Genomic DNA, 57,671 nt, shown 5'->3' with positions numbered 1-57,671 from the left:
GCTGTATTCGGATCGCATTCCGTGGATACGGCCTGGAGCAGATAGCCGCTGAAGTCAGCCCCTTTTTTTGCCTGAAGATAAGGTGCTGTTGTGATAGGCAGAGGAGAAAGTCACATCTTCCCCGAACCAGGCAGGGGGAACAAAGGCATTTGCCTCGTCTTCTGTGGAAAATTCTACCTCTGCCAGCCAAAGACCTTCATAGGGAGCGTCAAAAACGTCCAGTTCAATGGTCAGGTCATTGGGAAGGGGAAGCAGATACCTGGTTTTGGAGAGCACAAGGCCATCCGCCTTTTCTTTTAAATGCTGGTAGGCTTCCCTGGTCAGGGGGAGATTGTATTCCTCCCGTACCATCATGCCTTTTCCTTTGTAGGTCAGATAATAATCGTCGTCCTGTCTGCGAATACGGACAACCGGATTGATACAGAGATAGGCTTGCTGGATTTTTCTGGAGGGAAAGGTTTCCAGTTCTTTGGGAAGTTGATGAATCAGATATTTGCGTTCGATTTCCATAAAAACTCCTTTTCTCCGCATAGCTGCGGTGCGGTAAATCCTGAATGAAAAAACAGTCAGGCTTCTCTTGATGAAAAGCTAAAAGTATCATATAATTTTCAGATGAAAAAAGCAAGGAGGAAGGCGGAAAAATGGAATTTGTCATGGAAATGGCAGGGGCAGAGCAGATAGAGGAACTGGTGGAAATTATGGAAGACGCTGCCCGAAACGTACAGAAAAAGGAATGGTTTGCAGCGGGAGACAGAGCCTGTCTGTTAGACGCGCTTCTGGGAAACAGTTTTGTGATTCTGGCCAGAGAGCGGGAAAGTCGGGAAGCGGCAGGTTTTTTTGCCGTGCTCTTTCCTGAGGAAAAGGAAGAATACATGGCAGAGTATACAGCCCTTTCTGAACAAGAGCGGGAACATCTGGTATACATGGATACGGCGGCTGTAAAGAAAGTTTTCTGTGGAAACGGACTGCAGAGGAAGATGCTTGAGGCGGCAGAAGAAGCATTGAAAAAGCGCGGGGACTTAAGTCAGTGGTATTGTCTTTGTACCGTGCACCCGGATAACCGCTTCAGCCTGAAGAATATGCAGGGAGCAGGTTATGAAATCCTGGCAGAAGCAGAGCTTTATGGGGGACTGCCCCGGCTGATACTTGGGAAAAAATTAAAAACAAGAAGGGAAAAGGACAGAAAAGGGGATTGACAACCCTTTTGCAAAATGGTATGTTTTAAGTGCTTATATGACTGACGGAAGTGGAAATGACCACGGGGAGTATAAGCCGCAGAAGCCGACCGTCTGGGCACATATGCTCGGAAAGTGGGCTTTTTCTTATTTCACGGGAAGGTCAGAAGACGCTGTGGAAAGGGAAAAGTCTTCCGGGCAGGATTTCATCTTATCATAGAACAGCAGGAAAAGGAGAAATGTTCATGGAAATGTTATCACTGGAAAAAGAATTGAGAGACAATGCGTATCCGGGCAGAGGAATTGTGCTGGGAAAATCAGAGGACGGAAAAAAGGCCGTTGCCGCTTACTTCATTATGGGAAGAAGTGAAAACAGCAGAAACCGCGTATTTGTAGAAGAAGGAGAAGGCATCCGCACACAGGCCTTTGACCCTTCCAAATTAGTGGATCCAAGTCTGATTATCTACGCGCCTGTGCGTGTATTGGGAAACAAAACCATTGTGACAAACGGAGACCAGACCGATACAATTTATGAAGGCATGGACAAACAGATGACTTTTGAGCAGTCCTTGAGATGTAGGGAGTTTGAGCCGGACGGACCAAACTATACCCCTCGTATTTCCGGTATTATGCATGTGGAAGGCGGGAAATACAATTATGCCATGTCCATTTTAAAGAGCAACAATGGAAATCCGGAGGCCTGCAACCGCTATACCTTCGCTTACGAAAATCCGGTGGCAGGAGAGGGCCATTTTATTCATACTTATATGCATGACGGCAATCCGCTGCCAAGTTTTGAAGGCGAACCGAAGCTGGTAAGTATTCCAAATGAAATTGACGCTTTTACAGAGCAGGTATGGAGCAGTCTCAATGAGGACAACAAAGTTTCTCTGTTTGTGCGTTTTATTGATATTGAAACAGGCAAGTATGAAACCAGAATTGTGAATAAAAATAAATAAGAAACGGGAAAGGAGAACTTTGTTATGAAAGAATTAGCTTTGAAATACGGCTGTAATCCGAATCAGAAACCTTCCAGAATTTACATGGAAGAGGGTGCAGAACTTCCTATTAAAGTATTGTCAGGAAAACCGGGATATATCAATTTCCTGGACGCGTTTAACGGCTGGCAGTTAGTCAGAGACTTAAAGAAAGCCACAGGTCTTCCGGCGGCAACTTCTTTTAAGCATGTATCCCCTGCAGGCGCAGCGGTAGGACTTCCGCTTACGGAAACTCTGGCAAAAATTTACTGGGTAGACGATATGGACTGGAAAAACTTTTCTCCCATTGCCTGTGCTTACGCAAGAGCCAGGGGCGCAGACCGTATGTCTTCCTTTGGTGACTTCATTTCCCTTTCTGATGTGTGCGATAAAGATACCGCTATGCTCATTAAGAGAGAAGTTTCCGATGGTGTCATTGCGCCGGGCTACACAGAAGAAGCCCTGGAAATTCTGGCACAGAAGAAAAAAGGCAATTACAATGTCATTGAAATTGACCCGGACTATGTACCGGCTCCTCTGGAACACAAGCAGGTCTTTGGTGTTACCTTTGAGCAGGGACGTCAGGAACTGGCTATTGACGATGCACTGATTTCCAATTTGGTGACAGAAAAAAAAGAACTTACCGAAGAAGCAAAAAGAGATATGAAGATTTCTCTGATAATTCTGAAATATACACAGTCTAATTCCGTATGCTTTGTCAAAGACGGACAGGCCATCGGTGTAGGCGCTGGACAGCAGTCCCGTGTACACTGTACCCGTCTGGCAGGACAGAAAGCAGACAACTGGTGGTTAAGACAGTGCCCGAAGGTTATGAACCTTCCGTTTAAAGACAGCATTACCCGTGCAGAGAGAGACAATGCCATTGACGTTTATATTGGCGAGGAATACATGGACGTGCTGGCTGACGGTGCGTGGGAAAAAACATTTACCGAGAAACCGGAAGTCTTTACCAGAGAGGAAAAGAGAGCATGGCTGGATACCCTTCAGGAAGTGACCCTTGGCTCTGACGCCTTCTTTCCATTCTCTGACAACATTGAGCGCGCACACAAAAGCGGTGTAGCTTATATTGCACAGCCGGGAGGCTCAGTCAGAGATGACGCGGTTATTGAGACCTGCAACAAATACAATATGGTTATGGCGTTTACCGGAATTCGCCTGTTCCATCACTAAATCAACCATGGTATAACAAAAAAGTGGCTGCGCTTCTGCGCAGCCCTTTTTTTCAATCAGGCATTGACAAAGAAAGGATATTTGATATATTCTGAAAGAGAAAATACAGGCTACAAACAGATAGGAGAGTGTGACATGAGTATTAGAATTGGTATTTTAGGATATGGAAACTTAGGCCGTGGTGTGGAGTGCGCAGTGAAACATAACCCGGATATGGAACTGGTTGCTGTCTTTACCAGACGAAATCCCGAAGAGGTAAAGATTCTTACAGAGACAGCAAAGGTATATCATGTAGACCAGGCTGTGAGTATGAAAGATGAAATCGACGTGCTGATTCTCTGCGGCGGAAGCGCTACAGACCTGCCGGTACAGACACCGGAGTTTGCACAGTATTTTAACGTTGTAGACAGTTTTGATACACACGCAAGAATTCCGGAACACTTTGCAGCTGTAGATGAAGCGGCAAAGAAAGGAAATAAGACAGCCATGATTTCTGTGGGATGGGATCCGGGTATGTTTTCTCTGAACCGCTTATACGCCAATGCGATTTTGCCGGGAGGTAAGGATTATACCTTCTGGGGAAAAGGTGTCAGTCAGGGCCATTCCGATGCAGTGAGAAGAATTGAAGGAGTCTTAGACGCAAGACAGTATACCATTCCTGTGGAAAGCGCACTGGAAGCAGTAAGAAACGGAGAAAATCCGGAACTCACCACACGCCAGAAGCACACAAGAGAAGTCTTCGTAGTAGCTGAGGACGGTGCAGACAAAGTAAGGATTGAAAACGAAATTAAAACCATGCCAAACTATTTTGACGAGTATGATACAACCGTACATTTCATTACTGCGGAAGAAATGGCAGCCAACCATGCAGGGCTTCCTCACGGCGGTTTTGTTATCCGTACAGGTAGCACAGGGTGGGAAGATGAGCATAAGCATGTAGTGGAATACAGTCTGAAGCTGGATTCCAACCCAGAATTTACTTCTTCTGTCATTGCTGCATATGCAAGAGCGGCATACCGCATGAGCCGGGAAGGACAGACAGGCTGCAAGACCGTATTTGACGTGGCACCTGCTTATTTAAGCCTTGAGACTCCGGAAGAACTCCGTGCACATATGCTGTAAAAAACGTGGAGAAGAAAGAGAGTGTAAACGTGAATACAAACATAGACCCCAAAAGAGAAGCCAAGAGAATTATCTTTGGTCTAATCGGCGCTGTGATTATGGCTGTGAACATCAAGACCTTTGTGCGGGCAGGGGGATTGTATCCGGGAGGATTTAACGGAGTGACACTGCTGTTTCAGACTATCTGTGACCGCTTTTTTGCTATTGCCGTTCCTTTTTCCCCTATCAGCCTTGCGTTGAATGCCATTCCGGCTATCATCAGCTTTAAGGCAATCGGCAAGCGTTTTACCATAACCACCAGTTTGCTGATTATAGCTACCAGTGTGCTTACGGATGCAATACCCTCCGTACCGATTACCCAGGATATTCTGCTTATCAGTGTGTTTGGTGGGTTGATTAACGGTGCGGCTATCAGTATTGCGTTAATCGGCGGCGCTTCTACAGGAGGAACGGATTTTATTGCCATTTATTTTGCGGAAAAGAAGAATAAGGACGTGTGGAATTATATTCTTCTGGGAAATGCCATGGTGCTTTTGGTTGCAGGATATTTGTTCGGCTGGGACAAAGCTCTGTATTCCATTATTTTTCAGTATGCTTCCACGCAGATGATTCACCTGCTGTATCAGACGTATAAGAAAGTCACGCTGTTTGTGATCACGGACGAACCGGAAGCTGTATACCAGGCCATTTATGAGGTTACCAACCACAGCGCTACGGAATTTACAGCAACGGGTATGTATTCCAATACCAAGCGGAAAATGATATATTCCGTGGTATCAACGATGGAGGCGAAAGTCCTTACCGAAAAGGTGATGGAGGCAGACCCTCACGCATTTGTAAATGTGGTGAAAACAGATACGCTTTTGGGAAGATTCTATCAGAAAGAAAATTATTGAGAAAACGGGATTGACAAATTCAGAATTTCGAGTATACTACTTAATCGTAAAGCAAAGGCGCTTTGGAGAAAATCCAAGGCGTCTTTTTGCGTTTCTGCGGAAAGGAGAAAAAAACATTGGAAGAACGTATAAAAGAAGCCTGCGGCGTATTCGGTATTTACGCCCCGGCAGGAGAACAGGTGGCAAATTCCGTTTATTACGGACTGTCTTCCCTGCAGCACAGAGGACAGGAATCCTGCGGTATTGCCGTCTGCGATACAAAGGGGCCTGTGGGAAATATGCATGTACATCGCGGCATGGGGCTTGTAAACGAAGTTTTTAAAGAAGAAAATTTAAGAGAACTGAAAGGAAACCTGGGTGTCGGCCATGTGCGGTATTCTACCACAGGGGCGGCTGCGTTAAATAATGCCCAGCCTTTAGTGCTGCATTATATCAAGGGTACTCTGGCTCTGGCTCATAACGGAAATTTAGTGAATACAAAGGAACTGAGAGAAGAATTGGCGAAAAGCGGTGCAATTTTCCAGACCACTACGGACTCAGAAGTCATTGCCTACTACATTGCCAGAGAAAGAGTGAATACCAGAACTGTGGAAGAAGCAATTTTACGGACGGCAGAGAAAATCAAGGGCGCCTATGGCCTGGTGATAGCCAGTCCTCAGAAATTAATCGGCGTAAGAGACCCTCTGGGATTGAAGCCGCTCTGTCTGGGCAAACGGGGAGAGGCATATATATTTGCTTCGGAAAGCTGTGCACTTTCTGCCATTGGTGCAGAGTTTGTTCGTGATGTCCGTCCTGGTGAAATTGTGACAATTTCCGAGGGGCAGGTATTTTCCAACACGGAATTGTGTCAGAAGCAGCAGGCGCACTGTGTTTTTGAATACATTTATTTTGCCAGACTGGACAGCAAAATCGATGGGGTTTCGGTCTATGAATCCAGGTTAAAAGCAGGAGAAGCCCTGGCGAAAGTTTATCCCGCAGAGGCAGACATGGTGGCAGGCGTGCCGGATTCGGGCATTACTGCGGCACAGGGGTATGCCAAAGCCTCCGGTATTCCCTTTGGAATGGCTTTTTACAAAAACAGTTATGTGGGAAGAACCTTTATCAAACCTACACAGGAGGAGCGGGAATCCAGTGTGCGTCTGAAACTCAGCGTGCTGGAGCAGGCAGTCAAAGGAAAGAACCTTGTTCTGGTAGACGATTCCATTGTCCGGGGAACCACCATTGCCAATTTGATACGGCTTTTAAAACAGGCAGGTGCCGGAAAGGTGCATGTGCGCATTAGCTCTCCTCCCTTTCTCTATCCCTGCTATTATGGAACAGACGTGCCTTCCAATAAACAGCTTCTGGCAGTGTCCCACTCCACGGAGGAAATCCGCAGGATGATTGGTGCGGATTCCCTGGGATATATGAAAGTGGAGGATTTGGCTGCTATGGCAGAAGGTCTGCCTCTTTGCAAAGCTTGCTTTGACAACCGGTATCCCACAGAGATTTAGGCTCCGCTTGCACCGTAATTGGACAGGACTCTGGCGGAAGGGTCGTCTACATTACAGCCTTTCCAGGCTTTGTTGGGCATCCAGAAGTCTGCCACCATCCGGCTTTGTCCTGGATAATATTTTTCAAAAATTTCCCGGTACAAAAGGGATTCCTTGGTAAAGGGCTGTGCGTGGGCATAGCCCTTTTGCTTCTCTTCAAACTCTTTCTGGGTGTATTGAGTGTCTGCATATTCTTTCAGATAATCTACCATAGAATGCCCCACTGCGTCTGAAAATGCAGCTTTTTCTCTCCAGAGAATCTCAGGGGGCAGATACCGGCCTTTTTCAAAGGCGCGGCGCAGTAGATATTTTCCTTTTCCGTAAGTGTTCATTTTTAGTTTTGGATTTACGCTCATGACGTAGCGTACAAAGTCCAAATCCCCGAAGGGAACCCTTGCTTCCAGAGAATTTACGGAAATGCAGCGGTCCGCCCGGAGCACGTCATACATATGCAGTTCCCGAATCCGCTTCTGTGATTCCTTTTGAAATTCTTCCGGTGAAGGGGCAAAGTCGGTGTATTTGTAGCCGAATAATTCGTCAGAAATTTCTCCGGTAAGCAAAACCCGGATGTCTGTCTGTTCATGAATGGCTTTGCATACCAGGTACATACCAATGCTGGCGCGGATCGTGGTGATATCGAAAGTGCCCAGGAGCTGAATGACTTCTTCCAGGGAAGCCAGAACCTCTTTCTTGGAGATGATGACCTCCGTGTGCTGACTGCCAATATAATCGGCTGTCTGCCGGGCATATTTCAAATCAATGGCGTCTTCCTTCATGCCAATGGCAAAGGTGCGGATAGGAACCTGGCTTTTTTGTGCTGCCACGGCACAGACCAGGGAAGAATCCAGACCGCCGGACAGGAGAAAACCGACCTTGGCATCGGCGACCAGCCGCTTTTCAATTCCGGCAGTGAGCTTGTCATGAATCTTTTGGCATACGGTTTCCATATCGTCAGCACTGTAGTTTTCGGCTTTTGCAATGTCACAGTAGCACACGAATTTGCCGTCTTTGTAAAAATGTCCCGGTGGGAAGGGCATGATATGTTCACATAAACCCACCAGATTTTTAGGTTCACTGGCGAAAACCATGACCCCTTTTGAATCCCGTCCATAGTAAAGAGGGCGAATGCCTATGGGGTCTCTGGCTGCAATGTATTCCTGGGTTTTGCTGTCATAGAGGATACAGGCAAACTCTGCGTCCAGCATGGCAAACATATCGGTGCCGTATTCCTCATACAGAGGCAGCAGGATTTCGCAGTCTGAGTCGCTCTCAAAGCTGTATTTTCCCAGAAGCTGTTTTTTTATCCGCTCGAATCCATAGATTTCTCCATTGCACACCAGATGATTTCCATGCAGCGAAAAGGGCTGCATACCGGAAGGGGTAAGCCCCATAATGGCAAGTCGGTGAAAGCCCAGAAAGCCTTTTCCCGTATCTGTTATGCGGCTGTCATCCGGTCCTCTGGAAACCGTTCTCTGAAAATACTTCTGAAATTCTTCCAGAAGAAGGCCGCTGTCACAATATCCCATAACTGAACACATAATCAAATACCTCCATATCCTTTATATTCCTGTTTTTATATAACAAAAAGACGCCTTTTATGCGAAAACACATAAAAGACGCCCTTGTCTGATATGGCTTGTATTTTATACTTGGGAGGGTGTTTTGTCAACTGTTAATTTCATTCTGTGAAAAAACTCCCTTTTTAGAGGTTGAAAAGATAAGATTTAACAGGTATAATAGTCCCTATCAGTAAAATGCAATAAATTTTATAAACTGTAGAAATAGAGGAGATTGTACAATGGAAAAGACAATGGAAAAGATTGTTGCACTTGCAAAATCCAGAGGATTTGTATATCCGGGTTCTGAAATTTACGGAGGTCTGGCTAATACATGGGACTACGGAAACCTGGGAGTTGAGCTGAAGAACAACGTTAAGAAAGCATGGTGGCAGAAGTTTGTAATGGAAAGCCCTTACAACGTTGGTGTGGACTGTGCGATCCTCATGAATCCTCAGACATGGGTAGCTTCCGGTCATCTGGGCGGTTTTTCTGACCCGCTGATGGATTGTAAAGAGTGCCATGAGCGTTTCCGTGCAGATAAGATTATCGAAGACTTCTGTGCTGAAAAAGGCATTGAAATCGAAGGAAGCGTAGACGCATGGAGCCAGGAAAAGATGAAAGACTTTATCGAAGAGCACCAGATTCCATGTCCGACCTGCGGCAAGCACAACTTTACCGATATCCGTCAGTTCAACCTGATGTTTAAAACTTTCCAGGGCGTTACAGAAGACGCGAAAAACACCGTATATCTGAGACCGGAAACCGCACAGGGTATCTTTGTAAACTTCAAGAATGTTCAGAGAACCTCCCGGAAAAAACTGCCTTTCGGTATTGCCCAGATTGGGAAATCCTTCCGTAACGAAATTACACCGGGTAACTTTACATTCCGTACCCGCGAATTTGAACAGATGGAGCTGGAATTTTTCTGTAAACCGGATACGGATTTGGAGTGGTTCGCATACTGGAAACAGTTCTGCTTAGACTGGCTGCACAGTCTGGGATTAAAAGACGAAGAAGTCCGTTACCGTGACCATGACCAGGAAGAATTAAGTTTCTACAGCAAGGCCACTACAGACGTAGAGTTCCTGTTCCCCTTTGGCTGGGGCGAGCTCTGGGGCATTGCCGACAGAACCGATTATGATTTGACACAGCATCAGAATGTATCCGGACAGGATTTGACCTATTTTGATGATGAAACAAATCAGAAGTACATTCCATACGTGATTGAGCCGTCTCTTGGTGCAGACCGTATGGTACTGGCATTTCTGTGCAGCGCTTATGATGAAGAGGTTCTGGACGCAGAGAAGAATGATGTACGTACCGTACTTCACTTCCATCCGGCGTTGGCACCGGTGAAAATTGGTGTACTGCCGCTGTCTAAGAAGTTAAACGAAGGCGCCTTAAAAGTATTTGAACAGCTTTCCAAGAAATACAACTGTGAATTTGATGACAGAGGAAACATTGGAAAACGCTATCGTCGTCAGGACGAAATTGGTACACCGTTCTGTGTAACTTACGATTTTGACTCTGAGACGGACGGAGCAGTAACGGTTCGTGACAGAGACAGCATGGAGCAGGAAAGAATTAAGATTGAAGACTTGAAAGATTACTTTGAAGAAAAATTCACATTTTAAGGTAGTCTGAAATTTTGGAGGCTATTGCTTAAAGCGATGGCCTCCTTTTGGTATTTTACGAAAGAGGGGCAGTGGTGATAATTTGTCAGCTGATGCCGCATAAACCGGAAAAGTTGTATGAAATACATAAAAAACTTTGAAAAAACATAAAAATAATGTGCAAAAATCCATATATCTATTGAATGTATGGATTTTTTTTGTTATAATCTTCAATAGATTCCGTTTTCAAAAAAAGGAGGAGAGGGCGAAATGGCGAAAAAAAGAAATATTATTGTAGGACAATCAGGCGGACCTACAGCTGTCATTAATTCCAGTCTTGCAGGTGTGTATAAGAATGCTATTGAGCGTGGATTTGATAAGGTATACGGTATGCTTCACGGCATTCAGGGATTACTGGATGAGCAGTATGTAGATTTGTCCACACAGATTCACTCCGAACTTGACATTGAACTTTTAAAAAGGACTCCGTCCGCATTTCTGGGCTCCTGCCGTTTTAAACTGCCGGAGATTCATCAGGATAAAGAGATTTATGAAAAAATCTTTGATATTTTAAACAAACTGGAAATTGATGCCTTTATTTATATCGGAGGCAATGATTCCATGGATACCATTAAGAAACTGTCAGATTATGCGATTCTGACAGGGCAGAGCCAGAAGTTTCTGGGAGTGCCAAAGACCATTGACAACGATTTAGCGCTTACAGACCACACGCCGGGATTCGGCAGTGCGGCCAAATACATTGGCGCATCCACGAAGGAAGTCATTCGGGATGCTCAGGGACTTACCTATAAAAAGAACATGATTACCATTATGGAAATTATGGGACGAAATGCAGGCTGGCTCACCGGTGCCACGGCGCTGGCCAAGACCGAAGACTGCGATGGACCGGATTTAATCTATCTTCCGGAAGTTTCCTTTGATATAGACAAATTCCTAAAGAAGGTGAAAGAACTTCTGAAAAAGAAATCGTCTATTGTCATTGCTGTTTCTGAGGGGATTAAGCTGGAGGACGGACGTTATGTCTGCGAACTTGGCAGCGTAGGAGACTATGTAGACGCTTTCGGACACAAGCAGCTTCAGGGAACCGCTACCTATCTGGCTAACTTCCTGGCAGCAGAGTGCGGCTGCAAGACAAGAGCAGTGGAATTATCTACTCTTCAGAGAAGCGCTTCCCATATGGCGTCCAGAGTGGATATTGACGAGGCCTTTATGGTAGGCGGTGCTGCTGTGAAAGCAGCAGACGAAGGGGACACCGGAAAGATGATAGTGATTGACCGTGTTTCTGATGACCCGTATATGAGCGCTACCGGAATTTATGATGTGCATAGAATTGCCAATGAAGAGAAGCTGGTTCCGAGAGAATGGATGAACCGGGAGGCCAACTATGTGACAAAAGACTTTGTGGATTATATCAAACCACTGATTCAGGGAGATTATCAGCCGATTATGGTAAATGGTCTGCCGCGACATCTTGTTTTGAAGATGAAAAAGAAATAAGATACAGGTTTTGTGAGAAGGTTTTATATAGAAGGAAAATCAGTCCGGATGGGGGTCCGGGCTGATTTTATGTCCATTTATTTCATATTATGAAATGCAATTTTGTATTGTGGAATTTTGACGGAAATAGAAGGGAAAATCAGGAAAAATTGCAAAAAAATTAACAAATCTTGCTTGACTATATGACTTCTTATGATAAAATATATTGTGTGCGAGCGCAGTTAGCCTGCACCGGGAAAAATAAGGACTGAACAATTTATTTTTCTAGTATCTACTTTTAGGAGGAATGTTCAAAATGGCAAAATGGGTTTATATGTTCACCGAAGGTGACGCATCCATGAGAAACACTCTCGGTGGTAAAGGTGCGAACCTTGCTGAGATGACAAAATTAGGTCTTCCGGTACCACAGGGATTCACAATTACAACAGATGCTTGTACTCAGTACTATGAAGATGGAAGAAAGATTAACGATGAAATCATGGAACAGATCATGGAAGCTATCGTTAAAATGGAAGAAGTAACAGGAAAGAAATTCGGAGATAAAGAAAATCCACTTCTTGTATCTGTTCGTTCCGGAGCAAGAGCTTCTATGCCAGGTATGATGGATACTATCCTGAACCTTGGTTTAAATGAAGAAGTTGTTGAAACTCTGGCAGAAGCATCAGGAAATGCTCGTTGGGCATGGGACTGCTACAGAAGATTTATCCAGATGTACTCTGACGTAGTTATGGAAGTTGGTAAGAAATACTTTGAAGAGCTTATCGACAAAATGAAAGAAGAAAAGGGTGTTACTCTTGACGTTGAACTTACAGCAGAAGACCTGAAAACTCTGGCTGGACAGTTCAAAGCTGAATATAAAGAAAAAATCGGTGAAGACTTCCCGGCTGACGCTAAAGAGCAGTTAATGGGAGCTGTTAAAGCCGTATTCCGTTCCTGGGACAACCCACGTGCTAACGTATATCGTCGTGACAACGATATCCCATATTCCTGGGGTACAGCTGTTAACGTACAGATGATGGCATTCGGTAACATGGGCGATGACTGTGGTACAGGTGTTGCATTTACTCGTGACCCGGCTACAGGTGAAAATGGTCTGTTCGGAGAATTCCTGACAAATGCACAGGGTGAAGACGTTGTTGCCGGAGTTCGTACTCCAATGCACATTTCCGAAATGGAACAGAAATTCCCGGAAGCATTTGCTCAGTTCAAAGAAGTTTGCAAAACTCTGGAAACACACTACAGAGATATGCAGGATATGGAATTTACTGTAGAACACGGTAAACTGTATATGCTGCAGACACGTAACGGTAAGAGAACAGCTCAGGCTGCTCTGAAAATCGCTTGTGACCTTGTTGATGAAGGCATGAGAACAGAAGAAGAAGCAGTTGCAATGATCGATCCACGTAACTTAGATACACTGCTTCACCCACAGTTTGATGCTGCTGCTTTAAAAGCTGCAACACCAATGTCCAAAGCACTTGGAGCATCTCCGGGAGCTGCTTGCGGTAAAGTCGTATTCACAGCAGATGACGCTGTTGAATGGGCTGCAAGAGGAGAAAAAGTTATCCTTGTTCGTCTGGAAACATCACCGGAAGATATCACAGGTATGAAGAGCGCTCAGGGTATCCTGACAGTTCGTGGCGGTATGACATCTCACGCAGCCGTAGTTGCTCGTGGTATGGGAACATGCTGTGTATCCGGTTGTGGTGATATCACAATGGACGAAGCAAACAAGAAATTTACATTAGGCGGAAAAGAATTCCATGAAGGAGACAGCATTTCTCTGGATGGTTCTACAGGTGCTATCTATGATGGAATTATCCCAACAGTAGATGCTACAATCGCTGGTGAATTCGGAAGAATCATGGGATGGGCTGATAAATACAGAACAATGAAAGTTCGTACAAATGCTGATACTCCAGCAGATGCTGTCAAAGCTCGTGAGCTTGGTGCAGAAGGTATCGGTCTTTGCCGTACAGAGCATATGTTCTTCGAAGGTGACAGAATTGACGCATTCCGTGAAATGATTTGTTCTGAAACAGTAGAAGAAAGAGAAGCTGCTCTTGAGAAAATCCTTCCGGAACAGCAGGGAGATTTCGAAAAATTATACGAAGCTCTTGAAGGTAACCCAGTTACAATTCGTTTCCTGGATCCGCCATTACATGAGTTCGTTCCTACAACAGAAGAAGATATCAAGAAATTAGCAGATGCTCAGGGCAAAACAGTTGAACAGATTAAAGCAATCATCGATTCTCTTCATGAGTTCAACCCAATGATGGGACATCGCGGATGCCGTCTTGCAGTTACTTACCCAGAAATTGCTAAGATGCAGACAAAAGCTGTTATCCGTGCAGCAATCAACGTACAGAAAGCTCACGCTGACTGGAACGTTTGCCCGGAAATCATGATTCCACTTGTTGGAGATACAAAAGAATTAGCATACGTTAAGAAATTCGTTGTTGAAACAGCTGACGCTGAAATCGCAGCAGCTGGTATTGAATTACACTACGAAGTTGGTACAATGATTGAAATCCCAAGAGCTGCATTAACAGCTGACGAAATCGCTAAAGACGCTGACTTCTTCTGCTTCGGTACAAACGACTTAACACAGATGACATACGGATTCTCTCGTGATGATGCTGGTAAGTTCTTAGATGCTTACTATGATGCTAAAATCTTCGAAAACGATCCATTCGCTAAATTAGACCAGATTGGTGTTGGTAAATTAATGGAAACAGCTATCAAATTAGGTAAACCTGTAAATCCAAACTTACACATCGGTATCTGTGGAGAACACGGCGGTGACCCAAGTTCTGTAGAATTCTGCCATAAGATTGGCTTAGACTACGTTTCCTGCTCACCATTCCGTGTACCTATCGCAAGGCTGGCAGCAGCTCAGGCAGCTATCAATGCGAAAAGGGCTTAATGCTTTGGCAGATTGTAAAAAGTAAAAATATGTAACATAAAAGGACTTTGCCTTGGTATAGGATTCTTTCGGAAACCTGAACGATACAAGGCAGAGTCCTGTTTCTTTTCAATAGAACAGAGTGGAGAGAAGAAAATCATGTATTGACATATCATGCATTTAATGTTACTCTCTATATACTTTGTGAAAAACAGGAAGGAGAGAAAAATGAAGCACAGATTAAAATCAACAGTTGCAATTGTGTTAATGATTATGTTTGGCATTTTTCTGCCTTCTTTTTTGCTGTCCGAAGGTTCGGAGGTTTTTGTGAAAGAATCCGGATCAGGTATGCAGACAGAAGCAAAGTATACGGATAATGTGGAGAAGAAAATTCTTCACGAGAACTATATGCGTCTGGAGAGTCAGAAGGAAGTTTTTTCTGCACAGAAATTTGAGCAGCGTAAACATGTTTACAGACTTTCCATGGAACTTTTGGCATTTCTTATATTCTCTTTGGGTGTATGTCTGAAGAGGGTCTATTTGTCGTACATTCAGTTTTATTCCTTTTCTTTTGCGCGTTTTCTGCGCGAGTATTATATCCTATTAAAAAAAGACGGAAAAAAACGAAGTCTTGCTTTCGGAACTTTATAAAATAAAGGTTATAAAGAAAGCGGGAAAAAATGAAAAATAAAAAATTACATATTTGGGTTGCTCTTGCAGTAATCGTTCTGTTTGTGTGCCTTGCAGTTTTCGGATGCGGAGAGGATATCAAAGGAATTCGTGACATGCGTTTCGGAATTGATATCCGAGGCGGTGTGGAAGCTGTTTTTGAACCGTCAGGTCTGAAGACAAAACCAACAGAGGAACAGTTGGAAATGGCCAGGGAGATTATTGAGACACGTCTCGACGCACAGAACATTTTAGACAGGGAAGTAACGGTAGATGAAAAAGCAGGGGATGTGATTGTGAGATTTCCCTGGAAGTCGGATGAAAAAGATTTTAATCCGGAAGAAGCTATCCAGGAACTTGGAGAAATGGCAGAACTGACCTTCCGCGGTCCGGACAATACCGTGTATATAAAAGGCTCCGATATTTCCAGAAGCCAGGTAGGTTTAGATGAGCAGAAGCGATATGTGGTGGAACTGGAATTCAGCAGTGAAGGTGCAAAGAAATTTGCAGAAGCCACAGAAAAGCTTGTGGGACAGAATATGGGAATCTATATGGATGAAGAACTGATTTCCAATCCCACGGTCAATGCCAAAATCACAGGCGGCAAAGCAGAAATTACAGGTATGTCCTCGAAAGAAGAAGCACAGAGCCTTTCGGACAAGATTAATTCAGGCGCTCTTCCTTTTTCCATGGAGACGACCAATTACAGTACGATTAGTCCCACACTTGGCGGTAAGGCTTTAAATGCCATGGCGCTGGCAGCAGAAATTGCAATGATACTGATTTGTCTGTTTATGATATGCTGGTATCGTCTTCCGGGAGTGATAAGCTGCCTGACACTGGCCTTTCAGATCGCACTGCAGGTTCTGGTTATTTCCGTTCCTCAGTATACCATTACACTGCCGGGAATTGCAGGCCTGATTTTGTCGGCTGGTATGGCGGTGGATGCCAATATTATTATCAGTGAACGAATCAGCGAAGAACTGAAAAAAGGAAATTCCGTCAGAACTGCAGTGAAGAATGGATACAAAAGGGCATTTTCCTCTGTCTTGGATGGAAATATTACAACCGCGGCAGTAGCAGGAATTTTGATGATTTTTGGTTCCGGTACCATGCTTAGTTTTGGATATACACTGCTTACCGGTGTAATTATCAATCTGCTGGCAGGCGTCTGGATGTCCAGATATATGTTGAATTCTGTAATAAGATACAAGTTCTTCAATAAAGAAAAATGGTTCCGAAGAAAAAAGGAAAAAAAGATACTGAAATTTGCAGAGGCAAAGAGGTATTTCTTCCTGGCCAGTCTGGCAATGCTCATCGTGGGAACCATATGGAGTTCTGTAAACGGAATTAAGCTGGATACGCAGTTTACCGGCGGAGTTATCTTGCGGTATACATACAGCAAAGAGGCAGATACCGGAGAAATTCAGAAAAAGGTAGAGGAGATTGTGGACAGAAGTGTGAATGTACAGACCTCTGAAGATTCCGCTACAGGAGAAAAGAATCTGGTTATTACGCTGTCCGGAAAGAACGGGCTGACCCCTGACCAGCAGAAAGAAATTTTAACTGCTATTAATGAGGGAAACGACAATCAGTTTGAAACCTCAGAAACTTCAGCAGTAGAACCTTATATCGGTGCAAAGGCATTGAAAAATTCAGCCATTGCCATTGTGCTGTCTTTCCTGTTTATTGTGGTATATATTCGCCTTCGGTTTTCTGCTCTGGGAGGACTTGCATCCGGTGTTACAGCTGTAATAGCGCTGCTTCACGATATTCTGATAGTCTTGTTTGTGTTTGGAATTTTCCGGATTCCGGTAAACGATGCATTTGTGGCAGTTACCCTGACAATTATCGGATATTCTATCAATGATACCATTGTATTATATGACAGAATACGTGAACACAGAAACGGCGTGAAGCAGAAGAATACCCTGGCGGAGCTGGTGGATATCAGTACCACAGAAACCCTGCAGCGTTCCATTAATACTGCATTTACCGTAGTATTGTGTGCGGCTATTATTTTGATTGTTTCAGTTGTTTACGGAATGGAATCTATTACGAATTTCTCACTGCCTCTTTTGGCCGGACTTGTTTCAGGATGTTATTCTTCTATTTGTATTGCCGGACCTTTATGGGTATGGTGGGAAGAACACAAAGAAAGGATTCAGAAAAAAAAGACAGGACGAAAAGAAAAATGAAAAAGATGAATATGTTTTTAAGAAGTCAGCCGCCCGGCAGAATGATTGTGGGAGGATTTGCGGCCGTCATTCTCCTCGGAATGATTTTGCTGCTCCTTCCTATATCTGTAAAGGACGGCGCAGAGGTATCCGTGATAGACGCGCTGTTTACCTCTACCAGTGCGGTCTGTGTAACGGGTCTGATTGCCATTGATACAGCGGACCACTTTACCGCCTTTGGACAGGGAGTTGTTGCAGCTCTGATACAAATCGGCGGCCTGGGTGTCACGTCCCTTGGAGTAGGTCTCATGCTGGTGGCAAGAAAAAAGGTTGGTCTTAAAAGCCGGATGATGGTAAAGGAAGCCTTAAACATTGACACCTATAAGGGAATTGTAAAACTGGTAAAGGCCGTATTATTAATGACTTTATGCTTTGAAGCGGGAGGAGCAGTGTTAAGTTTTCTGGTTTTCAGCAGGGATTACGATACACTGCATGCCATAGGAATCAGCATTTTCCATTCCATTGCGGCCTTTAACAACTCGGGCTTTGATATTCTGGGAGGACTTAGAAATCTGACGCCTTATCAGAATGATGTTTTACTGAATATGACCACCAGTATTCTGATTATTTTTGGCGGATTGGGTTTTCTGGTCATTCTGGATTTGCTGAAACAGAGATGCTTCCGGGAATTGACGCTTCATTCCAAAGTGGTCATTGTTACCAGTGTGGTATTGCTTGCAGTGGGAACGGTTCTGCTGAAAATAACAGAAAATATTACATGGCTGGGAGCCTTCTTTCAGAGTGTTTCTGCAAGAACGGCTGGTTTTTCCACCTATCCCATTGGCGAATTTACCAATGCAGGGTTGTTTGTACTGTGTATTCTGATGTTTATCGGTGCATCTCCGGGTTCTACAGGCGGCGGTATCAAGACAAGTACCTTTTTTATCATGTTTCAGAAGATAAGAGGAACCTGTACCAAAGGAACTGTGCATGCATTCCGGCGGAATATATCTGAGCAGAATATTTCAAAGGCTTTCATGATTACCATTCTTTCAGGAACTGTAGTATGCATTGCAGTATTTTTTATGTGTATTCTGGAACCGGACCTGAGTTTTATGCAGCTCTTATTTGAGGTGGTTTCTGCATTTGGAACTGTGGGACTTTCCACGGGAATTACGCCGGGGCTTAGTGTGGCAGGAAAAGTAGTCATCATCCTTGTGATGTTTACCGGAAGAGTGGGAGTCATCACCTTGATTACTATATGGGTCAACCGTTCAGAGCCAAGAGCAAGATATTCAGAAGAAGAAGTTGCAATAGGATAAAAAGGAGAAAATAAAAATGAAAAAGAAGCTAGACGCAGCATACGGAGTGATTGGGCTGGGACGCTTTGGAGAAGCGCTGGCCACTATGCTGGCACAATCAGGAAATGAAGTCATTGCAGTAGACAAAGATGAAAAGAAGATAAGAGAAATACGGCAGTATACGGACTGTGCTTTTGTAGCAGACAACCTGAGTGCAGATACTTTAAAGGAAATCGGAATACAAAATTGCGATGTTGTTATTATTTGCATTGGCGAACAGGTGGATGTCAGCGTATTGACAACCATGAGCGTCATAGAGATGGGAGTGCCCAGGGTCATTGCAAAAGCATTAAGCCCTGAACAGGGAGCCGTGCTTGAAAAACTTGGTGCGGAAGTGGTATATCCGGAGCGGGATATGGCGCTGCGGCTTGGGAAGAAGCTGTTGTCCAATAACTTTTTTGAATATGTTTCTCTGTGCAACCAGGTGGAAATTCGCCAGATACCTATTTCGGAGCGTTTGATTGGAAAAAGCATAGAAGAGACAGAAATTCGTCAGAGATACCGGCTGAACATCATTGCCATTGAGAACGGAGATGAGACGAATATTGAAGTAATTCCGGATTATCGTCTGCGCCGGGATGATATTATTGTGGTAATCGGAAAAACAGACAACATTACTGCATTTGCAAATGAAATTTAAAGACCGGAGGAAGAGAGCATGGAATTGACATTTATAAATTTCTGGCAGGAGGTTGTGAGAAATCCGGTGCTGTTTATTACAGTGGTTCTTACATTGGGGGTTATTTTCGTAAATGGCTGGACGGACGCGCCCAATGCCATTGCTACCTGTGTAGCAACCAGATGTATGCCGGTGAGGGCCGCAATCCTGATGAGTGCAGGGTTTAATTTCCTTGGTGTTTTTGTTATGACACAGATTAACAGTTCGGTGGCGTCCACTATTAGTAACATGGTAGACTTCGGAGAACATACAGATGAGGCTTTGATTGCCTTGTGCGCGGCCTTGTTGTCTATTGTTATTTACAGTACAGCGGCCTCCTTTTTCGGAATTCCAACCAGTGAAAGCCACAGCCTCATTGCCGGCCTGTCCGGAGCGGCCATTGCCATTCAGCAAGGTGTGGGCGGAATCAATTTCGACGAATGGGTAAAGGTTTTGTACGGTCTTGTTCTGAGTCTGATTCTGGGATTTGCAACCGGATGGGTTGTGTGCAAGATAATTACAGTTGTGTGCCAGAGTATGGACAGACGGAAGACAAACCGCTTTTTTGGAGGCGCCCAGATTGCCGGAGCAGCGGCTATGAGCTTTATGCATGGAGCCCAGGACGGACAGAAGTTTATCGGTGTTTTGTTTTTGGGAATTGCCTTTTCGGGAGGACATACATCCGTAAGCGGTATGGAAATTCCGGTATGGCTGATGCTTGTATGCAGTGTTGTTATGGCTGTGGGAACCAGTGTAGGCGGTGAAAAGATTATTAAATCCGTGGGCATGAACATGGTAAAGCTGGAGCGTTATCAGGGCTTTTCCGCAGATATTGCAGGAGCTGTCTGCCTGCTGTATTCCAGTCTGATGGGAGTTCCGGTTTCTACGACACACACAAAGACCAGTGCCATTATGGGAGTAGGAGCAGTAAAAAGGCTTTCTGCCATTAATTTCGGAGTTGTAAAGGATATGATGCTGACCTGGATTTTTACTTTCCCGGGCTGCGGACTGATTAGTTTTTGTATGGCAAAAATATTTATGTATATATTTGGATAAGAGGAGGACTACAAATGTCAAAAAAACAGGATGATTACTATTTTGATAATTTTATCAAATGTGCAGAATACAGCTACAAAGAGGCGTATTTATTAAAAGAGATACTGACTAAGTTTCAGCCGGAAGAAATTTCTAAGAGAATGGAAGAAGTCCATGAGATAGAGCGTCAGGCCGATTCCCAGAGACACGAGATTACAGATAAGCTGGCAAAGGCGTTTATCACACCGATTGAGAGAGAGGATATTATTGCGCTCAGCCACCATATTGATGATGTTACGGATAAGATAGAGGAAGTACTGATACGTGTTTACATCAATCATGTACAGGAAATGCGGCCGGAAGTGTTTGCTATGCTGGATGTAGTGATTGAATGCTGTGAGGAGCTTCAGAATCTTTTGAAAGAATTTAAGAATTTCAAACATTCTAAAGAATTAAAGAAGAGCATTATCCGCCTGAATACCTTAGAGGAAAAAGAAGATGAATTATTTATGTCCAGTATGAGAAAACTTCATGTAGAAGAGCAGGATGTAAGAAATATCATTGCGTGGAGAGAGATTTATACGTATCTTGAGAAATGCGCGGATGCCTGCGAGCATGTAGCTGATATTGTGGGCAGTGTTGCAATGAAGAACACCTAAACATTGAAAAGAGAGTGATGAGAAAAAATGTGATGAAAGAGCAGAAAACAGGAAACAGAAAAACGCGCATGTTTTTGATTCAAATGCTTCAGGGAATGCTGATTGGTCTGGGTTCCGTCCTTCCGGGGATTTCAGGAGGTGTTTTGTGTGTTATTTTTGGGATCTATAAGCCGGTGATGGAATTGCTGTCTAATCCCAGAAAATACTTTCTGGTGCATATCCGGAAATTGTTTCCGGTGATTCTGGGCATTGGAGTCGGCTTTCTCGGTGTTGCCAATATATTGGCATTTTTCCTGGAGAAATATCCGAATCCATCGGTGTGCCTTTTTGTAGGACTGATTGCAGGTATGCTGCCATCTCTCATGCAGGAGGCAGGAAAAGAAGGCAGAACAAAAGGCTCCTGGATAGCCCTGATGATTTCTGCAGTGGTAATTTTTGCAGTATTGGCGGCCTTGGAGATTTTGTCCGTGAAACTTGTGCCCAATGTGGGCTGGTATGGTTTCTGCGGTGTATGCCTGGCCTTAAGCGTGATTGTTCCGGGAATGAGCTTTTCTACGCTGCTGATGCCTTTGGGGCTGTATACACCATTTATTGAAGGCTTGGGACATCTGGATATGAGTGTCATCCTTCCCGGAGGGATTGGAGCCCTTGTAACGGTTGTGTGTTTTGCGAAACTGATGGACGCCCTTTTGAAAAAATACTATTCTTATGTATTTCATGCCATTGTAGGTGTTGTAATCGCGGCAACCATTATGATTATACCGTTTGGAAGTTTTGCCTCGTCCCTGGGCAGTATGATAACAAATGTTCTTTGTCTGGGAATTGGAGCAGCCTGCTCGCTTTTATTAAATCGAGGAGAAAAAGAAGAGGAAGCGCTGCAATAAAACGTCCGGATTGTGAAAGGGAATATGATAGGAAAAAGCCAGCTTTGAATTTTAAATATTCAAAGCTGGCTTTTTTAAAGCAGAGCAGCGATAATTTCTTGCGAAAGTATTAAGAATATGTTACATTTAATGAGGCAAAAAAATCGTTCAGACAGAGAAAGGAGAAACGAATGAGAAAGCGAAAACTGCTGGCTTTCGGGCTGGCGTTTTGCCTCGGACTTTCAGGTGTATGGAATTTTTCCAAGCCGGTTTTTGCAGCGGAAGCACAGTCTGAGAGTCAGGTACAAAGTGAAAATACTTCCGGAGAAGACCATATCACTTCCATGGATGAAGAAGGAAATATAAAAGACGCAGACAGTTCGGCAAAGCTCATTGAAAATCCGTCAGGACCCAACAAATCCAGAAGCGGAGAGCCCCAGGTGGTGAATTTCCGTACGAAAAACAATGCGATTACAGAGTTTATCGAGCAGGAGACTGCAAAGCAGGGCTATACCAATGGGGCATATGGTGCAGATGCAGTGTATCTTGGCTCTGCCAATGGAAAATACAAATTTATGCTTTCCGGTGTGGTTGGCTGGGTAAAGGCGGAAGAGGTGCAGGTGGTCAATCTGTCCCAGGCCAAAGCGGTCAGCTGCTATGAGGTAAAAGATGGGAAACTGATGCATCATATTGTACAGGACATGACAACTCCCGGTTATGCTACAAGCCTGAATAACGGTCCTGCGCCTTCTTACCTTACACCCGGAACCATATATTACAGTTATGACGGACATTATTTTTATACAGATTACGGAGTCATGGCTGCAGATTATAGGCAAAATCAGCGCACACAGTCGGTGAATCCTCAGGAGCCTTATTATAATTATTTTCAATATCTGCCCATGCGCAGCCAGTCAGGCTATACCGGGGAAGAAATCAACGGAGCACTGGACAAGCTTGTAAACGCAAACTCAAAAATGAAAAATACAGGGGAAACTTTTGTAAAAAACCAGAATACATATGGTGTCCATGCGCTTCTGATGACGGGAATTGCCGCCAATGAGAGTAATTGGGGAAAGAGCAGTATCAGCCAGAAAAAGAATAACCTGTTTGGGCTCAATGCCACAGATGCGGCCCCCGGCGCCAATGCAAATCAGTACAGCAGTGTGGAGGCCTGTATTGAAGACTTTGCCAATGGCTGGATGTCCAGAGGATATCTTTATCCGGGGGATTACCGGTATCAGGGTGGTTTTCTGGGAAATAAGGCCAGTGGTCTGAATGTGAAATATGCATCAGACCCCTATTGGGGAGAAAAAGCCGCCAACATTGCATGGCGTTTGGACAGCACACTGGGCAGTAAGGACGCAGGAGCCTACACCCTTGCAGCTAAGGAAATCATTCCGGATACACATATCTCGGTCAATGTGCGGAAAGAGCAGAATGTGTCGTCCACGCTGCTGTATAAAACCGGAAAAGCGGCAAACTATGTGGTGTTGGTGAGGAATGAGGAACCTTCGGAAGGCTTTTATGAGATTCAGAGTGACGCAGTGCTGGACAGCAGCCGAAGCACGGTGGTAAAAGACAGCGGAAAATACGACTTTGAGGGAATGTACGGCTATATGTCAAGCGATTATCTCACGGTGGTAAGCCGGGGGAAGAACACACAGGAGCAGGCACCGGATACAGATGAAACAATACCCCCAGAAAAACAGTTGGAATCCATTGCAATCGCAAAAGCGCCGTCTAAAGTTTCCTATATAGAAGGCGAGAGTTTTGATGGAGCAGGAATGCAGGTCCTGGCGAAGTGGAGCGATGGGACAGAAAGTGATGTGACAGGAGAAGTTACCTGGATGCAAGAGGCTCTGAACAGTTCTTATACGGAAATGACAGTGCAATATACCTGGCAGGGCGTAACAAAGGAGGCAGTACAGCCCATAACAGTTGCAGCAAAGGCTGTGGAAGAGGAAAGCCTGTCGTTGGCTGTGACACCGGGAACGGCAGAGCTAAAACCGGGAGAGAGTCAGCAGTTTGGCGTGGAAATGAAAAAAACGGCGGATACCGTGCCGGAACTGAAATGGGAAGTGCTGGGCAGTAAAAGCCAGCAGACGGTGATTGACAGCAGCGGTCTGCTGACCTTAGGACAGGATGAAACTGCCGAGAAAATGATTGTGAGACTTTCCTGGGGAGAAGGCAGCGACAAAGTGTCGGATGCCATGGTTACTCTTGTAAAAGAGCCGGAACAGGAGAATCAACAGCAGGAGAGCACAGGTCAGGAAACAACGAGTCAGAGTGAGAGCAATCCCTCTGCCACAGACCAGACCCCAGAGGCTGCAGAAACAGATACCAAAGAAGAAGAGTATATTGCAGGTCAGCAGGTAAACGGACAGAAAGCGGCAGGCACAAAATCCGGGGAGACTTCGGATAAGCAAAAAAATACCAGTGTTAAGACCGGAGATGCTTCTAAGGGACCGCTTTGGATAACGATTCTTAGCATATCGGGATTCCTGGCCGCAGGTATGGGCTATAGAAAAGGACACATAAAAGACAGAAAATAGGATACAGATATACAAAAGGGGCATGCGCAGAAATTGCGGTGCCCCTTTTCAGAAAAGTTTTTAAGATGCAGGTTCTTCTTTGGGAAGAATGATGTTTAAAAGTATGGCTGCCAGAGTGGCTACAACTACCGGAGATTTTCCGAAAATAGTGGTTACCCATGCAGGAAAGGAAGCCAGAGAATCCGATACCTGTGTGATACCCATACCCAGAGCTACGGAAAGACCTACAATAGAAGAATTTCGGAAATTCATTTCCTGACGCATAATCAGCTTGATTCCGGTCATGGCAATGGAAGCAAAGACAGAAATCGTTGCACCGCCCAGAACACACTGGGGAATGGTAGTCAGAAGGGCTGAAAACTTGGGCACAAATCCTGCAACCATAAGGATAACAGCGGCCAGACCAAGCACACAGCGGTTGATGACCTTTGTCGTTGTGACAATGCCCACATTCTGACTGAAGGTGGCTGTTGGAAGTCCGCCAAAGAGCGCGCCGGCAATGTTGCTGATACCGTACATTAAAATACCGCCCTGGAGTTCCTTTGTCTTTGGTTCCCGGTTCATACTGCCTACCGTGGTGGCAGAAAAATCACCGATGGCCTGTATGGAATTAATACCAAACAGAATGCCGATAGCCACGCAGGCAGAAGGCTCAAAGTGAAGACCAAAGTGCAGAGGCTTCGGAAGCTGGAAAAAACCAGCGGAAGAAACATCGGAAAAATCCACCAGTCCGAAACAGGCAGCCGCCGCATAACCGGCGATGATACCGATGAGAATGGAAGCCAGTTTCAGAGTGCCTTTTGCAAAATGGTTCAATCCTACCACAACAGCCAGAGTAAAGAAAGCCACCAGCCAGTTTTTCCAGGAACCGTATTCCGGACTGGAGGCGCCGCCGGCCATGTATTTTACAGCGGTAGGATACAGGGACAAGCCAATCGTAAAAACTACGGTTCCTGTAACAATAGGCGGAAACAGCACACGGATTTTGCGGATAGTAAAGCCTACAAGAATGGCAACAATACCGCCGATAACCTGAGCGCCCAAAATCGTTCCCACATCATAAGATTCGGCGATCGCCTGCATACTGGGCACATAGGCAAAGCTGATACCCATAATAACGGGAAGTCTGGAACCCAGCTGAAACTTCTTTCCATTAAAAACAGGAAAAAGCTGCAGCAGGGTACTGATAGCAGATACAAATAAAGCGGCCTGTACGAGAATGACTCTGTCCCGTTCATTTAATCCGGCAACGTCAGAAATCAGAATAGCCGGAGTGACACAGCCCACAATCATTGCCACCACATGCTGTAAGGCCAGCGGCAGGGTTTTGGAAAATGCGGGGATGCCGTCAGATTCAAAAATAGATGCTCTTGTCTGTGACATGAAAAATCCTCCTGATGGTATAAAACATTGTTTTTCCCCTTTACTTTACACAATTTTTATCCCATCGTAAAGAAAAAAATGCGGACGCAAGGCTTCTTTTTTTGTGAAAATACTTAACTAAAAAACTCTAGTATTAATATATAAAGTATGATATGATGGGGAAAATACTATATGTAGTATATAAGGGAGAATGAAAACATGAATAATAAAAATAAAAAAGCAGTACTTCCCTATGGGGAAAATTTTCAGCGCATACTGCGGGAGATAGAGCGGGAATTTCCTCAAAAAGAATACGCATTAGAAAAACTGACAGAGCGTTTTGAGCATCTTGGCAGAGAACATAAGAGTGAGAAAGAAAAACTGGAGCTTCTTATCCGAAGCGCTGTGGAGCTGACGGAGGAGATTGCGCCGAAGTGGGAATTTATAGGGGCAAGACTTTTGAATTTCCAGTTTCAGGAAGAACTGAAAATAGAAATGAAAAGCAGAAAGATTCACAACTTTTACGAAAAGATACAATATCTCACCAAACAAGGGCTGTATGGCGCTTATATTCTGGAACATTATTCCAAAGAGGAACTCAGACAGGCAGAATCCATGCTGCGGCCGGAACGGGACAAGATTTTCAATTTCTCCGGTCTGGAACTTCTGCTGAAACGCTATGTGATTCGTACCGGGGAACATATTGCTCTGGAAACGCCCCAGGAAATGTATCTGGGCATTGCCCTTCACCTGGCCATGAAGGAAAAGAGGGAAACCGAAAAAGGGCCGGGGCGCATGGAATGGGTGCGGAAATTTTACGATATGCTGAGTTTGCAGGAAGTTACTATGGCAACTCCGACTCTGTCCAATGCCAGAAAGCCTTATCACCAGCTTTCCAGCTGCTTTATCGATACCGTTCCCGACAGTCTGGAAGGCATTTACAGAAGCCTGGACAATTTTGCCCAGGTCAGCAAGTTTGGCGGAGGCATGGGGCTGTATTTCGGGAAAGTGAGAGCCAGCGGCAGCAGTATCCGGGGCTTTCAGGGGGCGGCAGGTGGCGTGATTCGCTGGCTGCGTCTGGTTAATGACACTGCTGTAGCCGTGGACCAGCTTGGCATGCGCCAGGGAGCTGCGGCTGTGTATCTGGACGCCTGGCACCGGGATTTGCCGGAATTTCTTCAGATACGAACCAACAACGGAGACGAGAGAATGAAAGCCCACGATATTTTTCCGGCGGTCTGCTATCCGGATTTATTCTGGAAAAAGGCAAAAGAAGACATGAGCCAGGACTGGTGTCTGATGTGTCCGCACGAAATTTTTCAGGCCAAAGGCTGGCATCTGGAGGATTTTTACGGGGAAGAGTGGGAACAGAGGTATGAAGAATGTGTGCAGGATGAGCGGATTTGTAAAAGAACTGTGGTACTGAAAGACATTATCCGTTTGATATTAAAATCTGCGGCAGAGACGGGAACTCCTTTTGCGTTTAACAGAGATACCGTAAATCGGGCCAATCCTAACAGTCATAAAGGGGTAATCTACTGTTCCAACCTGTGCACGGAAATTGCTCAGAATCTGTCTCCTGTTTCTTCTGTTTCCAGAGAAATTCAGACGAAGGAAGGAGAAACTGTGGTGGTGACAACTGCAAAGCCGGGGGATTTTGTGGTGTGCAATCTGGCCAGCCTCTCCCTTGGTAAGATTCCGGTGGAAGATGATGCGTATATGGAGGATCTGGTGGAAACAGCGGTGCGAGCCTTGGACAACGTCATTGATTTGAATTTTTATCCTCTGCCCTATGCACAGATTACCAATCAGAATTACCGGGGAATCGGGCTGGGCGTCAGCGGTTATCATCACATGCTGGCAAAGCGGAGAATTCTCTGGGAAAGTGAAGAGCATCTGCACTTTGCAGATGAAATTTTTGAAAGAATCAATTATTTTGCCATAAAGGCCAGTGCCCGTCTGGCAGAAGAGAAAGGGGCATACCCATATTTTTCCGGCAGTGACTGGCAAACCGGGGCCTATTTTGCAAAAAGAGGGTACTCGTCCCGATTCTGGAAACAACTGGCGGAAAAAGTTGCCTTTTGCGGGATTCGGAATGGGTATCTGCTGGCAGCGGCGCCTACCAGCAGCACCAGTATTCTGGCTGGCACCACAGCAGGCGTAGACCCGGTGATGAAGAAATTTTTTATGGAAGAAAAAAAGGGAAGTATGCTGCCAAGAGTGGCGCCGGAATTGTCCGTAGACACCTATTATTACTATCAGAGCGCCCATCAGACGGACCAGCGTTTCAGTGTCCGGGCCTGTGCAGTGCGCCAAAGGCATATAGACCAGGCTCAGAGTATGAATCTCTATATCACCAACCAGTATACCCTGCGGCAGTTGTTTGACCTGTATCTGAGCGCATGGGAACTGGGCGTGAAAACCATTTACTATGTACGGAGTAAATCGCTGGAAGTGGAGGAGTGCGAAAGCTGCGCTTCTTAGGGCTGCGTCTTAAAGCAGAAAAAGCATTGAGAGAAAAGAATGTTTATACTATAATGAAATAAGCGGAGAAAAATATGATAAAATTAACGAAAAAACCATTGTTTAATCCTCAGGGGGATACCGAAGTGCGTCTCAGACGTATGATAGGGGGAAATACTACCAACCTCAATGATTTTACGCAAATGCGTTATACCTGGGTCAGCGACTGGTACCGGCAGGCCATGAACAATTTCTGGATACCGGAGGAAATCAACCTTTCCCAGGACAAAAAAGATTATCCGGGACTTTCCAAAAAAGAGCGGCAGGCTTATGACAAGATTCTCAGTTTCCTGGTGTTTCTGGATTCCATACAGTCCGCCAACCTGCCCTGTATCAGTGAATATGTGACAGCTAATGAAATTAATTTATGCCTGTCCATACAGGCTTTTCAGGAATGTGTCCACAGCCAGAGCTACAGTTACATGCTGGACACTATTTGCAGCCCGGAAAAGCGAAATGAAATTTTGTATCAGTGGAAATCCGATGCCCATCTTTTAGAGAGAAATACCTTTATCGGAAACTTGTATAATGAATTTCAGGAAAAGCAGGATGCCCAGACACTTTTAAAGGTGATGATGGCCAATTATATTCTGGAGGGCGTCTATTTTTACAGTGGTTTTCTGTTTTTTTACAATCTCAGCCGCAATGGAAAAATGCCTGGCTGCGCCCAGGAAATCCGTTACATCAACCGGGACGAGAATACCCATTTATGGCTGTTTCGGAATATGATTTTGGAATTAAAGAAAGAAGAGCCGCAGCTTTTTACAGAGGAAAACGTACAGATGCTGAGAGAAATGATGAAAGAAGGCGTCCGGCAGGAAATGCAGTGGGGGCGTTACGTCATTGGCGAGGACATTCCCGGTCTGTCTGAGGAAATGCTTACTTCCTATATAAAATATCTGGGAAATCTGCGTATGACCGGAATCGGTCTGGAAATTTTGTACCCCGGATATGAAGAAGAGCCGGAGAGCATGAAGTGGGTCAGCCGCTATTCCAATGCCAATATGGTGAAAACCGATTTCTTCGAGGCAAAAAGCACGGCTTATGCCAAGAGCACGGCGCTGCTTGATGATTTATAAAGGAGAGTAAGGAGAATTATGAGAGAACAGGAAATTCTGGCGATTTACGGAACCGAATATAAAGAAATGACAAAACAGCTTTTACAGGAAGCAAATTTGCAGGAACAGATTCCCGACAAAGAATGCCGCATTGGCATCAAACCCAATCTGGTGTCTCCATCGGAGCCCTCCTGGGGGGCTACGACACACCCGGAAATTGTGGCGGGAATAATAGAATACCTGCAGGAAAGGGGATTTCAGAATCTGGTGATGCTAGAGGGCTCCTGGGTGGGAGATAAGACCCCGGAGGCTGCCGCGCTTTGCGGTTATGATGATTTAGTGGAAAAGTACCGGGTGGAATTTTTGGATTTGCAGAAAGATAACTGGCAGACTTGCGATTGCCAGGGAATGGAGTTAAAAATCTGTGAAGAAGCGCTGAAACTGGATTTTCTCATCAACGTACCGGTGATGAAAGGCCATTGCCAGACGAAAATCACCTGTGCTCTGAAAAATATGAAGGGCCTGCTTCCCAACGCAGAAAAACGCCGCTTTCATGCTCTGGGTCTGCACAAGCCCATTGCCCATCTGAATGCGGGAATCCGTCAGGATTTTGTGGTGGTGGACAACATCTGTGGGGACTGGGATTTTGAAGACGGCGGCAATCCGGTGGTGCTGAACCGGATTATGGCGGCGGCCGACCCGGTTTTGTGCGATGCCTATGTCTGTCATCTTATGGGATATGAGGTGGAAGAAGTTCCCTATATCACCATGGCAGAAGAACTGGGAGTAGGGCTTTCCGACTGGCGGCTGGCAGAATTTCGGGAGTTAAACCGGCCTTTGCGGGGAGCGTATTATCCCAAAGAGCGAAAAGTCGTGGAACTGGCCGATGCTGTGGAAGAAGTGGAATCCTGCAGTGCCTGCTACGGCTATCTGCTGCCGGCCCTGCAAAAGCTGAAAGAAGAGGGGATTCTGGGGCAGTTAAAAGAAAAAATCTGCATTGGACAGGGGTACCGGGGACAGACAGGAGAACTGGGAATCGGACTTTGCACAAAGGATTTTCAACATTCCCTGAAAGGGTGTCCGCCTACGGAAGGGGAGATTTATGAATTTTTAAAATCGTATATCACGGCTTTAGAAGAAGAGAAACCAGAGAAATAGAGAACAGGGCTGTCCCATGAAAGGCATGAATCTTTCATAGGGCAGCCTTATCTGTTATTTTGCTACTTTTGCCGTTTGGTGTAGATAACGGCCAGAAGGAGAAGAATACCACAGGAAGCTGCAAAGAGCGCCATGTAAAGTCCTGCGTGGGTATTATCTGCTGTTTTGGGTGCGGCTGCTTTGTCTGTCCGCTCAAAGGAAACGGTGATGGTATGGTCTGCTTTCACGTTTTTCATGGTATATTTGTTGTTTTTCACAGAAACGGATTTTCCATCTACCAGAACCTTTGCCACACGGTAGTTTTTGTTGGGGAGAAACGTAAATTCTGCGTTTTCTCCCTCCTGAATTTCAATGCTGCCTTCCGGTGAAATGCGTCCGTTCTTATCCGCAGAGGAAGTAATGGTATAAACCGGAACTACAGCTTTAAATTCTATTGCAGAAGATTTGGACTGTCCCACTGCTTTCCAGCCATTTTCCGTATACTCTTCCAGGTCAAAGCCAACGGTAAGTTCGTAATTGCCTGCTTTGTTCAGAACGAAGGTTACCGAATAAGGGGCGTCGGACCAGGTGCGGTTGGTCTTTCCGTCCCAGTTCCAGTTCCGGGGAATCCAGCGGGAATCGCCGGCGGAAGGATTGGGATTGTCCATACCGGTGCCCACAGCTGTGGCGGTCAGGTTCGTGCCTCTGTCGTAAGTCGCTCCGGCTGTAATTCCATCTATGTATCCGTTGAAAGCAACGTAAGTTTTTAAAACAGAACTGCCGCTGATTTCGCTTTCCATATCCGTATCGGCATTGAACTTCTGTCTGGCTGCAAATTGGTAGGCGGTTCCGGATTTTAAGTTTCCAAACCGCGGGTTTTCTGTCCAGGTCCAGTTTTTGCCGTCTTCGGAAATACCATACAGAACGTTTTCCTGCTTTTGCAGAACCAGGAATGTTTCTCCTTTTTCTGCAGCCTGGGGACTTTGCGGAGCTTTGGCTGCGGAAAACTTTGTGGTGACTTTCAGCTTTTCGCTGGCCGGGCTGGCCTCCTGCGTTTCGGATTTACAGAAGCGCGTTACAAATTCGTAAGAAGTTCCGGGAGTCAGGTTTTCAAAAGAACCGGAGGACTGCCATTTCCAGTTTGCGGAATCTTCCTGCTGTACCAGTGCGTACTCCTGATTGGGCTGTGTGGTTAGAAGTACAGTGGTGTCGGTACAGGATTGGAGAGCCGGTATGGCCGGGGCTTCTCTTGGGCTTTCGGGAGGTGTTTCCGGGTCCGGCTCATCCGTAGATGGCGGTGCTTCCTTCGGAGGTGTAGTTATGGAGTCTGTGGTTTGCGTGCTGTTGTTCTGTGCGTTATCGGAGGGGGTATCGTATGAGTCTTTGTTTGACGAGTCGTCTGTAGGAGTTGTCTGGGAGTCGTTGTTCTGTGTGTCGAATGTAGGTGTTATGTTGGAGTCGTTGTCCTTGGCGTCGCCCGGAGGCAGTGTGTCAGTACCGATGTTTGAAGTGTCGGTGGAAGTGTCCGTGTTGGTGTCATTTTTGTTGTCAGGAACCTTTTCTGTTCGGATAATGGTGGATTTCAGATACTTTTCGTCTGTATCGCCGACTGTGCGGCGGGTAAACGTATACTCTGTATCTGCCTTCAATCCGGTAAAAGAAACGGTTTCTTTTTGTGCGTCATATTGTTTCTTCTCAGCCCATTTCCAGGAGGCGTTTTGCTTGTCATCGGTGACTTTTCTTGCGTATTCGTAGTTTTTCCCTGCTTTCAGAACAATCGTATCTGCAGTTTTGGATACGGTTTCCAGTTCCTTTTCTTTTTGGGTTTCGTTGGCTGCATTTTCTGCGGCTGCCTGTATGGGAGAAATACCGGGGGAACTTCCGATTAAGACCAGAGTCAACAGGAAAACCAACAGTTTGCTCAGTTTTTTCATCATATAGATTCACCTCTTTCCGTGATGCCGCTGTTATAGGGAGGAGCGGCGGAAAATAGTTGTTTATAGGTATTTTTATTATAACAGATATTGGCTGTAAATAATAGATAAAAAAGAAAAATGTTAGAAAATTAAAAGGGCTTTAAAGGAAAATTAAAAGTTTATTCAGGATTTTGTGACTTATAATAATTGTAAATACCCTTAGAATGATGTATACTGTCTACGTTAGAACCTTCTTGTTGGAATGAGTAGACTGCTGTCCGCATTTTGTTGCCTCTTCATTCAGCAGAGGGTATCTTTGTATAATGGAAGATTTGAGTATAAGTATGGAAGAAGGACAAAAAAATGGAAAGACAGGATAAAAAGCAAGAGCATTTACTGGATTTACAATGGGTAAGAAGAGCCTTGCTGTTGGCATTATTTGATATTGGAATTATAATTGCATCATCACTGCTTGCTCTCATGGCACGATTTGATTTTTCTTATGCAGGAATTGAAGTACCGTATCTGTCAAATTTGTATCATTATTTGCCAATAGGTATTGCATTGAATTTGATTATTTTTTATTTTTGTCGTATGTATCACAGTCTTTGGAAATTTGTAGGTGTTCATGAAGTAGGATATATTTTGATTGCAAATGGAATTGCCTTTTTAGTGCAGATTGCAAGCATGTATATGCTGCAGTATTCTATGCCGAGAAGCTATTTCTTTTTTCAGATTTTATTGCAGACGGCTATGGTATCTGCCTTGCGGTTTTCTTATCGCTTTTTGCGCCATTTAAAAGAGGTTAAAGAGCAGAAGTTCAGTGGATGGAATAAATGGAAGCGGGTTATGGTGGTTGGAGCCGGAGAAGCAGGTAGAGCTATTATAAAAGAAATTATGGACAGTAAGTTTTTGTCAATGAAAATATGTTGTGTGATTGATGATGACCGCAACAAAGCAGGGCGTTATATAAATGGTATTCCTATTGTGGGAGACCGCTCTACCATCTTGAAAAATGTAGAAGAATACAAAATTAAAAGTATTATTCTGGCCATTCCTTCTGCCCCATTAGAAGAGAAAAAAGAAATCCTGGAAATCTGTCAAATGTCTGGCTGTGAATTGAAAACTTTGCCGGGAATGTATCAGCTGATTGATGGTGAGGTAAATGTCAGTAAATTAAGAGATGTAGAAATCACAGATTTACTTGGGAGAGAGCCCATACAGGTCAATCTGGATGAAATCATGGGATATGTGAAAGATAAGGTAGTCATGGTAACCGGCGGCGGAGGTTCTATCGGAAGTGAATTGTGCCGTCAGATTGCGGCATATCAGCCAAAGCAGTTGATTGTCTTTGATATTTATGAGAATAATGCTTATGAAATCCAGCAGGAATTGCAGCGCCATTATCCAGAATTGAATCTGGAAACGTTGATTGGTTCTGTGCGGAATACCCATCGGATAAACAGTATTTTTGAGACATATCATCCGGATATTGTGTACCATGCGGCAGCTCATAAGCATGTCCCACTGATGGAAGACAGTCCGAATGAGGCAATTAAGAACAATGTGTTTGGGACATATAAAACCGCCAAAGCAGCCAGTGACAACGGAGTCAAACGTTTTGTGCTGATTTCTACAGATAAGGCAGTAAATCCCACGAATATTATGGGGGCATCTAAACGACTATGTGAAATGATTGTTCAGAGCTTTAATAAAATATCGGATACAGAGTTTGTTGCGGTGCGCTTTGGAAATGTACTGGGAAGTAATGGAAGTGTGATTCCTTTGTTTAAAAAGCAGATTGCAGAGGGCGGCCCTGTAACGGTTACAGACAAAAATATTATTCGATATTTTATGACGATTCCGGAGGCTGTATCTTTGGTGCTTCAGGCAGGAGCCTATGCCAGAGGAGGAGAAATTTTTGTCCTGGAAATGGGAAAACCGGTGAAAATTGATGATATGGCCAGAAATCTGATCCGTCTGTCCGGCTACACTCCGGATATAGACATTAAGATTGAATATACGGGACTTCGTCCGGGAGAAAAATTGTATGAAGAACTTTTGATGGCAGAGGAAGGCATGAAAGAAACTGCCAACAAACTGATTCATATTGGGAAGCCCATTGAAATGAACGAGGATGAATTTTTCCAGCAGCTGGCAGATTTAAAAGAAGCGTGCTATCAGGACGATGTACAGATTAAAGAGAAAGTGGCGGAGATGGTTCCGACTTATCATATGAAAGCGTAAGTAGATAAATTATAAACGTAATAGTTCAATAACTTGCTTTTATAAGAAAAACAGATATAATAAGAAATAGAACTAAGAAGATTTGGAGAATATACAATTATGAAAGTACCATTTTCACCACCAGACATCACAGAAGAAGAGATTGCTGAAGTTGCAGATACTTTGCGAAGCGGTTGGATTACTACAGGACCGAAAACAAAAAGATTTGAAAATGAAATTGCAGCATATTGTCATACTGCAAAAGCAGCATGCCTTAACTCTGCTACAGCAAGTCTGGAATTGAGCCTTCGTATTCTAGGAGTTGGACCGGGAGATGAGGTTATCACCAGTGCATATACCTATACAGCATCCTGCAGTGTTATCTGCCATGTAGGGGCAATACCTGTTCTGGTAGATACAGTTCCGGGCACTTTTGATATGAATCCGGAAAAAGTAAGAGAAGCAGTATCAGAAAAAACAAAGGCAGTAATAGCAGTAGATTTGGCTGGTATTATTTATCCGCACTACCGGGAATTATTTCAGATTGCAGAGGAAAAGAAATCTCTTTTTCATGCGAACAATGAGATACAGGAAGCGATGGGAAGGATTGCCATTCTTGCTGATGGCGCACATGCCTTTGGTGCTTCCAGAGAGGGAAAAATGGCAGGAGAAATTGCAGACTTTACCAGTTTTTCTTTCCATGCAGTTAAAAATCTTACAACAGCAGAAGGCGGAGCAGCTGTATGGCGTACCATTCCAGGTATCGATAATGAAGATATTTATAATCAATATATGCTCTATTCACTTCATGGACAGAATAAAGACGCCTTGGCTAAAACACAATTAGGAAATTGGGAATATGACATTGCCGGTCCGTATTATAAATGTAACATGACAGATATTATGGCATCTATTGGCCTGATACAATTAAAAAGATATCCTGATATTTTAAAGAGAAGACGGGAGATTATCAGAAGATATGATTATGCATTTCAAGACTTGAATATTGAAGTTTTGAAACATTATAGTGATAAGCATACTTCCAGTGGGCATTTGTATCTCACACGTCTAGTTGGAAAAAGCAGAGAAGTGTGCAATGATGTCATTGTGAAAATGGCAGAGGCGGAGATTGCTACAAATGTGCATTATAAACCACTTCCTATGATGACGGCATATAAAAACCTGGGATTTGACATTCAGGATTTCCCTAATGCGTATCATATGTTTGAAAATGAAATTACGCTGCCGCTTCATACTTGTCTGACAGATGAGCAGGTAGATTTTATCATTGAAACCTACAGAAAAATAGTAAAGGAACTGTAAGCATGTTAAAAAGTTGGGATGCACTTCCGCAGAAAATGAAACAGGAAGAAGTAAAAAAATATTATAGGTACCTTTCCAAAAAGCGTGGGGCACTTGTGGCCAAACGTTTTTTGGACGTGGTTCTGTCATTTATTTTGACCGTTCTTTTGTTACCGGTAATGCTCATACTGGCAGTATGCATTAAACTGGACAGCAAAGGACCGGTTTTTTATCGTCAGGAAAGAGTGACTCAGTATGGAAAAAAGTACCGTATTTTTAAATTTCGGACTATGGTGGCAGATGCGGACAAGAAGGGGCCGCTGGTGACTACCGGACAGGATTCCAGAATTACCAGAATGGGGAATAAACTTCGCAAATGTCGTCTGGATGAACTTCCGCAGTTATTTAATGTACTCACGGGAGATATGAGCTTTGTAGGGACAAGACCGGAAGTACAGAAATATGTAGACAGCTATTCGCCGGAGATGATGGCAACGCTTTTACTTCCGGCCGGAATTACATCCAGAACCAGTATTGCCTATAAAGATGAAGATGAAATCTTAGACAAATATAGCCAGACAACAGACAAAAGTACAGATGAAATCTATGTGGAATATGTTTTACCAGAGAAAATGAAATATAACTTGCAGTATTTGATAGAATTTAGCATATGGGGCGATTTTAAGGTTATGATAGACACGGCCCTTGCGGTGCTGAGATAGACAGGAGATGAATATGAAAAAGATAGCAGTAATTTCCATGGGTGTGAAACTTGACAACGAAAAAGGATACAGCCGTTTTCGGTATATTGGAGAATTTCTGTCTGATGCGGGATATCAGGTGGATTTAATCACTACAACCTTTCAACATTGGGAGAAAGCCCAGAGGAATCTTGATGAGATTAAAAAAGAAAACTATAAATTTAATTTAAAATTTATTTATGAGCCGGGATATAAGAAGAATATTGATCTGCGTAGAATCAGAAGCCATCGTATCGCTGCAAAAAATCTACGGCAGCTTCTGGAAAAAGAAGGGGATTATGATTTGATTTATTGTGAAATCCCTCCCAATGATGTGGCACTTGCAGCAGCAGAATATGCCAAAGAGAAGGGGATTCCCTTTGTTCCTGATGTCAATGACTTGTGGCCGGAGGCCATGCGGATGGTACTGGATGTACCGGTTATCAGCGATGTCCTCTTTTATCCTCTTTTGAGGGACGCGGAAAAGGTATATGCTCTGGTATCAGGGATTATTGGGACTTCAGATGAATACCGGGACAGACCGTTGAAACACCAGAAACTGGATGTGCCGAAAAAAACCGTCTATGTGGGAAATGAAATTGCAGAGTTCGATGCAGGGGTAGAAGTTTACAGCCCGCAGATACCAAAAGAAGAGAGGGAGTTTTGGGTTTCCTATGCCGGAACCATCGGAACCAGCTATGATATCCGTACTATGGTGCTGGCAGGCAAAGAACTTTTGAAGCGGGGCAGAACACGGATAAAAATTAAAATTCTGGGCGGGGGGCCTTTAAAAGAAGAACTAGAAACCCTGGCAAAAGAGCAGAATTGCAGTAACGTAGAATTTGTAGGTTACGCACCTTACCCGAAAATGACGGCCTATCTGGCAAAATCCGATATTCTGGTGAATTCGTTCGTGAAGAAAGCGCCCCAGAGTATTGTGACGAAAATCGGGGATTATCTGGCAGCGGGAAAACCAATGATTAATACCTGTATGAGTCCGGAATTCAGAAACAAGGTCGAGCATGACGGATTTGGTATCAATATTATGCCGGAGGATGTCAACGTTTTGGCAGATGCCATTGAAAAGCTGTATGAAGACGAGGCAGGAAGAACAGAAATGGGGAAAAAGGCGAGGACAATTGCAGAGGAACAGTTTGACAGACCCCAGTCTTATAAGAAGATTATTGAATTGATTGAGGAGCTGACAGAAAATGAATAGACCATTTTTTACTGTGGTGATGCCTGCTTACGGAGTAGAAAAATATCTGGAAAAAGCAGTGAAAAGTATTGTTGCACAGACATTTTCGGACTGGGAACTGTTGATTGTGGAGGACGGATCTCCGGATAAAACAGGAGAAATTGCAGAGAAACTGGCAAAAAACGACGAGAGGATCCAGGTGTTTCATCATGAGAAAAACCGTGGTTTAAGCCCTGCCAGAAATACAGGAATGAGCCATGCGAAAGGGCAGTATATCTGGTTTATGGATCCGGATGATTATGTAGAAGCGACTGTGCTGGAAGAAGTGTACAAAGCACTGCAGGAAAATCCGGCCGAGCTGACCATTATCGGGCATAAAGAAGAATATTATGACCGGGATGGAAAGCTGAATTATACCCATGAGATTCGGCCGAGAAGGCAGTTTTTTTCCAGTCAGCAGAAGATGAGAGAACACATTATCTATCTGGAACAGGAAACTATATACGGATATGCCTGGAACAAGTTTTACAGCCTGGAGCACATACAAAAAGAAAGGCTGCAGTATGAAACGGTACGGCTTATCGAAGATATTGTTTTTAATATTCAGTTTTGTATGCATATCCAGGCCATGAATATCCTGGATATTGCGCCGTATCATTATGCAAAGCGCATGGAAGGAAGTTTGACGACGAAATTTGTACCGGACTATTACCCTCTCCATAGAAGGCGAATAGCCATGCTGTATGACCAGCAGCGTTTCTGGCAAACCGATACAGAGGAAACCTGTGCCATTCTGGGCAGCCTGTACGGAAGATATATACTCTCCGCCTTAGAGCGAAACTGCGACAGGAGAGCCGGAATGAAACACAAAGACAGGGCGCAGTTCTGCCGGGAAGTTTTTTCGGATTCCCTTTTTGAAAGCCTGGTGCTCAGGGCAAAAGCCAGAGACAGTAAGGCATTAAAAATAGCCCTTGTCTGTATGAAACAGAAATCCGTGTTTTTGTGTACAGCTCTGGCAAGAATTGTACATATAGTGCGGAGCGGACTTCCCACGGTGTATTCCAAGGTGAAATCCAACCGGTAACAGATAAGGAAAAGCAAAGTGAAAATTTTACAAAGCGAGGAAAAAGAATATGAAAAAATATGATTATGTCTTAGTAGGAAGCGGATTGTTTTCCGGAGTTTTTGCTTATCATGCCACAAAGGCAGGCAAGAAATGCCTGGTAGTGGAAAAGCGTGATACCATAGGAGGAAATCTTTACTGTGAAGATGTAGAAGACATTCATGTCCACAAATACGGCGCCCACATTTTCCATACCAGCAATAAAAAAGTATGGCAGTTTGTGAATTCTCTGGTGGAGTTTAACCGCTATACCAATTCTCCGGTGGCTAATTTCCACGGCGAGATGTATAATATGCCCTTTAATATGAACACCTTCAGTAAAATGTGGAATATCAGCACCCCGGAAGAGGCAAAAGCGATTATTGAAAAACAGAAAGCCAGCGTAAAGGGAGAACCTAAGAATCTGGAAGAGCAGGCCATCAGTTTAGTTGGAGAGGATATTTACAAAAAACTCATCAAGGGCTATACCGAAAAACAATGGGGCCGCGATTGTAAAGATTTACCGTCTTTCATTATTAAGAGACTTCCTGTAAGATATACCTATGATAATAATTATTTTAATGATCTGTATCAGGGAATTCCTATCGGCGGCTACAATGTGCTGATAGACAAGCTGTTTGAAGGCTGTGATATGGAAACCGGTGTGGATTACAATGAAAATCGGGAAAAATACAATGCTCTGGGCGAAAAGCTTCTGTATACAGGAACCATTGATTCTTACTATGATTATTGCTTCGGAAAGCTGGAATACAGAAGTCTGAAGTTTGAAACAGAAACTTTGGATAAAGAAAATTATCAGGGTGTGGCTGTGGTAAACTATACAGACCGCGAAACTCCCTATACCAGAATCATTGAGCATAAGCACTTTGAATTCGGCACACAGCCAAAGACTGTCATTACCAGAGAATATCCGTCGGACTGGCAGGAAGGCATGGAACCTTACTATCCCATTAATGATGAGAGAAATCAGAGTCTGTACCAGAAATATAAAAAACTGGCAGATAAAGAAGATAAGGTTCTGTTTGGCGGCAGACTGGCAGAGTATAAGTATTACGATATGGACAAGGTCATTGAGTCCGCATTTCAGTTAGTGGAAAAAGAACTGTAAAGCAGAGAAATAAGGGGATTGTTGATGAAGTTAGTGAAAAAGGAGTATGTAAAGTATCTGGAATGGGCATTTAAGCTGGCGTATCTGCTGCTGGGACTTGTGACTTTTAATGCCTTTCTGTATGATTCGCCGGTGCAGCCCCTGTTGGTGAAGGGATGTCTGATATTGGGAGCGTTGGCGCTTTTAGGGAGAATGATTTACTGGAAAGATTATGTGAAGACACCCTATTTGGTAGTATTGGTGTTGTTTTGTGCCAGCTTTGGCATTAGTATTTTGGTGAATTGGAAGTATGGTGCAGGAATAGCGGACATGAAGTGGATGATATGGACAGGATTTTTATTCTTTCTGCTCTATATGTGTGATACAAAGCGAGAGAAGTCTTCCTATAAAAAAGAATTTCATTTCTTCTCCCATGTACTTCTGCTTTACAGTGGGGGAGCCGCGGCTGTAAGTCTGTATTTGATGCAGACATTGTACCACGCAAAGTGGTTTACTTCAGGGAATGAACTGATGTTAGCGGGATTTTATTGGGGAAGGCTCTGGGGAGTCTATACAGACCCCAATTATGGCGGTGTGCTCAGTACCCTTGCGGTTTTGCTGTGTCTGTATCATTGCATGACGAAAAAAAGCTGGAAAAAGATACCCTATGTACTTATTCTTGCAGTGAATTATGGATATATTCTTTTTGCAGATTCCCGGACTGCAGAATTGGCTCTTGCCCTGGCAAGTGTTTTCTGGCTGATTTTTGCAGGTGTTACAGGCAAGTGGGCGAAGAAAACATTTGCCCTTCGTGTTTTGATGGTTGTTTTTGCTGCCGTTGTTTTTATAGGAGGCGGTTCCCATGTGAAAACAGGATATAGTGAAAAAATAGAAGCTGAGATAAAAATTATGGATGCGCAAAAACAGCAGAATACACAAAAACAGAACACACAGGCACAGAATACGCAAAAGACACAACAGACACAACAGACACAACAGACACAACAGACGGAGCGGGCTGCTGATTTGGAAAAGGACGTGACAAACGGCAGGATTGCTCTTTGGAAAAGCGGACTGGAAATCTGGCAGACCAGCCCAGTGGTGGGAACCGGGTATAATTCCTTTCTTCCATATGTGAGGGAGAAGCTTCCGGATACTTATGCGGTACATAATTCCCAGGGGGAGTATGTGAGCCTGCATAATGAATACTTAAATATTATGGTTTATCAAGGCCTGTTGGGGATTGGAATTTTTCTGGCATTTGGCATTCTGGTATTTTGCCGGTGGGGAAAAAATATTCTTAAAACAGAAGATTCGGATCGGAATTACATAGGAATACTTTCTGCCTGCATTCTGGTAGTGGCTGTGGCTATGGGATTTCTAATGGAAGGGCTCTATACAAACTCCCCGGCAGCATTTGTGCTGTGGACATTCTTGGGATATCTGATGCAGTACATGCAGAGTACAAAATAAAAGAAAAGGCGGAAACAAAAGATGAAAAAGATACTGGCAGGATTTATCATGGACGGATACGGAGGAGGCATTGACAAATATCTCCTGAATTTTTTAGAGAATGTTCATACAGAGAACATCAGAATTGATTTTCTGACGAATGAGGTTTCTCCGGAATTGGAAACCTTCCTGCAAAAGTATCATTCCCGCATTTTTGCAATTCCCAATTTAAAACACCCGGTAGGACAATACCGGGAAGTATGCAGAATATTGGAAGCAGAATCCTACGATATTGTGTATCTCAATATTTCCACGGCCATTGACTGCATTGCTGCCTGGGCAGCAAAGAAAAAAAAGGTTCCCAGGATTTTCATTCACAGTCATACCAGTGGAAATGATTGTGAGAATCCTGTGAAAAGGATGATTTTTGACAGCATCCATAAGTTCTGCAGATTGTCTTTGTACAGGGCAGCTACAGAGTATTACGGCTGTTCTGAAAAAGCGGGACTGTGGATGTTTCCTGAAAAGATAGTAAAATCAGACAGATTTCAGATGATATTTAATGCCGTAGATTTAAAGAAATTTACATATTCGTCTGCGGTTAGAGACGATGTAAGAAAAGAACTGAATTTAGAAAACAAGTTTGTGGTGGGACATGTGGGAAACTTCGTTTACCAGAAAAACCATTACTTTTTAATAGATATTTTTGAAGAACTGAAAAGGAAATGTCCGGAAGCAGTGCTGCTTTTATTGGGAAGAGGAGAGCGGTTTGAGACCGTAGAAAAGAGGATAAAAGAAAAAGGACTGGAAGACAGTGTTCGGCTTCTCGGCTTTCGAAAAGACCCGGACAGACTCTTCCAGGCCATGGATTTTTTTCTGCTTCCGTCATATTTTGAAGGACTTCCTACTGTGGGAGTAGAGGCCCAGTGTACGGGACTTCCCAGCCTGATGAGTGATACTATTACAACGGAAGTGAAGATTACGGAGAACTGCTGGTTTTTACCACTGAAAGAGAAGCCGGAGGTCTGGGCAGATTTTATTTTAAAACATAGAGAAACAGACAGGGAACATATTTCCTGGATTGGAAAAAAGGAAGCCTATAGTCTGGAAACATTGAAAAAACAGCAGCAAAGACTGCTGGAAAAATAAGGAGTCAGAGCATGAAAAAAGCCAGTATTATTGTACCGGTGTATAATATTGAAAGGTATATTCGGGGGTGTGTTGAAAGTCTTCAGGCACAGACCGAAAAAAACATAGAAATTCTTCTGGTAGATGACGGAGGAACGGATAAAAGCGGAGAAATCTGCGAGGAATATGCCTGTGCCGATAAGAGAATCCAGGTGTTCCATAAAGAAAATGGCGGGCTCAGTGATGCCAGAAATTATGGAGCCAGGCAGGCAAAAGGAGAATATTTGTTTTTTATAGACGGAGATGACAGTGTAGTACCGCATCTGGTGGAAAAGACAGTTGCCTGTGCAGACAAGCTTCAGGCCGATATGGTATTTTTTGACTTTGAATCCATTGAAGAGGAAACCGGGAGAAGAGATTTGTATCACTACGGAATGCCGGAAAATAAGGTTTTTTCTGCCAGGACAAATCCTGAGGTTTTGCTGAAATCTCCTTCTGCATGCTGTTGCCTGTACCGTAAAAAATTTTGGGACAAATCTGGTATTCGCTATCCGAAAGGACGGCATTATGAAGACCTGGCAACCACACCGAGATTTTTACTGCAGGCAGAGAGAATAGGATATGTGGGTGATGAACCTTTTTACTATTATATGTTGAGAAAAGGTTCTATTATGCACAGCAGCAATTTTGAACGCAGTTACGAAGACCGGACATGGGTGCTGGAGTTTCTGCGTGATTATTTCAGTCAGAAGGAAAGGGCGGGAGAATTTCAAAAGGAGCTGGAATACATGTTTTTTGAACATGGATATTTTGTTCCGTCTAAAGAGATTATTCTGGAAAACAGTAAGAGTATATGGCTGAAAAAGTTTCGGATTTATGTGGAAGAGAAATATCCAGGATTTTTGCAGAATCCCTATATAAAAACATTGTCAAAAAAAGATAAGATTTTGTTGTTTCTGATGAAACGGCATTTGTATGGCATAATGAATATACTGTCCGGTCTGCGAAAAAAAAGCGATAGTTTGAGGCAGTAGAGAATAAGGAGAAGAAGTATGCAGAAGGTGCTGACAATTACCATTCCCTCGTATAATGTGGAAAAATATTTGAAACAGACATTGGATTCCTTTCTAAGCCCGGAAATCCTGGAGGAAGTCGAAGTCTTAATTGTAGATGATGGTTCCAAAGACAGGACGGCAGAGATTGGAAAGGTGTATGAAAGGCAATATCCCCAGACGTTCCGGGTGATTTCAAAGGAAAACGGAGGGCATGGTTCTACTATAAACCGTGGAATTCAGGAGGCCAAAGGGACTTATTTTAAAGTGGTAGATGGAGATGACTGGGTTGACACAGAAGATTTCGTCAAACTGGTAAAAGCTTTAAAAAATTGCACGGCTCAGTATGTGGTTACAAATTATTATGAAGTCAATGATGTGACCGGGGAGAAAACACCGGTAGATTATAAAGTTCTGAAAGAAAAAGAAATCTGGTCTTTTGAAGAGGCCGGAAAAAGAAAGCAGATTGCCATGCATGCCCTTGTGATACAGACCAGTATTTTAAAAGAAAATCAGATTCGTCTGGATGAGCACTGCTTTTATGTGGACGTGGAATATGTGTTGTATCCCATTCCTTATGTAGAAACCGTACAGTTTCTGGACTTGTTTGTTTACATGTACAGGCTGGCCGTGATGACCCAGAGTGTCAGTCTTCAGGGATATCAGAAACATATGCAGAATCATATTGATGTTATCTTGCATCTGACAGATTTTTTCCAGGAATATGCAAAGACCGGAACAGAAGGTAAAATTGATTATATTGGAAAGCGGATTGCCCAGATGGTGGGAGACCAAATCACTGTTTTCATGAGTTTTCCGGAAAAGGACAGAGAGATACGACAGAAGTTCCGTGCATTTGACAGAGAACTGAAAGAAAAAAGTCCGGAGATTTACCGCCGTTCAGGGGAAGAGAGCGGGACACTTCGGTTATTTCGGAAAATGAACTTTAAATGCTATGCGTGGATTGCCAGAATGTGCAAGAAACGAAATCATATAGGAGAAGATTAGGTATGAAGACACATTCCATTAAATTTAATTTTATCATGAATGCAATTTTGACGGTTTCTTCTATTATTTTTCCGTTGATTACGGCACCTTATGTACTTCGTGTTTTACAACCGGAAGGTATTGGTCGTGTAGATTTTTCTGCCTCTGTGATTACCTATTTTTCCATGTTTGCATCGCTGGGGATTCCTACATATGGAATTCGCACCTGCGCAAAAGTGCGTGATGATAAAGAAGCTCTGTCAAAAACAGTACAGGAGTTAATGCTTTTAAATGGTGGAACGATGGTACTGACATATTTCGTTTTTTTGATACTGTTGTTTTTGGTTCCAGATTTTGCGGGAGAGAAAACACTTCTACTTATTAACAGTGTCAGTATGGTTTTGAATGTTGTAGGTGTAACTTGGTTTTATAATGCAATGGAACAATATACATATATTACTACATGTTCTATTGCGTTTAAGATTATTTCTATTGTGATGATGTTTCTGTGGATCAAGAATCCGAATGACTATGTAAAGTATGGGGCAATTACAGTTTTTGCAGGAAGCGCATCATATCTTTTGAATTTTATAAATCTCCATAAATATGTGAGCTTTCGTAAAATAGCACCGTATGAATTTAAAAAACACTTAAAGCCTATTCTTATCTTTTTTGCTACATCAGCGGCCATTAGCGTATACACAAATATGGATATTGTTATGATTGGTTTTATGAAGGGGAGCAGAGAGGTGGGCTACTATACTGCTGCTATTAAAGTGAAAACACTGTTGGTAAGTCTGATTACTTCTCTCGGAACAGTACTGCTCCCCAGACTTTCTTACTATATAGAAAAGAAAGATAAAGGGGCATTTCAGAGAATGGTAGTAAAAGCCTTTAATTTTGTGATGATAATTGGGATTTCAGTGTCTGTGTATTTTACCTTTATGGCGCCAGAAGCTATACAACTTCTGGCAGGTGAAAGCTATGGAGCATCGGTTCTTCCTATGCAGATATTAATGCCAGCTGTACTTTTTATCGGGCTGTCCAATATTACAGGAATACAGATTCTTACACCTCAAGGAGAAGAGAAAAAAGTATTGTATTCCATAATATGGGGAGCATTGCTGGACTTTGTGTTGAATCTTTTTTTGATTGGAAAGTATGGCGCGACAGGAGCAGCTTTTGCGACTCTACTGGCAGAATTTGTTGTACTAGCGGTCCAGTGTATGTATTTGAAAAAGATGCTGGGGCAAATTGTAAAAGAAATCAGTGTTCGAGAAAATCTGGTGGCAGCATTAGTAGCCAGTGTAGTCATGCTACTAATGAAACATACGATTGCTTTTTCGACTTTTGGGGAATTGGTTATAACAGCAGTGCTCTTTTTTGGACTATATGGGGTGATATTATTAGTACAGAGAGAACAAATAACAGTAGAAATGGTAAAAATGGGAGTAACCATTTTGAAGAGAAAAGGTAAGTAGGAGTGAGGTATTGTGGAAAGGACAAAAGAAATAAAAAAGTTTTATAACAATAAAGAATGGAAATCAGATAAGGTACTGGCATTGACTATAAATATAGTGTTTTTTTTAACAATTCTATTGTTTTGTGATATAAAATACGAAGTGTCGGATGACTTTTTAATGGCGTCCATTATGTCTGGGGCATACGGAGATGCACCGAATCCGCATATGATATTTATAAATATTTTATGGGGATATATTATGTTACCTTTCTATTATGCTTTTCCAGGAATTAGTTGGTATTTGATTTTTCAATTGGTGTTAATAAATATATCATTAATTTTAGTATCTTATATGCTGCTAAAAGAAATGGAGCGTCCTATAGCGCTATTATTGATTGCAATTCTGTTAACCTTCTTTGCAGATGACGCTTATATTTTGGTGCAATTTACAAAGACAGCAATGTTGGCCGTTATGGGAGGTGGGATTGTATTTGTTTGGGCCTTGTTTGAGAATAAATCCTGGAAGTTAAAGTGGGGTTCTGCGTTGATATGCCTGGCCGGAACGCTAATAAGATTTTATGTGATTTATATAGCAGGAGGGTTTCTGCTATTTATTTTAATAGTAGAGTTTGTAAGGTTGTTTCAAAAAGAGAGAAAAGAAGAAACTTTCAAGAAGAGAATACTGTGGATTATGATTCCCGGAATTTTAGTCATTGTAGTAGCATTTGGAATGGATAAATTTGATGATTATATTTATAATCAAAATGAAGAATATAGATTTTTTAGAGAATATGGAGAAGCAAGAGGACGAATTGTAGATTCCGCGGATTATGGGTATGAGGCATACGGAGAAGAACTGAAGAAAATTGGAGTTTCAGAAAATGATTATTACCTTATGAGAACATGGAATTTTGCAGATAATGAAGTGTTTACGCTTGAGATTATGCAAAAGACTGCTGATATTATAGAAAACTATAACAAAAATGTAGAAATTTCTAAGGAAATGATACTGGAAAATATGCAGACAAGAGGAATTACAGGATATCCAATATTTCTGGCTACAGCATTTCTATTTGTACTTATGTGTATATTTCAGAGAAAATATTGTTGGACGGGATTTCTTTTGTCATTAGTAGGTTTTGTGTATATGCTTTATTTCTTTATAAGAGAAAGAGTTGTATACAGAGTAGAATATGCTGTACTGGCAGGAGTATTTTTGAGTATTCTTTATTTTTGGAAAGAAAAATACAAAGAAAATCAAAGCAATTTTGTTGAAATTAGTAGAATATGTGTTATACTTAATGCAGTTTGTCTGATGTTGCAAATACCGTTATATTTGCCTGATCGTAGTTATCAGGATGTGGTTAGCGAAAATAGAAAATCTTATATTGACAATGTTTTTTTTGAGTCATGGAATTATGATGCTAGAAAATATAGAAAAAATGTAAATAAAGGTAAGCCGGAAAATGGATTAATAAAAGAGATAGAAGATAATAGAGACAATTTCTATTTTTTAGATTTTCAGACTACTATGCAGACACTGTATTATGAATGGAATCCATTTCAGACACTGGAGAAGGGATATTTGCGAAATGCCCTGTATTTTGCAAGTGTTATGACAAATTTTCCAGAGGAAAGAGCGTGTATGGAGGCATATGGGATATCACAGCCTTTAAAAGCACTTGTGGAAGACAGAGTATATCTGGTAGATACAGATACGAGAACATTGAATAATAAGGTGAAATTTATACAGGAGCACTATTATTCTGAGGCAGAGGCAGAATTATACAAAGAGGTTGCTGGTTATCAAATCTGGAAAATAAAAACAAACGAAAAAGAAGGAGAAAGCAATGATTAATTTTAATGTGCCGCCAGTGGTGGGGAAAGAAATAGATTATATTGAACAGGTTATACAGAATAGAAAAATTTGTGGGGATGGAAATTTCACAAAGAAATGTTCTAAATGGCTGGAAGAAACAACAGGAACGTCCAAAGCTTTATTGACAACCTCGTGTACCCATGCTACAGAAATGGCAGCAATTTTATGCGATATCCAGCCAGGTGACGAGGTAATTATGCCTTCTTATACGTTTGTATCTACAGCGGATGCTTTTGTGTTAAGAGGAGCAAAGGCTGTATTCGTAGATATCAGACCGGAGACAATGAATATTGATGAAAGACTGATTGAAGACGCTATTACAGAAAAAACAAAAGCTATTGTGCCGGTTCATTACGCAGGGGTTTCCTGTAAGATGGATGAAATTTGTGATATGGCAAGAAGATACAACTTATTTGTGATAGAGGATGCAGCACAGGGAGTTAACTCCTTTTATAAGGGAAGACCCTTGGGAACTATTGGTGACTATGGCTGCTATAGCTTTCATGAAACCAAGAATTACAGTATGGGAGAGGGCGGTGCCCTTTTAATTAAAAACGAGAAGGATATTGAACGTGCAGAAATTATAAGGGAGAAAGGTACAAATAGAAGTAAATTTTTTAGAGGGCAAATAGATAAGTATACATGGATGGATGCAGGCTCTTCTTATCTTCCAAGTGAATTGAATGCAGCATATTTATGGGCTCAGTTAGAGGTGGCAGACAAAATATTTGAAGATAGAATGAGAAGTTGGACTCTGTATTATGAATCATTAAAAGAATTAGAGGAGAAAGAATATATAAAGCTACCTGTGATTCCGGAAGAATGTTCACATAATGCTCATATGTTTTATATTAAAACTCAAAGCTTGGAGGAAAGACAGAAGTTAATAGAATTTTTGAAACAAGCCGGAATTAATGCAGTTTTTCACTACATACCACTTCATTCGGCACCGGCAGGGAAAAAATATGGTACTTTTTTTGGGGAAGACAAATATACCACAGCAGAAAGTGAAAAGCTGCTAAGACTTCCGTTATATTATAAATTGAGAGAATCTGATATTTTATTTGTGGCAGAGCAGGTTAGAAAATTTTATAAAGGTTGAAGAAGATGAAAAAACGTTGTGTAGTATTTGGGGCAAATGATTTTGGTAGTATGCTTCGGTTTTATGCTGAGAAATATATGGATATAGTTGTAGATGCGTATACTATGAATAGGAGATATATAACAGAAAGAAAAAGAGATGGACTTCCTGTTGTAGAATTTGAATCAATTAGTAGAAAATATCAACCAGAAGAGTACTCTTTCATTTTGGCAATAGGATATAGAGCTATGAATGATATAAGAAAAGAAATATACTACCAGATAAAAAGAAAAGGGTACGAATTAGTAAATATAATACACCCTTCTGCAAGACTGGAATGTTTACAAATGGGAGATGGAAATATCATACTGGAAAATGTTGTACTTGCCTATGGAACGAAAATAGGTTCGGGAAATATTATCTGGAATGGTTGTCAATTATCGCATGAATCTACAGTGGGTGATTTCAATTATTTTTCACCTTCTTCAGTAATAGCCGGGAAGACAATCGTAAAAAATAATTGCTTTTTAGGAATTCAGAGTGCTGTCAGAGGTGGGAATATTTTAGAAGATTATACCTTAATAGGTGCAGGGAGTTATATAAACAACTCGACAGAAAAAAATAGAGTATATGTACCTGCAAGAACGATATGTTTATCAAATAAAAACAGTAAAGAATTTTTTAGATAGGAGAACGAAATGAAGACAATTATGGTGATTGCGGGAGGAACATGGCAGGTCCCCTTGATTAAGCGAGCAAAAGAATTAGGGTATCAAGTTGCAAATACAAACTTATATGAAGATTCTGCTGGATTTGAATATGCAGATATTAGAGGAGTCATGAATGTTCTTGATAAAAAAGGTAATCTAGAGTTCGCAAAACAATACCAGGTAGATGCTGTTTTGACAGATGAAAGTGATATAGCAGTTCCAACCGTGGCATATGTAGCAGAAAAAGTGGGCTGTAGTGGTATAGGCAGTGAAATGGCAGAACTTTTTACGGATAAATATAAAATGAGAGAGTTTTGTAGAAAAAATGGATTTAAATTTCCGGAGTATTGCCTGTGTGAAAATGTAGAGCAGGCTGTCACGTTTCTTGAAGAATTGGGCAAAACAGTGATTATAAAGCCTTTGGATTCTCAATCAAGCAGAGGGGTGTTTACCGTAGCAACAGAAGCGGAAATGAGAAAGTGGTATCCTGTTGCTGAGGGTTATACAAACAAAGGAAAATATGTTTTGGTAGAACGATATATAAAAGGGACAGAATTTACAATAGATGGGATTGTTTTAAATGGATGTCATCATAGTTTAGCGATTTCTGAAAAATCTCATTTTACATATAATCCGAACATTGCATCAAAATTGTTTTTTTCATATGAGAACGATAAATTTGATTATACTTATCTCAGAAGTACAAATAATGAAATTATTGATAGAACAGGTTTGAAAAATGCTTTGACACATGCGGAATATAAATTTGAAGATGGTGAATTTTATTTGATAGAAATGGCGGCAAGAGGCGGTGGAACACGTATTTCTTCAGATATTGTGCCGTATGTTTCAGGAGTAGATAATTATAAATTTTTAATTGAAACTGCATTAGGAAATGAAGACGTTGCAGAAGAGGCAGAACTTGAAGTAAAAAATGAGTGCAAAAAACGTTGTGCAGTACTGGCCTTTTTAGATATAGAATCAAACGGAAAGCAGATTGAAAGAATTGAGGGAATACATGAGATTCGAGCTATTCCAGAAGTGGTCGCCTTTGATGTGGATTTTTCAGAAGGAGACATTATTGAACGTGCTCAGGATGATCGTTCGAGAGTGGGCTTTTATATTATCTGTGCAGAAAATAGAGGACAAGTAGAAAACTTGATAAAACAGGTTCAAGAAATGTTTAAAGTTTCATTTAAATAAATCATAAGGAGGAGCAGGATATGGATATAAAAAAGGAGATTATCGATAAAATTAGAAAAAATCGTATTTCAACTACAGAGGTAGCAGACTGCTTGGGAAAAGCAGGTTTATTTGAGGGGGCACACATTGTTAATAGAGGACATTTTGCGGTTGGAAACGTAAAATGGATATATGCTTATAATGAGTCCAATTGGAGCATTCATGAACAGGCGCGAGAAGTACAGCCGGGAGATGTTGTATTAATAGAGGCGTTTAATTGTAAAAATAGAGCAACAATTGGAGAATTGGTTTCAAAATTTATGCTTTTATATAAAGAAGCAGTGGCAGTTATATCAAATGCGCCATTGAGAGATGCAAACGATTTAATTAAGCAAAATTATCCTGTATGGTGTAACGGATTTACTCCAGTAGGATGCTTTAATAAAAAAATAGAAGAACCTTTGGACGAAGAAATTTATAAGCAACATAAAGAAAAATATGATGGCAGTATTGCAGTATGTGATGATACAGGGGTTGTAATTATACCAAAAGAACAGCATACTGTTGAATTTTTGGGAAAACTAGATAATATAGAGAAACAGGAAGATACTTGGTTTGAATGTTTAGACCGCAGAAAATGGGACACATATGATATAGTTTGTTTGAAAAAATATTTAAATGATTAGGAGAAAATATGATGGATATATCTTTTGTGATACCATGTTATTGTTCAGAAAAAAATTTACAATTTGTAGTTGATGAGATTAGAGAGGCAATGAAAAAAAGGCCTTCTTTTGAATATGAAATTATATTAGTCAACGATAATTCAAAAGATAATACAAAACAGTTAATAGAGAAACTTGTTGCGGCTGATTCAAGAATTGTGGGAATAAATTTTTCAAAAAATTTTGGACAACCCAGTGGTCTTCTGGCAGGATTTCGTATGGCAAAAGGAAAATACATTATGACATCGGATGATGATGGACAAACGCCAGTTGGTATGGTTTGGGATTTTTATGATAAAATACAAGAAGGATACGATGTTGTTTGTGCCAAATATAAAGAAACAACACAGAAGTCTCGTATTAGGCGTTTAGGTACAGAATTAAATGAATTTATGATGTATCATATGATAGATAAACCCAAAAGTCTCAGATTATCATCCTTTTTTATGGCAAAAAAATTTGTTGTGAAAGAAGTGATAAAATATCAAAATGCATATCCGTATATAGCGGGACTATTATTAAGGACTACAAGCAAAATTGCAAATATAGAAATCAGCCAAAGAGAGAGACGAGAAGGAAATAGCGGTTATACCTTTCAAAAATTGGTGAAGTTATGGCTTAATGGATTTACAGCTTTTTCAGTAAAGCCATTGAGAATAGGAAGTGCTTTGGGATTTGGAAGCTCTATTATTGGCTTTTTTGTTGCAATTATAGCTTTAGTGAGAAAGTTAATGATACCTACTATACAAGTTGGTTATACATCTCAGATAGCAGTGCAATTAATTATCGGCGGACTTATTTTAGGTGTTTTGGGAATCATAGGAGAATATATTGGAAGAATTTATATGTGTATAAATAAAAAACCGCAATACGTTATTGAGAGTATTGTTGGAAAAGAGGAGGAATATGAGAAAAATAGCTGAAAAAATGAGAAAAACCGATTGTGACAAATATAAAAAAATTGTTAAAATCTTTTTAATGTTTTGTATTGGATTTTATCCTTTTATGACCAGTTTTTACGGGATTGATTTAGGAGATACAGGAATTCATATGTTTAATTATGAAAACATTTTTAGTAACCCGGAATTGATTGGTTTTACTTCTTATTTTACTAGTGTAACAGGGTGGATGTGGCTAAATGTATTTCCGGGATTAGGAATATGGGGCCTAAATTTATTAGAAGTTTTCATTGAGATTGTCATGGCAGCAGTCATTTACAAGACCTTTGGACAAGATCTTGGTGAGTTGGAGACATTGTTTGGAATTTTAATTGCTGTTTTGGCGTCTGATACATATCTCAATATTTTTAATTACCATCAATATAATGTTTTATTTTTGGTTTTAATTTTATCATTTCAGTATAAAGCCATTATTAGAGATAAGAAAATATTTAGTGTATTTGCAGGAATATTTTTTACTTTGGTTGTATGCTCTAGGATGGGAAGTGTTACAGCTGTAATAACATGTTTCCTGTATATCTTTTGGTATATGTATGAGAATAAAGAGGTAAAATATCTTTTTAAACATATAGGAGCATTTTTAACAGGAACGTTAGGAATGGGTTTTTTTATGGGAATAGTTCTTACAGTTTCTGGACAAATGAAGTATTTTATTGGAAATATATTCAGATTATCAGGTCTAGCTTCAGCATCAGATGGCGGATATAGCATGAATAATCTTTGGTCTACATTTTTGTTTGGAAATTTAGATGCAATCGCATCTGGATTTATTTTTCTGGCTGCAGGGATTGTATTATTTTTGGGCATTAGTATAATATTTGCCACTCAAAAAGTAGAAATAAAAAGAAAAATCTTTAATATTTTATTTGGAATTGTGATAGTGGGAATTGCAGTATATCAGTTAATTTATGCGTATGATGTCAATGAAGTTCCTAATTGGCCGCAGATGACAACAGGTCCGTCTTTCTTTATAGGATTACTATATGTGATTACATTTTTTACTATTTTTTATCATTTGTATACGAAAAATGGAAATGTCAAAATTGCTTTAATAGGAATATGTGCAGTGATTTTACCATTGTTGACAATTGCAGGGTCTAATACAGGAACTAAACATGTAATATTAGCATTTTGGATTATAGCGCCGTTGTCGGTATCTTCTATTTGTGCGTTGTTGAAAAGAACATCAATCCAGTCTCTAAATGATATAACTTCTCGAATTGGAATTGTTACAAAACGCAGTGCAGTGATGTTGACAATTCTAGTTTTATGTGTATGTAGTGGATATAAGTTCTTTGACATGATATATTCTACTATGAATTTTGACAGTACTGATAGAAGTTCACTGCAATATACGATTAATAGTGATAAATTGAAATTTATGAAAACAACACAGCGAGAAGCAGATGCGGTAAATGGAACATTAGAAGTGGTTTCTGATTTACAAAGCAGAGAAAAAGATGAAAAAGAAAAATTAATGGTTTTTGGGGGGGCTATTCTCCTGTATTCATTAACAGATATGGAGTCCTATGTGCAGCCATGGGTAAGTAATCCTAACTATAGCAATGAGAAATTGGGACAGGATTTATCTAATGCAGAAGAGAAGTCTGAAATCCCGCCGATAGTTGTCTATTGCAGAACAAATAATTATTATGGATTTGAAGATTGGAATTATGAAACTTTGCTTTCTAGTGAATTGTCGAATCAGTATGCTGGAAAAAAGGAATTATTTGCACAGTATTTAGAAGATAGAGAATATTCTGTAGAATATGCGAATGATTATTATGTAGTTATGGCAGCACCGGGAATTGCAAAAACAGATATGAAAGATATTAGAAGTTATATGTTTGAAGAATAGTAAAGAGGAACAGGAAATGTATAATAAGTTTATCAGTGGATTAGAAGGTTCATCGTCTGTGGAATTAATGCTGAAAGCTGAGAAAATGCGTAAAGAGGGAAAAGAGGTAATAAGTCTGGCTGGCGGTGAGCCAGACTTTGATACTCCTGATAGAATAATTAATAAAGCAATACAGTCTTTAAATCAAGGAGAGACTCACTATGCTGTCGGTCAGGGGATTTTTTCTTTGAGAGAGCGCATTGCGGAAAAACTTAGAAATGAAAATAATATTATGTGTACGCCTGAGAATGTTATTGTGACTCCAGGAGGGAAGTATGGTATTTATATGGCGATTGCCTCTCTAATGAACGTAGGAGACGAGGCAATTGTTTTTGCTCCCTCTTGGGTTTCTTATTGTCCAATAATAAGAGCATGTGGAGGAAAGCCAATTATAAGTCATTTGCAATACGATGATAATTATAAGATAAAAGAAGAAAATATTATTCCCTATATTACAGAAAAAACAAAAGTAATTGTAGTAAATTATCCAAACAATCCTACAGGTAGAGTTCTATCAAAAGAGGAGGCAGAATTGCTGAGGGATGTTACGGAAAAATATAATTTGCATATTGTTTCTGATGAAATTTATGAGAAAATCATATATGATGGTAAGAAGAATATTAGTTTGGCTTCTTATTCAAATATAGCAGATCGAGTGGTGACCGTTAATGGATTTTCCAAGTGTGCGGCTATGACTGGATGGAGAATAGGGTATACAGTGGCAAGTGCAGAAATAACGAAAGTTATGTATAAACTATATGTTCATACCATAACCGGACTTAGTCCTTTCATACAAAATGCAGCCATAGAAGTATTCCATTGTGATGAAGAAATTGAAAAAATGAGAACAATATATGAATACAGAAGAAACTATTTTGTAGAAGAATTAAATAAAGTAGAAGGAATAGAATGTAGAAAGCCAGAAGGGGCTTTTTATGCATGGGTACGATTTAAAAGTGAAAAAAATTCAAAAAAAGTATGTGAAAGATTATTGGATAAATATGGAATTATCGGTGTAGATGGACTATCTTATGGAGAACAGCAATATCCATGTGTTCGTTTTTCTTTTGCAAGTGATATGGAAATATTGAGGACAGTAATCAAAAAGATAGGAGAAGTTTAGACATATGAAAAAGAAACGGTTAATACAAAAAAGTATTTGTATTGTTCTTGTTAGTTTATTAAATATTAGTTCGGTTTCTCAAGTGCAGGCATCTGAGAAATCAATAGAAAAAAATGAAGAAAATGTTGACAGTGAATCTGATGAAGCAGCTATTTTAGAGGGACATAGTAACAGTTGGCGTTATCAAGATGGGGAAAGAATTTATTTTGATGAACCTTCTCAGACATGGGGGGCTTTTCAGGCATGGAGTAAGGTTGATGGGCACTATATCAATAATCGTGGCGAGATCATTAAGGGAGCAACAGCAAAAGGTATTGATGTAAGTGAATGGCAGGGAAGCATTGATTGGGAGAAAGTAAAAAATACAGATATTGACTTTGCAATTATAAGGTGTGGATATGGTATGAATCAGACAAACCAAGACGATGATTATTGGAAAAGAAATGCTGATGAATGTACACGATTGGGAATTCCATTCGGAACTTATCTTTATTCGTATGCTGATAGTGTAGAACGGGCAAAAAGTGAAGCACAGCATGTTTTAAGACTTGTTCAAGGGTATGATTTGGAATTTCCTATTTACTATGATTTAGAAGAAAACAGTATACGAAATCATGTCAGCAAAGAAAAAATTGCAGAGATTGCAAAAACATTTTGTGATATTATAGAGGCGGCAGGATATGATGCTGCAATCTATGCCAATACCGATTGGTTTACAAATTATCTTACAGATTCAACGTTTGACAATATGGAAAAGTGGGTAGCACAATATAATAGTGTATGTACTTATAATGGTGAGTATAAAATTTGGCAGTGTGCAGATGCTGGGGTAGTAGATGGTATTAGTGGAAAAGTAGATTTAAATATGTATTTTGGTTCTGAAGAGTTAGTAATCCCATCACCAGTACAAAATCTAAAAGCAAGCGCATATGGCAAAAATAAGGTTAAAATTAGTTGGAACCCTTCAGAGGGGGCAGATGGATATTTAATATATGCACAAAAATATGGCGAGTATAGGTATTGTGGGATGACGACTAAAAAGTCTGAATTTATAGATGTTAAAGCCTTGGATGAAGAGTATAATTACTATTGGGTATTTCCTTATTGTGAGGATTCAAAAGGAAATATGTTTCCGGGAGCATGTGCAAAATATGTATATGCGAAAGGAATTATACCAGCAGTACAGAATTTGAAAGCATCTTCTGTGTTAGATGGAGTAAAACTTACATGGAATCGACAATTTGACGCAGAGGGGTATCTGGTCTATGGAAGGAGAGCCGGTGGACAATATGAATATATTGGAATGACGAGTAATGCAACATCCTTCATAGATACAAAGGCATCAAAAACAATGTATAATTACTATTGGGTTTACCCGTATCACAAAAGTGGGAACACGATGGTAGTGGGCGGTACGCCTAGATATACATATGGCCGTGGCTTATAATAGTATATCCTTCCAATTTCAAGTTATTACCAAAGAAATGGAATTAATGATAGAAGCAGATGAACATTTGTCAGAAGTAGAAAGAAAGTAAGCACTTAATAAAATGAGAGTATGTAAACGCAAAATAGCAAGTACCTGTTCAAAATCATCCAATGTGAGATAATAGACTCATCACTACAAAGTCCAAATAGTTTAGTACTCAACTTTTTAGACTTTATCACAGGAGGTGAGTCATGAAATTTCACACAAGTTTAGTTGCACAGCAAACCCGTCTGAGTGAATGGGCTGATCTGGTCAGAGACTGTCAAAACCGTCCGCAAGGAATGAAGATCGATGAATGGTGTCAGCTGCACGACATTACAAAAGCGAGTTATTACTGGAGACTCCGAAAAGTCCGTGAGGCTTACCTGGAAACTGCGGAGCAGACACAAACATTTGTAGAAGTTCCTT

The 57,671-nt window shown here is 41.8% G+C and carries 44 protein-coding genes, 1 pseudogene and 1 riboswitch; of the genes and pseudogenes, 41 read left to right on the top strand and 4 right to left on the bottom strand.

Annotation, left to right across the window (positions count from 1 at the left end; all coding sequences use genetic code 11):
- Nucleotides 1-54: 54 nt before the first annotated feature.
- Nucleotides 55-510: a CYTH domain-containing protein gene (locus WBS51_RS02800; protein ID WP_294459134.1), complete on the bottom strand. Its 456-nt coding sequence runs from the start codon at nt 508-510 to the stop codon at nt 55-57.
- 131 nt (nt 511-641) lie between these two features.
- Here WBS51_RS02800 and WBS51_RS02795 point away from each other — a divergent pair, with 131 nt between their 5' ends.
- From WBS51_RS02795 to purF, 6 genes are all read left to right on the top strand, one after another.
- The gene (locus WBS51_RS02795) at nt 642-1,196 is read left to right on the top strand and encodes an N-acetyltransferase (RefSeq protein ID WP_173747171.1); all 555 of its coding nucleotides are present in this window, start codon (nt 642-644) and stop codon (nt 1,194-1,196) included.
- A gap of 27 nt (nt 1,197-1,223) precedes the next feature.
- A riboswitch (ZMP/ZTP riboswitch) is annotated at nt 1,224-1,302 on the top strand.
- 118 nt (nt 1,303-1,420) lie between these two features.
- Complete coding sequence (locus WBS51_RS02790; RefSeq protein ID WP_173747172.1) at nt 1,421-2,134, top strand: IMP cyclohydrolase; 714 nt, start codon at nt 1,421-1,423, stop codon at nt 2,132-2,134.
- A gap of 24 nt (nt 2,135-2,158) precedes the next feature.
- On the top strand, nt 2,159-3,343 hold the full coding sequence (locus tag WBS51_RS02785; RefSeq protein WP_173747173.1) for a phosphoribosylaminoimidazolecarboxamide formyltransferase: 1,185 nt from the start codon (nt 2,159-2,161) through the stop codon (nt 3,341-3,343).
- Between the two features lie 135 nt (nt 3,344-3,478).
- Complete coding sequence (locus WBS51_RS02780; RefSeq protein ID WP_294459133.1) at nt 3,479-4,465, top strand: diaminopimelate dehydrogenase; 987 nt, start codon at nt 3,479-3,481, stop codon at nt 4,463-4,465.
- A gap of 29 nt (nt 4,466-4,494) precedes the next feature.
- Nucleotides 4,495-5,361, top strand: coding sequence for a YitT family protein (locus tag WBS51_RS02775; RefSeq protein WP_173747175.1), 867 nt, complete (start codon nt 4,495-4,497; stop codon nt 5,359-5,361).
- Between the two features lie 116 nt (nt 5,362-5,477).
- Complete coding sequence (purF, locus tag WBS51_RS02770) at nt 5,478-6,854, top strand: amidophosphoribosyltransferase (RefSeq protein ID WP_173747176.1); 1,377 nt, start codon at nt 5,478-5,480, stop codon at nt 6,852-6,854.
- Here purF and asnB read toward each other — a convergent pair.
- Nucleotides 6,851-8,431: an asparagine synthase B gene (gene asnB, locus WBS51_RS02765; protein WP_291683726.1), complete on the bottom strand. Its 1,581-nt coding sequence runs from the start codon at nt 8,429-8,431 to the stop codon at nt 6,851-6,853. The two genes, purF and asnB, sit on opposite strands and share 4 nt — an antisense overlap.
- Before the next feature lie 260 nt (nt 8,432-8,691).
- Here asnB and WBS51_RS02760 point away from each other — a divergent pair, with 260 nt between their 5' ends.
- The 11 genes from WBS51_RS02760 to WBS51_RS02710 all read left to right on the top strand — a co-directional run bounded on the left by WBS51_RS02760 (nt 8,692) and on the right by WBS51_RS02710 (nt 24,465).
- Nucleotides 8,692-10,086: a glycine--tRNA ligase gene (locus WBS51_RS02760; RefSeq protein WP_173747178.1), complete on the top strand. Its 1,395-nt coding sequence runs from the start codon at nt 8,692-8,694 to the stop codon at nt 10,084-10,086.
- Nucleotides 10,087-10,335: 249 nt separating this feature from the next.
- The gene (locus WBS51_RS02755) at nt 10,336-11,583 is read left to right on the top strand and encodes a 6-phosphofructokinase (RefSeq protein ID WP_294459132.1); all 1,248 of its coding nucleotides are present in this window, start codon (nt 10,336-10,338) and stop codon (nt 11,581-11,583) included.
- Between the two features lie 295 nt (nt 11,584-11,878).
- The gene (ppdK, locus tag WBS51_RS02750; RefSeq protein ID WP_173747495.1) at nt 11,879-14,509 is read left to right on the top strand and encodes a pyruvate, phosphate dikinase; all 2,631 of its coding nucleotides are present in this window, start codon (nt 11,879-11,881) and stop codon (nt 14,507-14,509) included.
- A gap of 207 nt (nt 14,510-14,716) precedes the next feature.
- A complete protein-coding gene (locus tag WBS51_RS02745) occupies nt 14,717-15,139 on the top strand; it encodes a hypothetical protein (protein ID WP_173747179.1) in 423 nt (140 codons plus the stop codon).
- Between the two features lie 29 nt (nt 15,140-15,168).
- The gene (secF, locus tag WBS51_RS02740; RefSeq protein WP_294459130.1) at nt 15,169-17,355 is read left to right on the top strand and encodes a protein translocase subunit SecF; all 2,187 of its coding nucleotides are present in this window, start codon (nt 15,169-15,171) and stop codon (nt 17,353-17,355) included.
- Nucleotides 17,352-18,656: a TrkH family potassium uptake protein gene (locus WBS51_RS02735; RefSeq protein ID WP_294459129.1), complete on the top strand. Its 1,305-nt coding sequence runs from the start codon at nt 17,352-17,354 to the stop codon at nt 18,654-18,656. Before secF ends, WBS51_RS02735 begins: the two co-directional genes overlap by 4 nt.
- Before the next feature lie 16 nt (nt 18,657-18,672).
- Nucleotides 18,673-19,335, top strand: a complete 663-nt coding sequence (locus WBS51_RS02730) for a potassium channel family protein (RefSeq protein ID WP_294459126.1) — start codon at nt 18,673-18,675, stop codon at nt 19,333-19,335.
- A gap of 18 nt (nt 19,336-19,353) precedes the next feature.
- The gene (locus tag WBS51_RS02725; RefSeq protein ID WP_291682027.1) at nt 19,354-20,409 is read left to right on the top strand and encodes an inorganic phosphate transporter; all 1,056 of its coding nucleotides are present in this window, start codon (nt 19,354-19,356) and stop codon (nt 20,407-20,409) included.
- A 14-nt stretch (nt 20,410-20,423) separates the two neighbouring features.
- Entirely contained in the window at nt 20,424-21,047 is a 624-nt protein-coding gene (locus tag WBS51_RS02720) for a DUF47 domain-containing protein (protein WP_294459123.1), read from the top strand.
- Between the two features lie 17 nt (nt 21,048-21,064).
- Entirely contained in the window at nt 21,065-21,931 is an 867-nt protein-coding gene (locus WBS51_RS02715; RefSeq protein WP_302702697.1) for a DUF368 domain-containing protein, read from the top strand.
- A 170-nt stretch (nt 21,932-22,101) separates the two neighbouring features.
- A complete protein-coding gene (locus tag WBS51_RS02710; RefSeq protein ID WP_294459119.1) occupies nt 22,102-24,465 on the top strand; it encodes an N-acetylglucosaminidase in 2,364 nt (787 codons plus the stop codon).
- A 60-nt stretch (nt 24,466-24,525) separates the two neighbouring features.
- Here the strand turns inward: WBS51_RS02710 and WBS51_RS02705 are convergent, their stop codons facing one another.
- Entirely contained in the window at nt 24,526-25,848 is a 1,323-nt protein-coding gene (locus WBS51_RS02705; protein WP_294459116.1) for a uracil-xanthine permease family protein, read from the bottom strand.
- Between the two features lie 198 nt (nt 25,849-26,046).
- Between WBS51_RS02705 and WBS51_RS02700 the strand changes: the two genes are divergently transcribed.
- From WBS51_RS02700 to WBS51_RS02690, 3 genes are all read left to right on the top strand, one after another.
- Nucleotides 26,047-28,311: a ribonucleoside-diphosphate reductase subunit alpha gene (locus tag WBS51_RS02700; RefSeq protein WP_173747186.1), complete on the top strand. Its 2,265-nt coding sequence runs from the start codon at nt 26,047-26,049 to the stop codon at nt 28,309-28,311.
- Nucleotides 28,312-28,385: 74 nt separating this feature from the next.
- Entirely contained in the window at nt 28,386-29,429 is a 1,044-nt protein-coding gene (locus WBS51_RS02695) for a ribonucleotide-diphosphate reductase subunit beta (protein ID WP_173747187.1), read from the top strand.
- Nucleotides 29,430-29,447: 18 nt separating this feature from the next.
- A complete protein-coding gene (locus WBS51_RS02690) occupies nt 29,448-30,566 on the top strand; it encodes a DUF362 domain-containing protein (RefSeq protein ID WP_173747188.1) in 1,119 nt (372 codons plus the stop codon).
- A gap of 62 nt (nt 30,567-30,628) precedes the next feature.
- Here the strand turns inward: WBS51_RS02690 and WBS51_RS02685 are convergent, their stop codons facing one another.
- Nucleotides 30,629-32,482 (bottom strand): superantigen-like protein SSL4, encoded by a 1,854-nt coding sequence (locus WBS51_RS02685; protein ID WP_173747189.1) that lies wholly within the window; start codon nt 32,480-32,482, stop codon nt 30,629-30,631.
- A gap of 342 nt (nt 32,483-32,824) precedes the next feature.
- Between WBS51_RS02685 and WBS51_RS02680 the strand changes: the two genes are divergently transcribed.
- The 21 genes and pseudogenes from WBS51_RS02680 to WBS51_RS02580 form a co-directional block, all read left to right on the top strand.
- Nucleotides 32,825-34,708, top strand: coding sequence for a polysaccharide biosynthesis protein (locus WBS51_RS02680; RefSeq protein WP_173747190.1), 1,884 nt, complete (start codon nt 32,825-32,827; stop codon nt 34,706-34,708).
- Between the two features lie 99 nt (nt 34,709-34,807).
- Nucleotides 34,808-36,010, top strand: coding sequence for a DegT/DnrJ/EryC1/StrS family aminotransferase (locus tag WBS51_RS02675; protein ID WP_173747191.1), 1,203 nt, complete (start codon nt 34,808-34,810; stop codon nt 36,008-36,010).
- Between the two features lie 2 nt (nt 36,011-36,012).
- The gene (locus WBS51_RS02670) at nt 36,013-36,711 is read left to right on the top strand and encodes a sugar transferase (RefSeq protein ID WP_173747192.1); all 699 of its coding nucleotides are present in this window, start codon (nt 36,013-36,015) and stop codon (nt 36,709-36,711) included.
- Nucleotides 36,712-36,724: 13 nt separating this feature from the next.
- Nucleotides 36,725-37,948, top strand: a complete 1,224-nt coding sequence (locus WBS51_RS02665; RefSeq protein WP_291682041.1) for a glycosyltransferase family 4 protein — start codon at nt 36,725-36,727, stop codon at nt 37,946-37,948.
- On the top strand, nt 37,941-39,011 hold the full coding sequence (locus tag WBS51_RS02660) for a glycosyltransferase family 2 protein (protein WP_291682042.1): 1,071 nt from the start codon (nt 37,941-37,943) through the stop codon (nt 39,009-39,011). The genes WBS51_RS02665 and WBS51_RS02660 overlap by 8 nt, the downstream gene beginning before the upstream one ends.
- 49 nt (nt 39,012-39,060) lie before the next feature.
- Nucleotides 39,061-40,158: a UDP-galactopyranose mutase gene (gene glf, locus WBS51_RS02655; protein WP_173747195.1), complete on the top strand. Its 1,098-nt coding sequence runs from the start codon at nt 39,061-39,063 to the stop codon at nt 40,156-40,158.
- Nucleotides 40,159-40,182: 24 nt separating this feature from the next.
- Nucleotides 40,183-41,610 carry an O-antigen ligase family protein gene (locus tag WBS51_RS02650; protein WP_291682045.1) on the top strand — a complete coding sequence of 476 codons (1,428 nt, stop codon included), beginning with the start codon at nt 40,183-40,185 and terminating at the stop codon, nt 41,608-41,610.
- 21 nt (nt 41,611-41,631) lie between these two features.
- Nucleotides 41,632-42,738, top strand: a complete 1,107-nt coding sequence (locus WBS51_RS02645; protein WP_173747197.1) for a glycosyltransferase — start codon at nt 41,632-41,634, stop codon at nt 42,736-42,738.
- An 11-nt stretch (nt 42,739-42,749) separates the two neighbouring features.
- Complete coding sequence (locus tag WBS51_RS02640; RefSeq protein ID WP_294459105.1) at nt 42,750-43,751, top strand: glycosyltransferase family 2 protein; 1,002 nt, start codon at nt 42,750-42,752, stop codon at nt 43,749-43,751.
- Between the two features lie 18 nt (nt 43,752-43,769).
- The gene (locus WBS51_RS02635; RefSeq protein ID WP_291682047.1) at nt 43,770-44,777 is read left to right on the top strand and encodes a glycosyltransferase family 2 protein; all 1,008 of its coding nucleotides are present in this window, start codon (nt 43,770-43,772) and stop codon (nt 44,775-44,777) included.
- A gap of 2 nt (nt 44,778-44,779) precedes the next feature.
- Entirely contained in the window at nt 44,780-46,237 is a 1,458-nt protein-coding gene (locus tag WBS51_RS02630) for a flippase (protein WP_294459103.1), read from the top strand.
- 12 nt (nt 46,238-46,249) lie between these two features.
- Nucleotides 46,250-48,076 (top strand): hypothetical protein, encoded by a 1,827-nt coding sequence (locus WBS51_RS02625; RefSeq protein WP_291682050.1) that lies wholly within the window; start codon nt 46,250-46,252, stop codon nt 48,074-48,076.
- On the top strand, nt 48,069-49,199 hold the full coding sequence (rffA, locus tag WBS51_RS02620; RefSeq protein ID WP_291682051.1) for a dTDP-4-amino-4,6-dideoxygalactose transaminase: 1,131 nt from the start codon (nt 48,069-48,071) through the stop codon (nt 49,197-49,199). The genes WBS51_RS02625 and rffA overlap by 8 nt, the downstream gene beginning before the upstream one ends.
- A gap of 5 nt (nt 49,200-49,204) precedes the next feature.
- Nucleotides 49,205-49,867 (top strand): acetyltransferase, encoded by a 663-nt coding sequence (locus tag WBS51_RS02615; RefSeq protein WP_291682052.1) that lies wholly within the window; start codon nt 49,205-49,207, stop codon nt 49,865-49,867.
- A gap of 9 nt (nt 49,868-49,876) precedes the next feature.
- Nucleotides 49,877-51,091: an ATP-grasp domain-containing protein gene (locus tag WBS51_RS02610; RefSeq protein ID WP_291682053.1), complete on the top strand. Its 1,215-nt coding sequence runs from the start codon at nt 49,877-49,879 to the stop codon at nt 51,089-51,091.
- Nucleotides 51,092-51,111: 20 nt separating this feature from the next.
- Nucleotides 51,112-51,756 (top strand): RraA family protein, encoded by a 645-nt coding sequence (locus WBS51_RS02605; RefSeq protein ID WP_291682054.1) that lies wholly within the window; start codon nt 51,112-51,114, stop codon nt 51,754-51,756.
- A gap of 8 nt (nt 51,757-51,764) precedes the next feature.
- A complete protein-coding gene (locus WBS51_RS02600) occupies nt 51,765-52,718 on the top strand; it encodes a glycosyltransferase family 2 protein (protein WP_294459099.1) in 954 nt (317 codons plus the stop codon).
- Entirely contained in the window at nt 52,702-54,612 is a 1,911-nt protein-coding gene (locus WBS51_RS02595; protein WP_294459097.1) for a glycosyltransferase family 39 protein, read from the top strand. The genes WBS51_RS02600 and WBS51_RS02595 overlap by 17 nt, the downstream gene beginning before the upstream one ends.
- The gene (locus WBS51_RS02590; RefSeq protein ID WP_302702696.1) at nt 54,602-55,774 is read left to right on the top strand and encodes a pyridoxal phosphate-dependent aminotransferase; all 1,173 of its coding nucleotides are present in this window, start codon (nt 54,602-54,604) and stop codon (nt 55,772-55,774) included. The genes WBS51_RS02595 and WBS51_RS02590 overlap by 11 nt, the downstream gene beginning before the upstream one ends.
- 4 nt (nt 55,775-55,778) lie before the next feature.
- A complete protein-coding gene (locus WBS51_RS02585) occupies nt 55,779-57,221 on the top strand; it encodes a GH25 family lysozyme (protein ID WP_291682066.1) in 1,443 nt (480 codons plus the stop codon).
- Nucleotides 57,222-57,454: 233 nt separating this feature from the next.
- Nucleotides 57,455-57,671, top strand: a pseudogene (locus WBS51_RS02580) (IS66 family insertion sequence element accessory protein TnpB); the annotation flags it as partial.

This window comes from Blautia acetica (assembly GCF_038739805.1).
Taxonomy (GTDB): domain Bacteria; phylum Bacillota; class Clostridia; order Lachnospirales; family Lachnospiraceae; genus Blautia.
Note: the sequence above shows the minus strand (reverse complement) of the source record. Positions and strands in the feature narration are given on the sequence as shown.

Coding starts and splice junctions, on each gene's coding strand:
- WBS51_RS02800 (WP_294459134.1), bottom strand. CDS start 510: ATGGAAATCGAACGCAAATATCTGATTCATCAACTTCCCAAAGAACTG.
- WBS51_RS02795 (WP_173747171.1), top strand. CDS start 642: ATGGAATTTGTCATGGAAATGGCAGGGGCAGAGCAGATAGAGGAACTG.
- WBS51_RS02790 (WP_173747172.1), top strand. CDS start 1,421: ATGGAAATGTTATCACTGGAAAAAGAATTGAGAGACAATGCGTATCCG.
- WBS51_RS02785 (WP_173747173.1), top strand. CDS start 2,159: ATGAAAGAATTAGCTTTGAAATACGGCTGTAATCCGAATCAGAAACCT.
- WBS51_RS02780 (WP_294459133.1), top strand. CDS start 3,479: ATGAGTATTAGAATTGGTATTTTAGGATATGGAAACTTAGGCCGTGGT.
- asnB (WP_291683726.1), bottom strand. CDS start 8,431: ATGTGTTCAGTTATGGGATATTGTGACAGCGGCCTTCTTCTGGAAGAA.
- WBS51_RS02760 (WP_173747178.1), top strand. CDS start 8,692: ATGGAAAAGACAATGGAAAAGATTGTTGCACTTGCAAAATCCAGAGGA.
- WBS51_RS02755 (WP_294459132.1), top strand. CDS start 10,336: ATGGCGAAAAAAAGAAATATTATTGTAGGACAATCAGGCGGACCTACA.
- ppdK (WP_173747495.1), top strand. CDS start 11,879: ATGGCAAAATGGGTTTATATGTTCACCGAAGGTGACGCATCCATGAGA.
- WBS51_RS02745 (WP_173747179.1), top strand. CDS start 14,717: ATGAAGCACAGATTAAAATCAACAGTTGCAATTGTGTTAATGATTATG.
- secF (WP_294459130.1), top strand. CDS start 15,169: ATGAAAAATAAAAAATTACATATTTGGGTTGCTCTTGCAGTAATCGTT.
- WBS51_RS02735 (WP_294459129.1), top strand. CDS start 17,352: ATGAAAAAGATGAATATGTTTTTAAGAAGTCAGCCGCCCGGCAGAATG.
- WBS51_RS02730 (WP_294459126.1), top strand. CDS start 18,673: ATGAAAAAGAAGCTAGACGCAGCATACGGAGTGATTGGGCTGGGACGC.
- WBS51_RS02725 (WP_291682027.1), top strand. CDS start 19,354: ATGGAATTGACATTTATAAATTTCTGGCAGGAGGTTGTGAGAAATCCG.
- WBS51_RS02720 (WP_294459123.1), top strand. CDS start 20,424: ATGTCAAAAAAACAGGATGATTACTATTTTGATAATTTTATCAAATGT.
- WBS51_RS02715 (WP_302702697.1), top strand. CDS start 21,065: ATGAGAAAAAATGTGATGAAAGAGCAGAAAACAGGAAACAGAAAAACG.
- WBS51_RS02710 (WP_294459119.1), top strand. CDS start 22,102: ATGAGAAAGCGAAAACTGCTGGCTTTCGGGCTGGCGTTTTGCCTCGGA.
- WBS51_RS02705 (WP_294459116.1), bottom strand. CDS start 25,848: ATGTCACAGACAAGAGCATCTATTTTTGAATCTGACGGCATCCCCGCA.
- WBS51_RS02700 (WP_173747186.1), top strand. CDS start 26,047: ATGAATAATAAAAATAAAAAAGCAGTACTTCCCTATGGGGAAAATTTT.
- WBS51_RS02695 (WP_173747187.1), top strand. CDS start 28,386: ATGATAAAATTAACGAAAAAACCATTGTTTAATCCTCAGGGGGATACC.
- WBS51_RS02690 (WP_173747188.1), top strand. CDS start 29,448: ATGAGAGAACAGGAAATTCTGGCGATTTACGGAACCGAATATAAAGAA.
- WBS51_RS02685 (WP_173747189.1), bottom strand. CDS start 32,482: ATGATGAAAAAACTGAGCAAACTGTTGGTTTTCCTGTTGACTCTGGTC.
- WBS51_RS02680 (WP_173747190.1), top strand. CDS start 32,825: ATGGAAAGACAGGATAAAAAGCAAGAGCATTTACTGGATTTACAATGG.
- WBS51_RS02675 (WP_173747191.1), top strand. CDS start 34,808: ATGAAAGTACCATTTTCACCACCAGACATCACAGAAGAAGAGATTGCT.
- WBS51_RS02670 (WP_173747192.1), top strand. CDS start 36,013: ATGTTAAAAAGTTGGGATGCACTTCCGCAGAAAATGAAACAGGAAGAA.
- WBS51_RS02665 (WP_291682041.1), top strand. CDS start 36,725: ATGAAAAAGATAGCAGTAATTTCCATGGGTGTGAAACTTGACAACGAA.
- WBS51_RS02660 (WP_291682042.1), top strand. CDS start 37,941: ATGAATAGACCATTTTTTACTGTGGTGATGCCTGCTTACGGAGTAGAA.
- glf (WP_173747195.1), top strand. CDS start 39,061: ATGAAAAAATATGATTATGTCTTAGTAGGAAGCGGATTGTTTTCCGGA.
- WBS51_RS02650 (WP_291682045.1), top strand. CDS start 40,183: ATGAAGTTAGTGAAAAAGGAGTATGTAAAGTATCTGGAATGGGCATTT.
- WBS51_RS02645 (WP_173747197.1), top strand. CDS start 41,632: ATGAAAAAGATACTGGCAGGATTTATCATGGACGGATACGGAGGAGGC.
- WBS51_RS02640 (WP_294459105.1), top strand. CDS start 42,750: ATGAAAAAAGCCAGTATTATTGTACCGGTGTATAATATTGAAAGGTAT.
- WBS51_RS02635 (WP_291682047.1), top strand. CDS start 43,770: ATGCAGAAGGTGCTGACAATTACCATTCCCTCGTATAATGTGGAAAAA.
- WBS51_RS02630 (WP_294459103.1), top strand. CDS start 44,780: ATGAAGACACATTCCATTAAATTTAATTTTATCATGAATGCAATTTTG.
- rffA (WP_291682051.1), top strand. CDS start 48,069: ATGATTAATTTTAATGTGCCGCCAGTGGTGGGGAAAGAAATAGATTAT.
- WBS51_RS02615 (WP_291682052.1), top strand. CDS start 49,205: ATGAAAAAACGTTGTGTAGTATTTGGGGCAAATGATTTTGGTAGTATG.
- WBS51_RS02610 (WP_291682053.1), top strand. CDS start 49,877: ATGAAGACAATTATGGTGATTGCGGGAGGAACATGGCAGGTCCCCTTG.
- WBS51_RS02605 (WP_291682054.1), top strand. CDS start 51,112: ATGGATATAAAAAAGGAGATTATCGATAAAATTAGAAAAAATCGTATT.
- WBS51_RS02600 (WP_294459099.1), top strand. CDS start 51,765: ATGATGGATATATCTTTTGTGATACCATGTTATTGTTCAGAAAAAAAT.
- WBS51_RS02595 (WP_294459097.1), top strand. CDS start 52,702: ATGAGAAAAATAGCTGAAAAAATGAGAAAAACCGATTGTGACAAATAT.
- WBS51_RS02585 (WP_291682066.1), top strand. CDS start 55,779: ATGAAAAAGAAACGGTTAATACAAAAAAGTATTTGTATTGTTCTTGTT.